Here is a 57,671-nt window from a genome sequence, read left to right as displayed (position 1 = left end):
TATTCACCGAAGCGGGAGGACGTGAATCTGGTCCCATTGCAGCAGGTTATACCACCTACTGGAACGTCAGAGCACAAGGTCGAGTTAACCTACCTATTACAGTGCGGGCTCCTGGGATCCGTTTGATTGGTTTGGATTTTCCAAAGCCGCTGGAAACTAAATCACCGTTTATCGGCTATGCCGAAGGGTTGAATCAAAAAGCCATTGAGCCCGCGTCGCTGTACCGATATCAATTAAATAAGCGCTTAGCGAACTGACCATCAATACCAAAGGATAAGCAGGGAAGATGTTTTGAAATTACTTTTAGTGACCTCTAATTATCCGCGTTGGACGGGTGATTCGACAACACCATTTGTTCATAGCCTTGCGAAAGACTTAGTCGCCAAAGGGCATCAGGTGACTGTGTTGGCACCACACTTTGAAGGGGCCGCGCTGAAAGAAGACTTCGATGGTGTGCAAGTCCGTCGCTTTCGTTATTTTTGGCCTGTTAAGGCGCAGACTGTCTGCTATCAAGGCGGTGCTCTGGTTAACTTGCGCAAAAAACCAATCGAAAAACTGAAGCTGCCGATGTTGGTGTTGGCGGAGTGTTTTGCAGTGTTTCGCTTATTGCTAACTCAACGATACGACGTGATCAATGCGCACTGGATCATACCTCAAGGATTTGCTGCTTTAGTGTCATCTTGGCTGTTTCGAGTCCCTGTTGTAACGACTGTTCATGGTGGTGATATTTTCTCGTTAAAAGGCAAGCTGATGTTGAAGTTTAAGCGCTGGGTACTTAGGCGTTCAGCTGCAATCAGTGTTAATTCGTCGTTTACCGAGGCGGCTGTTAATGAGCTACAAATGAGCTCTAGCGGCACTTCTGTTCATAGAATTCCAATGGGCGTGACTGTTTCCGAACTGCCTGATCCTGAGGAAGTGTCGCAATTGCGCTCATCGCTACAAGATCATCCTGAGCAAAAACTGTTGGTGTTCGTTGGCCGGGTTATTGAAGAAAAAGGAGTGTTTGAGGCGCTGGAAGCGACACGCTTGTTATTGGCAAAAGGCCACCAAGTGAAGCTGGTGGTCATTGGCGAAGGGCAGGATAAGGCCGAGCTGGAACAGCGGATTGCACGAGCCAATTTAGAAGCCGCAGCACAAACCCTTGGTTGGGTCGATCATAGTCAGGTACAACACTATATGGCAGCTGCTGATGCTTTTCTGGGGCCGTCAAAACAGTCCGCCAGTGGTTGGGTTGAAGCTCAGGGCCTGACATTTCTTGAAGCCATGGCTGCAGGCGCCGTTGTCGTTGGTTCACGCTCGGGCGGCATTGTCGATTCGATTGAGCATGGACATTCTGGTTATCTGTGCGAACCAGCTAGCGCAACCAGCTTAGCGGATACTTTAGAGCAAGCATTGGCGTTAGATGATGATGGCCGTCAGCAGTTGGTGGCTAACGCCAGAAGCCGAGTTGAAGCGATGTTCTCCAGAGAGATATCAGCGGCAAGATTTGAGCATCTATTTCGCCAGGTCAGCGGAGTAACCAACGATGAGTAGTCAGCACACAGATCAGCCGCTGGTCAGCGTCTATATTCCAACAAAGAACCGCCCTCAAATGCTCAAGCGAGCGATCGATTCGGTATTGGCTCAGACTTATCCTGCCGTTGAAATTGTCATTAGCGATGATGGCTCTACGGATGATACTCCCGACTTTGTTCGGAGCTTGCAAGAGAAGCATGGCAACATCGTTTATTTGCGAGAAGAACAGTCTAAAGGGGCCTGTCACGCCAGAAACAAAGCGATTCGAGCAGCCAATGGCAAATTTATTACTGGGCTTGATGATGACGATCGTTTCACTCCTGAGCGCATTGCTGAGTTTGTCGCGGCCTGGCATCCCAATGATTCATTTTTGTGCGCCCAAAGCTTTAATTACACCGGTAAAAAAATGATTCCCAGCCGTTACTATGGTCGCCAAATCTCGTTGGCAGAGATTGGCTGTCGCAATGTTGTAGGGAATCAGATTTTCGCTGATCGGCAAAGGCTGCTGGAACACGGCTTGCTATTTGATGAATCATTCCCAGCTTGGCAAGACTATGAATTTTTCACTCATATTATTGCCAAGCTAGGCCCTGCTCGACGCATTATGAAGCGAACCTATATTCAGCATACTGACCACGAGCTGGGGCGAATCACCCATCCAAGCCGGATTCGGGCTGGCTATCGATTGTTCCGAGCTAAGCATGGTCATCTGTTGAGCAAATCTCAACGCTTATCTCTGTTGGTCAATATGACGTTGCTTTGTGGCCGAGGAGCATCCAAACGTATTCGGCAGTTGTGCTGGCGTAATGGCAACTTTTACGACCTTTTCCGAATCTATAAATCGCGCATCTAAGCAGGGACGCCAATGAAAGTTTGTTTTAAGCTCATCGAAGCTGGCTCTGGTAGTGACGTGTGGACCTACAATATGGCCAAGTCGCTGCAGGCATTTGGCGTCGACACACAAGTCGATTTACTGCCTCATCATTATCAATATTACCCTGACCTAATTGGCTCAGCGATGGCGAAAACTGATGCTGATATTGTTCATACCAATAGTTGGAATGGCTTTCGTTTTGCTCAATCTGGCGTCAAATTAGTGACCACTGAACATCTGGTTGTCCATGATCCACTGATACGTCCATACAAAAGTTTTGCGCAAGCGCGTTATCACAATTTGGTGCGTTGGTATGAGCAGCGTGCGTTTGCTGCTGCTGATGCCATCACCGCAGTGAGTCAGTATACCGCTGGCCAGGTAAAGCATTGCTTTGGCGTCCAAGCGCAAGCGATTCAGAATGGCATCGATGTTGAGCAATTTTATCCGCAGACTGTGTCTGATGAGTTGGTGCCACAGGCTCGCGACAAGATTAAGTTGCTGTTTGTTGGTAATTTTACTCGACGGAAGGGGGCCGATTTGCTCCCTCACATCATGGAACAATTAGGCGACAGATTTGTTCTATTAACCACCTCGGGTTTGCAAGATAAACGAGTTGCTGAATCGAAACAAATTATCTCTATTGGCAGACTCAATGCCGAACAGTTGCGACAGTTTTACAACTATGCCGATATCTTCCTGTTTCCAACGCGGTTAGAAGGGCTGAGTTTAACGACGATTGAAGCAATGGCATGTGGCATGCCGGTAGTAACGACAGACTGCTTCTCAATGCCTGAACTCATCGTAGATCGACAGGGTGGTTTTCTTTGTCAGCAAGACAGTGTCGATCACTTTGTGCAATCGATTCAAACGCTTGCTGAATCATCAGCGCTTCGGCGTCAATATGGTGAATTCAATCGAAGTCATGTTGAGAGTCGTTTTTCTTTGACCGGCATGGTGCAGCAGTACGTTGACTTGTATCAGGGGCTGCTGGCATGACAGTCGAATCGGTATTCAATCATAGCGCTTCTAAAGCCATCTCTATCATCGTCCCTGTATTTAATGATTATCAGCGCTTATCTTTGTGCGTGAATGCGTTACTGCCACAACTTGACGCCGCAGATGCAGAGTTAATTGTGGTCGACAATGGTTCACCTGATGTCGATCAGACAGTGGTCGGCGTTTTGAATTCTCATCAGAGAACAAAATATCTCATTGAGCTGGAACCGGGCTCCTACTCGGCACGCAATGCCGGATTGAAAGTGGCTGAGGGCCGCATCATTGCTTTCACTGACAGTGATTGTATTCCTGAGCCAGATTGGCTTGAACAAGGTTTGGCGATTCTAAATCACACACATAATGATTTGATCGCCGGAAATATCACTGTGTTTTGTGCTTCTAACGGTCCCCGCACTTTGTTGGAGTCATTTGAGCGAGTGTTGGCTTTTCCGCAGCGGGAAAATGCCACTTTGGGCAGAAGTGTCACGGCCAACTTTTGGATCCGGCGCGCTATTGTCGAGCGGATTGGCCGTTTCGATTGCCAAGCTTTTTCAGGTGCCGACTATGAGTTTTCTAGTCGAGCGGTAAAGCATGGCGCTGTGATGACATTTGGTGAGCAATGCATCGTAGCTCACCCTGCTAGGCGTGAGTTAAGCGACATGAGGCAGAAGCTTCGGCGCGTTGTGGGTGGTTTCTATCGGTTGCAAAACAAAGATCCCGCGATGGCAGCTCAATTGAGTTGGCAGGCATTACTTAGTGACGCCGCACCGCCTATTCAAGCACTAAAGAGTTGCATTCGCCAAAAGCAGACGTTGCAGCTATCAAACTATGAAATTGCCAGAGTCTTGTTTGTTGCTTTGCACAACAAATGGTACCGCTTGTGGCTTAAATTAAGAGTGAAAGCTGGCTTAGTTGGCTTTGTTGAGCGCTGATTAATTTCGCTCGACGGATTGCACTAAACCAAAGCGACATTTCAGACGCTCCTTCACCGAATATAAATTCACGGCGTAGAAGCAAATAATAGCTTTTAGCCGTGTTGATATCTTGGCTTGGGGAAATCGGGTTAAGAAATCGTAGCCTTTTCTTACCGGCGGCATGATACCCGTCACGATGCCGTGTACACCAGTGTACTTCTTCATGAGCGGGTCCGAGTCTCTTCTGGCCCAAGCTCCATGGGCAATGCGCCGTTGTTTGGTGAGATACTGTTGGAAAGTATCTCGTGCAGGGTGCCTAATCTTTACTCGTTGATCATAAATCAGCACGCCTCCTTGTTGATGTAGTCGCAAACACCATTCTTTGTCACCGCCAGATTTTAAATTGTCATTGAATAAGCCAACTTCATCAAAGCACTTGGCTTTGACAATTAGATTCGCAGTGGGCGAATAGTGTTGTTGGTGAATTGTTTTTTGCTGTGGAAACCCCTTCAGTAAATCGATGAGCTCAATAGCCTTGGGGTTGTTGTCGTCATGACAAAATAATTCGATTGGGCCGCTAACTGCATCACAGCTTGATTGTGAAAGCACTTCGTAAGCGGCCTGCAGCCAGTCTGGGTCAGGTTTACAATCTGAATCTGTGAAGGCATAGAATTCTGCTTTGCTGCCGTTTAGTGCTTTGTTGCGCGCAGCGTAAGAACCGGGTTTGGACTCGAACCAGAGATTCACATTAATGGCTAACCCCGCTGGCAATTCAGGCGGTTGGCTGGAACCGTTGTCCACCACGATGACTTTAAATAGAGATTTATCCAGCGTTTGTTGGTCAATCGCTTTGAGGCACTGAACGAGGCGAGCATTGTCATTGTAGGTTGGGATGATAACGATGATTTTCGCTTCAACTTGGCTGGTTAATACGGTCATTGCTAGGCCTGATTCCGGTTGATTTAGCTTTTCGTTTGCATTAGCGTAAACGTGAGCTGGTGCTGAATTTTTAGCCTACCACAAGGCTTACTGTCATTTGAGCACTGAAGGGCTACAAATTACAAGTTTGCTACAAACCTAGAAGCTCCTAAACCAAGGAAAGGTTATGCTGTTTAACTCGCTAGAATTTATATATTTTTTCTTACCTACAGTTCTAGCTCTATTTTTCTTACTAGGCCGATTTAACAGCAGAATAGCAATAACCCTCTTAGTTTTATCTTCGTTGTTTTTCTATGGCTGGTGGAAAGCTGACTATTTGATCCTGATTATTGGTTCTATGGTTGGTAACTACATAGTCGGTTCATTAATTAATTCCGCCCACCAGACCAATGCCAAGCTAGCAAAGTTAATTCTTACCGTCGGCGTCACTCTGAATTTGGGGTTACTCGGCTACTACAAGTACTTCAACTTCTTTCTAGACCAAGTGAGTTGGCTCACTGGTGAAGATTGGCAAGTTGCGCGTATAGCGCTGCCGCTGGCGATTTCATTTTTCACATTCCAACAAATCGCATACTTGGTTGATACATACAGAAAAGAGATTGAAGAGCATAGCTTTTTACAATACTCACTGTTTGTAACCTTCTTCCCGCAGTTGATTGCAGGACCTATTGTTCATCACAAAGAAATGTTGCCTCAGTTCGCGCAAGCATCAACATTTCGGTTCAATAGCTACCACATGTCGGTTGGCATCGTGTTATTCAGCATTGGCTTATTCAAGAAAGTTGTGTTGGCTGACAACGTTGCAGTGTATGCCACGCCTATTTTTCAAGCCGCAGATCAAGGCATAGCGTTAACAGCTTATGAAGCATGGATTGGCACGCTGGCTTACACCATGCAACTGTATTTTGATTTCTCAGGCTACTCCGATATGGCTCTTGGCTTAGCTCGAATGTTTGGTATTCGATTACCTGAGAACTTTAACTCACCCTACAAAGCCACCAGTATTGTTGATTTCTGGCGTCGATGGCACATGACTTTGAGTCGCTTTCTCAGAGATTACCTTTACATAGCATTGGGCGGTAATCGCAAAGGGCCGGGACGCCGCTATGTGAACTTATTGCTCACCATGTTGCTTGGTGGTTTGTGGCACGGTGCCGGTTGGAACTTTGTTATTTGGGGCGCGTTGCATGGCTCTTATTTGTGTATCAACCATGCTTGGGGTCATTTCCGCAGTTCCATTTCTTCGGCGCCGGTGCTAATGGCCGAGCGAGTTTTCTATTGGGCATTGACGTTTGCAGCGGTTTGTTTTGGTTGGATTTTCTTCCGAGCCGAAACCTTGGATGGTGCGCTATTAATTTTGGTGAGCATGGCCAATCTGAGTACTTTAACTCAAGGGTCTCCAGAGCTTATTTTAGCCTTTGATGCATTGCTATGGTGCATCGCGCTGCTCGCTATCGCTGTTTTAATGCCCAATTCACTGCAACTATATAAATCGGTTGAGAATATTCTGAGTGGCGAACAACAGATTAAGGTGCCGCGCTGGCAAGTTCCGGCGGCTGCCGTCGCTTCGGCATTTGCAGGCCTATATGCGCTGAGCAGCATTGGTCAGCTCTCTGAATTTTTGTACTTTAATTTCTAATGCGGAGTAATTTGTAATGGCAGGACAAGCTACTTGGCGTTTCTTAAAGTACTGGCTAGCAACATTTGTGTTGTTGTTAGCTGGCTTGATGCTGACCAACCTTTGGTTAGATCCACTGTACTTGTACCACTACGAAAACGTTCCTCGCAGCGCTTCGGGATTTGAACGTGAATTCAAACCATGGCATTACAAGCAGTTGAAAGATCCTGAATACGTCATCATCGGAAACTCCCGAACAGACTATGGCCTTGACTTAGGTCACCTAGGCGAGGTCAAAGGATATAACTTTTCTGTTCCTGGGGCCGGTATGACCGAGCTGAGGCGAATGTTTGAGCACGTGGTGGATAACAGCCAACCCTCAACTGTCTTTTTGGTCGTCGAGAATTTTTGCGACGGAGGCGTTGCTAGAAAGCCGGTGCATTTATCTGGCCATATATTACAAGACCTTAGAAGCTGGTTTTATCGCATTAATTACTTAATTTCGTCACAAACATTGCGCGACGGATTAGGTGCTTTGGGGAAAAAGCAGTCGGCTTATTATGACAGGTATGGCCGTCGACTCGCCTTTATGTACATTAATGATACCGTATCTGAGAGAATGGAACGCCGAGAAGCAGCGAGAGTCAAGATCAACGAACGAGCTGCCGAATCTAGACGCCCCTCGACGGCCTTATGTCGCACAAGTTCTCTTCAACAAATTATCAACACTTCCTATGACCAAGGCATTGATCTCAAATTAATTATCAATCCCATGCATTTGAGATATTTGGAAATTGATCATCAGTTTATGCTGGCTGAGAGAAAGCTGACGGAATTGAAAGTTCATTTGGTAAAAGCGGTCGCTGATGTGGCAGACCGTCGTAGCCTTGAACCCGTTCCTATTTTCGATTTTCAGTTAGTCAATAGTTACACCACAGAGTATTTCGATTACGAAACAGTGGAGGATTTGAGGTATTGGTCGGAATCCTCCCATTATACGAAAGCCATGGGGGATTTAATGCTCGACTGGATTTACGCGTCTGAGCCCCAACGTGACGCTGCTTTCGCTGCTTTGCTGACACCTGACACGGTTGAATTACACGTAGAGAAGCAATGGCAGTTATTTCTCGACTGGAGAACTACGAATCCGAGGGTCGTCGAAGAAATTGCCGAAAAATATCAAACGCCATACATGTCCCGTCTGGCTCTTGCGCCTTCTGGCGCCAAATAAGTTTGTGAGCAATCGTGGATTATATTGGACGCAGTGACATATGGAAGGAACAGTATTTTGAGTGAGCCGATAGTCTCTATCATCATCCCTGTTTATAACGATCTGAATGCCATTCAACAAACACTAGCGAAGCTGGAACAGCAGAGCTGTGATCAAGCTTTGTTTGAAATATTGGTCGTTGACAATGGCTCAACGGATGGCTCGATAGAATGGTTGGAGCAACGCTCTGATGTTTGTTTAATCAAAGAACATCAACGACTAGCAAGTCCTTATTCGTGTCGCAACAGAGGTATTGAGGCTGCATCTGGCCGTTATATTGCCCTACTCGATTCAACCTGTATTCCCGCAAAGGACTGGGTGTCTTCCGCTATCAAGTATTTGGACGAACATCCTTCGTGCGACCTTTTTGGTGGCCAAGTCATGTTTAATTTTGAGGATCGAGTCACTGCCGGCAAGGTTTATGACTCAGTTACCAATGTTCAAATGGAATATGCCATCAAGCAGCGCAAGGCCGCTAAAACCGCCAACCTTTGGGTTCGGCGGAACGTTTTTTCTAACATTGGCATGTTTGAGGAAGGCGTGCGGTCGGGAGAAGACATGCGTTGGACTGGTTATTGTTCAGAGCAAGGTTTGTTGCTTGAATATTGCGATAGTTGCACGGTTTTTAAATATGCACGATCCACTTCAGAGTTGTTGAAGAAGCAAATCCGAGTGGGTAAGGGGCAGGTGCGGCTATGGCAGGAGCAAGGCGTGTTTAAAGCAAAATTCAAGCAAGCATTAAAAAAGGTGTTCCCAGCTCGTCGCAAAACGGTAAGAGAGTTAGCGGCAAAAAGCAAACAGGTGGACTGCCGTGGTAGCCTGTACCTCCGGTTTTATCTGGTTGCATATTTTAGTGGTTTGGCGACGTTGGCCGGCAATATTATTGGTTGTGTTAGTAAACAAAGGGATTAATTGTGTTGGACTCAATTGTAGTTGCTCTGGCTGATGTTGCTTTGCAACAACTGACCTCTCAGGGCTTTATCAGTGGCGGCCACAATGGGCCATATTTTGATCCTGAAACTCCAGTAAGAAACACTGCTCATTGGGCGACAACATTAGCGGTGTTGTATCAGCGCGACGGGGATGACAAGTATCGTCAAGGTGTACAAATTTGTGTCGATTACCTGAAGTCAAACCAAGCTCGGCCCATGAAAGCCGCTTTCCATTGTCGCACCAGCGTCAGAAAAGACTTCTCAAATGGCACGATTGGCCAAGCTTGGGCAATTGAAGGTCTGGTTGCTGGCTATATCGCCTTGGCCGACGAATCATGTCTTGATTTAGCCGAGCAGACTTTTTTGCTGCATATCTTTGATGACAAGTTCGGGATGTGGAACGTTCGTAATGTCGACGGCAGTATGCGAGGGTTCGACATGACGTTCAATCATCAACTTTGGTTAGCTGCTGCAGGTTATGTTTTGCTTTCCGTTCGAGACAACGCAGAGATTAGACGACAATGCGATGCCTTTATGGCTGGTTTGTCAAAGCGGCTTCGAGTATATGGCAATGGTTTAATCAAACACCCTATTGTGAATACGCCGACCCTATTCAAAAAGGTAAAGTTCACCATTGAATCATTGCTAGAAAGTATTCGTCTGAAAAAAGCAGGCAAAACTAAGCTGTACAAGGAAAACGGCTATCACCTATTCAATGTTTATGCTTTTGCGCTTATCAAAAAGCACGGTGGCAATACGTCATTCATGCAATTAGAGGCGTTTCAAAAAGCTTTGGCATATTGTGGCTCAGATGAGCTGTTCAAATGGCAAGATGAGTCGAGTCGAGCTATTGATTGTCACACCATGAAAGGCGTTAAGCACGACGCGATGAATATTTACGGTTATGGCTACAATGCCCCAGGATTTGAACTGCCTTATATCGCCAAAGTGTTCGCTGATAGCCAACCTGACCTTGCGTCGAAAGTGGGTGGCGTGATCGCCAAGCAAATTGATTCTACTTACGACTCAGAGCGCGAATCCTTTTGTGTCAATACTGAAGACTCACTCACGTTAAATGCTCGTATTTATGAATATGTTCGCTGCTGGCAATAGTTGCAGTTAGCATACGCAAGGACAGCTGTATTAATGTCGTTAAAAAGAAAATCTGCTGCTGCAGTATTGTGGAATGTTTTGACTAGTGGGTTTGGTCAATTTTTTTCATTTGTAGTTTTTATACTGCTCGCTCGATTAATGTCAGTAGAAGAATTTGGCTTAGTCGGCTTTGCCTTTCTAATCGTAGAGTTTGTTTCCATCTTTTTATCTATTGGCGTTAGTCAAAACTTGATTAGAAGAGACGAATGGACTGATGAGTTCGCATCGACTTACCATTCGATCATTTTGCTCGTTGCGGCAGGAATCGCCTTACTTCTAGCGGCAGCTGTTGCACCAATAGTTTATTTTAGCTATTCAGAGAAACTAGCATACATACTGGCGGCGCTAGCCTTCATTCCAATTCTGGATTCGTTGCGCACCACACATTTCGCCAAGATGCAGCGAGAATTCCACAATAAGCGCCTAGCATACATAAGATTAACATCAACGACGTTTGGGGGATGTGTGTCCATTGCGCTGGCTTTCTTCGAGTTCGGAGCATGGTCTTTAGTGATTGGGCGCTTTTCTCAAAGCATCTTTGCGACGTTTGCTACCAACTTTGTTTCCGATTTCAAAGCAAAATTTCATATCGAAAAAACTCACATCAAAGAAATTGTAGAGTTTGGCAAGCCTTTGCTTTATATGGCGTTGCTTGGATTCTTATCCGGTAAAACTGTAAACATGCTTGTTGGTGTCTTCTTTGGAGCGAGTGCATTTGCGTTGTTATCAATGGCTCGGCGGGCACCTCAAATACTCATAGAGCTGATCATCAACCCACTTAATAAGTCTTTAGTAGCGACGCTTTCTCGACTGGAGGGGGAGCAAAGAGTAAGCGCATTGTATCGAGTTTTGAGGATCGCTTGTTTCGTTATACTGCCGGCCTATTTGGGGCTAGGGGCGGTATCCGAGCCTTTCATTTTGTTGTTTGTTGGAGAAAACTGGATAGACAGTGCCTTTTTGATGAGCATCGCATCAGTCTCAGCGCCAGGCTTGATAGTTGGTTATTTTTTACCAATGCTGATGGTTAGTTCGGGAATGCCCAGAACAGCGCTACACATAAAAATCACAACATTAGTTGCTAGTATCAGTGCTCCTGTTATTGCAATTCCGTTGGGCATTGAAGGGATGGTTGCTGCCATGGTTTTCGTAACCTACCTGACCTTGCCCATTCGCTTTCATATTGCTTCGAGAAAAGTTGATATTTCGCTTGGTGGGGCGCTCAAAAGCGTTTATCCATTTATTATCTCCTCATTATTAATGTTTGCATCGGTGAAGTATTTATATAGTTTAGATATTAATATGATGGATTCTCATTTGATTGAGTTGACCGCTGGGGTTTTGTTGGGTGCAGTGGTATACCTTACTATATTAAGTATCTTTTTTAATCGGCACCTATTTACCGTCGTCAATGAGATCAAGAATCTCAGAAAATAGAGCAATGGCGATTCAATGCTAATATCAATTAGGTTCTCACATGAAATGCATCATTGTTAGTCCAGTTGCAAGCATTCCTACACATTCCGGTAACTCTGCCCGCGTTCGACATATTCATGAGATGCTAAGCGGGCTGGGCATTTCCGTGACATTTGTTCTTTGTCCAATCAAAGGCATTGCGGTAAGGAGTGATGGCTACAGTATGGCTGCAACTTATGGCCATCAATTCATTCAAATGAACGATGGAAAACCATATAAGCCAGCACTCATCCAACGGTTGTTGACTCGTTTTAAAAAAACTTGTCGCCAGAAAAATATAGCTTTACCAGCCCGATTTGAAGATTTTATTTTCAAAGACTCATTCATTTCTAGCCAAGCAATCGATGATTTTAAATGTATAGTGAATAAAATTAAGCCAGATTTTATTGTTATAAACTATGCGTTTTTAGCGAAGTTAATCAAAGCTATTGATGATTCAGTGGTAACTATTATTGATACCCACGATAAGTTCACTGATAGAAATCAGCAAATTCGCGAATCAGGCGGTGATGGTTTTTGGTTGTCTTTGACCAAGAAGCAAGAGAAAGGACTTTTGTCGCGAGCTGATATTGTGTTGGCCATACAACATCATGAAGGAAACTACTTTCGCGGTTTACTGCGAGGAGAACAGACGCAAGTTGAAACTCTAAGTATCGTACAGCCGCCGGCAAGGAAGTCGTACGTGGGAGACCCCAGTAAATTTACTGTGGGCTTTTTGGGATCCAACAACAAACACAATCGCGATGGAATTTTGTTCTTTGTAGAAAACCATTGGGACGGCATCAAAAAGCAAATACCCGAGGCTACTCTCGTTATTGCTGGCGCAAAGTATGACGAATTCGTGAATCAAGAAGATTCTGCAATCTACTGTGTTGGGCGAGTCGAGGATTTAGGAGATTTCTACGACGGGTGTAATCTAATTGTTAATCCGTGTTTAAGTGGCAGTGGACTGAAAATCAAAAGTGTTGAGGCCATGACGCATGGCAAACCTTTAGTTACTACCGCCTGTGGCGCACATGGCTTAGAAGATGGCTGTGAGTTTGGTTTGGTTATATCTGATTTGGAATCTGATTTGTTTGCAACGGAATGTGTTCGTATCTTGAGTGATTCAAGTGAACAACAAAGGTTAGGAGATCTCAACCTGCTTTACATTGAAAAGCAACGCGATCTCTCAATAAGAAAACTGCAAGCACTGCTCAAAATACCGCAGCCGTAGGGCTCTATTTTGAGTATTAAGGGAGGGTTATTCATAGATGCGAATTGCTGACTTTTTTATTATTGGAGCTGCTAAATGCGGGACCACATCGCTGCAGAGCTATTTGGGGCAGCATCCAGATATAGCTTTCTCTCGTTATAAAGAACCAAATTTCTATGCGCTCGAAGGGGCCTCATTACCCGAGCCTGGACCAGTCAGTTCAGAGCGCATGTTTGCGCAAATATACGATCACTGCATTACGTCATTTGACGACTATCAGCAACAATTTGTTCATTGTCAGAATGATAAGGTAATTGGCGATGCGTCGGTCAGGCATTTGTACTATCCAGAAGCTGCAAAACGCATAGCGAAGCGCGTACCAAATGCAAAGTTAGTTGCTGTACTCCGTGAACCAGTCAGTCGACTGTATTCCCATTACTGCATGAATAAACAGTACGACTTAGAACCGCTTTCGCTAGAGGAAGCTCTTGCCGCAGAACCAGAAAGGATGGCTAAGGGCTGGGGATGGGATTGGCATTACGCTAATGTCGGAATGTACGGAGCGCAGTTATCTACTTATCTGCAGCATTTTGAGCGCGAGCAGATGATGTTTGTTCTATACGATGACTATCTAGCTGACCAGCATAAAATAATTTCAGATATATGCCGATTTTTGGATGTTGATGATCGCTTTGAAGCCAATACTAGTTCACGCGGTAAAGTACCTTATTGGCCACGGCATCATTCATTTGATCGTTGGCTCCATGGCAAAACTCCGTTCAGAAAGGCCCTCAAACGGCGTCCGGTGGGTTGGTTGGTAGAGCCGGGGCTGAATGCCCTTGATCGAATGAATAGACAAGCGGTACCTAAACTGGCTGAGAGTGTTGCGGCCAATATTAGCCACCACTTCAAGGAAGACGTTATGTTGCTCGAAGAGATATTGGGTCGCAAAGTACCGTGGAAACACTATTGAGACTTCAGTGATGAATATATTTGGAAAACTTAAGTGGACAGAACGAATGAAGAATAGTTCTGCCCAGCAACTGCGTCAGCGACTCGCCAGTCAAGGCATTTCAAAGCATGACATTGAGCATTCTCACCTGACACAATTTTACGGCAGCTTAAAGCCTTTTAAAGATAAGCCGGACATGGCTTTGGTCGATTCGATGGGATTGGAACGTATTATCGTTAACGAGCACGAATCACAACCCTTGGTGGGTCTGATAGTTGAAACGCGTTGCTTAGAATCATTGGTATTCGTAGTTGGCCAAGTGATCGATAAATTGAGGATTCCGGTGCAGTTATTTCACGGCTCCGAAAATGCTGAATTTGTTCATTCTCGATTCGCCGATGCTATATCGAGCGGCCAGTTGGTCGTTTGCCAATTGAATGCTGCAGCTCTATTTGCGCCAGCTTACAACGCATTATTCTTGTCTAGCGCCTTTTGGGACAAGGTGATAGGAGAGGATAAGGTTCTGGTATTTCAAACGGATGCGTTGCTCTGTAGTAACTCCGACTACTCAATCGATCATTTCACTCACTTCGATTATATCGGTTCTAAATGGAAGCGGAGCAGACCAATTGGCATGATTGCTGACGGTGGGAATGGTGGGCTCAGTTTGCGTAGTAAAGCGAAAACAATGGATTGCCTCCAGCGATTTCCACCACAGCAATGGCCAGGCGGAGAAGATGGCTATTTTGCTTTCCATATTGATTTAATTGGCGGAAATGTGGCTTCCATGGCCGAAGCAGAAAAGTTTTCGACTCAAATACACTTTGCTAAGAAAAGCTTTGGTGGTCATAAAGTGAGTGATTTATCTACTCAAGAGCTAAAGCAATTTATGGCATATTGCCCTGAACTACATAACATCCTAAGCGACTAGTAAGTGTGATGCTCATAATTTGATGATATTTCTATTGTAGAACGGTTTGAAGATGAATAAAGCACCATCAGGTTATGTATATTTTTTGAGTGCTAGCGACCGGTTAAATTATGGAGACCTGCTGTTTCCAATGATATTTAAAGAAGTCCTTGTGAAAGCTAATTCGAAATTGAAATTTGTAAACTGTGGACTAGTCGAAAGCGACCTATCTAACTTCGGCGCCCTGCCAACTATAAGTTATAGAAGTTTAGAGAAAAATATTGTAAAAACAGGTGGTTGTGTGGTTGTTGGCGGTGGGGAAGTCTTATTTCCCACTTGGGGGCTCCTTTATAGTTACATTAACCCTGTTTTTAGCTACTTGTTTTATAAGTATAAATTCGTAAAAAAATTCGATGAAAGAATAGGTTTTAGTAAACGTATAATTTCCCGCACGAGACAAGTATCTGCTTTTTGTGTTGATTTACCTAACTCTAAGACATTCTACAACTCCGTTGGTGGTATAGGACTCAAGAGAATTTCCAAGAATGAGTCAGAATACGCCTCTGTAAAAAACAACCTTCAAAAAGCCGAATGGGTATCCTTGCGAGATTACGCGACTGCAGAAAGCTTATGTGAAATTAGGCCTGATGTTCAAACTGTGCCTGATTCGGCGTTAATCATGTCTGATGTCTATCCATTAAGTGAGCTAGAGGATCTGATTTCAGAGGATTTTAAAAATCTACCCGATAAATATGTGGTTCTTCAATTAGGCGCTAAGTTTGAACCGCAAAATTTAAATCAATTTGTTGGCGAGGTGCGCTCAATTGCCGAGCGGCAGAATAGCAAAGTTGTATGTTGCCCCATAGGTTTGGCGCTCGGTCATGATGATCACAAGGTGTTAAAAAAGATATGTGAACTCGCTGGCGACTTTCTTTACGCCGCTCCTCAAAATCTATTTGACATCATGTATACCATCGCATGTTCTGAAGTTTATTTGGGTACAAGCCTTCATGGATTTATTACAGCCCAAAGTTTTGGTTGCAAGTTCATTCCATTGAATAAAAGAGTTCACAAAATGGCAAGGTATGCCAAGACGTGGACTGAGCCCCTAGGCGTTACTGACTGCCACGATTATGATAACGATTGGTTGGCTATTCATAAAATCAATGATAATTGGGATGCCGAAGTCGCGAATAGGTTGCTACAAGATCAGAAAACTAAGGTCTATGACAATATAAATACAATGATTGATGCAATGGGAAGCGAATCGTAGATTCATCTTATGGATGATAAAATTTATCTATTGTTAGTCATTAAAATTTGAAAAACCTGTTTTTATAGCGTTTTAATTTTATTGAGAGCGAGCTGAAACTTGTTTTTTTATCAACTTTTTCTCGATTTGACTGAAAAAATTTTGCCAGTTCATCAAAGCAGGACTCAGGGTCTGATGTTTTTATTTTTTGATCAGAAAAATTAGAGCCTAATTTAGATTTGAAAAATTCGTTTTCAATGGATAGCTCTTGCTGTATTGACTCAAGCTCTTGCTCTGTTAGAAGGAACTTATTATGGAAATATCTTTCACCTTTTAAATAGACCTTATCCCATTTTTCATTGAGAGCCCCATCTATAAATCTAGGCACTTTTTTGTTGAATCCATTCTGAATTCTCACTCCGGTGTTTGATATTCCTTCATTGCTACTTCTTATTCTTATTTTATTAATATTTATTCCCATTGATTCTAGTAATTCACCTACGGGACCATGTTCATGTTTGCAAATTCCTTTGAAGGAAAACATTTTTGTCTCCGGGAATACTTCTAATATTTTGTTTATCTTTTCTTGCTGACTAATAAATTTAGTGATAGATAAATGATGCCCTGTTTTTATTTTTTGTTGGATTATTGAACAGTGGTACTCATAAGGACTTCTAATCACCACTAAAGGAATTATCTTGAAGTTATGGAATTCGATATCACCCTTCAACTTGATTAAGCTCGACTTGCTTAGAATGGATATATCTTCACCAGATAATATTATGTTTTTGCTAGTTTGAAGTGATTTATTAAATTGATCTCTGTAATCTTTATTGAGCTTTTCTATATTTCTCGACTTATATATTAAGTTGGTGTCATAGAGTTGAGGCGATTTACAATATATGGAGTATATTGGAATTGAGTGGTTACATATTTCATCTAATTCAATGTAATTGCTCTTAAATATAGGGAACTCATACCCCTGCTCACTCAGTTGCTCAAGGCTTTTTCTGCAAGTTTGCTGAAGAGAGCTCGTTGCTGTTTTATGGAATCCCATATGTAAATACAATTTTTTCATCGTCATTGAACCATCAATTAATCATAATTTAATTAGTTTGATATTCTCTGGTAGCTAGAAAACATGCCTTAATTTTTCGGCTATTACATGGTCTCCATAGCTTTCTTGGAGACTTTGAAAAAAGTAGCTACCATTCGCTTTCTGGCTGTCTCCGATCAATGTTTCTAGCTCTTCAACACTATCAAATAAATACACAGGCAACCTTTTAGATAATAGTTCTTTCGAGTAGTGACTGCTTCTCGCAATTAATGAACAACCTGCTGAAAGTGCATGTATCATAACACCGGAAGCAATCATACTAGATTGCTCGTTGCCACAAACCACACATTGAGACTTTGAAAGCAGCGCGTTCAATTCATTTTGCTCTATGAACTTATCAACGATCTCTATTTTTAAGGATCGTTTAGAGGCGATCTGTTGTACTTTATTCAACAATTCTTCGTCTTCAAATTTTCCAACGATCATTATTGGTGTACTCGTGGGCCAATAAGATAGGATTTCGTCAACTTTTTTATACCTCAATATTTTACCAAAAATAATAAACGGTATCGTTTTTTCAGAGGTTGTCTGTTCAATATCGTAAAGAGGGTGAGGAATATAAGTAAAACCATGTTGTTTTGCATAATTTTCTGAGTGGCAAACGATACGATGAGACATGCTTTGCAGTAATAATTTTATAACCTTGTGATAAAGCCTTTGTATTGCATTTGCAGTTTTTAGTCGATGAGGAACAATATTGTGTTTTATCCACACCAACTGACTTTTGGTGAGATAAATGCGAAGAAAAACTGATAATAAATATATGAAGTGGCGAGTAGATTTATAAGTCGTTTTCTTTATTACTTCATCTTCTTGCCATGAAAATAAAAATTTGCTTTTTTTAGGTATGTTGCTCGACGTAAACGAGAACTTTGGAATGTCACTTGGTGTAAATCCTATCTCTGAAATCAATGACAATAATTTGCTGTAGTATAAGTTCGACTTGATCGATTTTGGTAGAATATAAATTTTATTTGTCATTGCTACTCTCACATTGTCATCAATTAAATAGTTCGCTTAACAGCGACTATTGCCCCTTAATCGCACTCAATTTACTCGTGACTTGAGTTAGGGTTTTCTTGACTAAGTACTCTAGGTGATGCGCTTCTTTATCTGAATGAAATGACACCCTAAAGGCGATATAGATGCCCACCAGATACAGGGCAGCAAATACAAAACCAACAACAAAGAACGACAAGTAAAGGTTGCTGATATGGCTGTTAACAAGTTGCGCAGCGCTAATTGTTACCGCTAGTACGAGCGCTAGGTTAATGACTACCTTCAGTAACTGTTTGACGTTGATTTTGAGCATGCTCGATGACAATGTGAAAAACGCAATGACAATGCCTAGCTCTAACAAAGCCCGAGTGTAAGCAAATTGAATAACGGATTGAGTTGCCAAGAAATACAAGCACAGGAACATAGCCGCTGAGCTAATGATCTCGTAGTAAAACACATATTTCACTTTCGCCAGCGCATACAGAATGGTGTTACTCATGGTCATGAATAAATGTGAGACGATGATTAACGATAGCGCGCCAAACACATCGGCATATTCCAGCCACTGTTGGCCAAGCAAAACGAACACACATAATTCGCTGAAGAAATACAGAAATGCGGTAATGGGCAGGCCAATGCACATCAACACCATAAAGCTAATATTGAACTGGTAATGCAGCTTGTCTTTATCGTGTTTCGAATTGGAGAACTCTGCTAACAGCGGCTCACATGCCGGTGTAATCAATTGTGATGCCGGCATGAACGAAATGTATTTCATGACGTGGTAAGAGCCCAGTTGTGCCTTGCCGAAGAACGAGCTGACCAGCAGGGTATCCATTTGTGCCCGCAGGTAACTAAAGATTTCCTTGGGAATGACCCAGCCGGTGTATTTGAGCTGTTCGCGAACTTTGGAAAAATCGATCGATACTGACATCGGTTTGATGATGTAAGAGCCAACGCACTTAATAAACGATGAGGTAACTTGGCCAATAATCAATGCCCAATATGACTGCAGCAAGTAAGCAGAAGTTAGCGTCACCGACACCGCGATTACCTTCTCAGCGATCTCGAGTTTCAGAATTGGACCGTAGTTTTGCTCTTTCATCAGTAGCGTCACAGCTGGGCATTGAATCGCTGTAAACACCATATAGAGCGAGCAGACTCGCAGCACATCGACCAATCTTGGATCGTCATAGAAATCGGCAACCCAAGGAGCGCTGATGATGATTCCTATGGCAAATAGGTTGCGAACCAACATATTCATGGTCCAGACGCCACTAATTACGCTCTTGTCTAGATTACTATGCTGGATTAGGTAGGGGCGGCCACCTGTCTCTGCCATCACTTGGCAGAAGTTCAGCACAATTGTGGCAATAGCAACGATACCAAAATCTTCTGGTACCAAAATTCGAGCTAGAACGAGCGTGCTAATTAGACCAATTGAGCGCTTGAAGAAAGCGACCAATATAAGTGCGAACGAGCCTTTTAATACGGTGTTTGCTCTGGACAAAAATTAGCTCCCTTAAGTAATCATCCTAGTTCTTGGTGCTCAATACGACTGCTAATTGAATCAGAAAAGCCGTGAGTCAATTTGATTACGAAATAATTTCGGATTTGCTTTCGGCTGCGCTTCGGGCTCTTTTGAGGTGGTCAAATTCAGATTGTTGACCATGTGATTCTTAAACACGATTAACAACAACACGAAGAAAAATGGTTCGTAAATGATCAAATCAAGGAACGTACCACAGACGCAATAAGCCACCAGCGAGCAAGTACAGGCTTTATTCAGATAATCCAACAAGGGATCTGCTGCGACATTGTTGTTGTTGCATTGGAAGTAACTCTTGAACGATGTCCAGAGAATGAAAAGAAACAAGCCTCCAACAAAAACTCCGGTGTTGGCGGTGAAGTTCAACAAGGTGTTGTGAGCAACGTGTGGAGTGCCCAAATTTAAGTCTCTAGCAGCCCATTGGAAGCGCTGCGGGCCAGCGCCCAAAGCAGGATATTCCGCAATAATACCCAACGCAGCCTGCCACGACACTAAGCGCGGATTCAGCGGCTCATCGCGCTCCTCTTGCTGGGCAGCAGAAACCGTTGTCGCTGAGCGATTCAGCATAGCGCCGCCCTGATCAATCACGGCGACCGCTAGACCAAAAATGAGTATGAACTTGAACATTCGTATTTGCCATGGCTTTATCTTTGGTAAAGATTTCATGCTGCCTTGCAGCATGAATACCGCAACAATTGTTGATACGCCCAACCCTAAAAAGGCACCGCGCGAGCCAAATAAGAACAACGCGTGCCACAGCAAGGGGACTGCAGCTAATATGCCGTACTTAAAGATTTTGTTGTCAACATAAAAGTAGGCAAACAGCATGAATGGCATCGCCATCACCAGCAACGTAGAAGCGCTATTGGCATCATCGTAAGGGCCCTGATAAGGCCCCATCAAACGGCCTTGGAAAAACTGTGCCCAGTTATAAGATAGGTATTGATCGTTCGCCCAATAAACGTAGTAGAGGGCTAAAAATATGTAGACCCCAGCCATAACTTTCGCGGCATTACGATACTGGTCTTTGTCGCTCAAGATGCCAATCTGAACGATAAACATAATGACGATTGTGTTGAGCGTACCCAAGACAATATGGGAACTGGTTCCTGCAGAGTAGTTTTGGTAAGGGCTGAGAGTGTCAGATAAATGCATCAATCCCCAAATCAATACCAATGCGATAACTTGCTTGCTCTTATAAACATTTAAATCCATTCGCTTTTGGGCGAACGCTATGCCCCAAGCAAGAATGGAGCAAATAGCCAACAGTTTTGAGATCGGCAGATCTGGCCACTCAAAGCGCCAAATGTACTTGGGTTGCATGACTGCATTGAGTGAGTAAGCTGCGGCAGGAAACCAACTGTAGCGAAAAATAGAAACGGCTGAGCCGATTAGTATGGAGTAAATGGCGAGTAACTTTAACATGCGCGGCCGTTATCTTTGTTTAGCGTAAGATACAACTGGTTATATTGCTGGATCATGCTGCTTGCTTGGTAACGAGAAGTAAACCTTGTTTTTGACGCTTGTTGAAATTGTTGTAAGGTCGACTCATCTGCGAGTAACTTGGTGATCGCCGCGGCAAATTCATCGCCGTCATCATTGCTGGTCACAAAGCCGTTGACTTGATCGGCAATGATCTCTGGGTTACCGCCAGCATTAGTCACCACACAAGGCTTGCCGAGCGACATAGCCTCGAGCAAAGTCATCGATGTGCCTTCGCTCAAAGATGAAAGTAGAAATATGTCCATTAAAGCCATATAGCGACTAGGGTCTGATTGATAACCTGGCAAGATCACCCGATCTTGTAACTCCAGTTGCTCGACCCACCGTTCGATATTCTCCCGCTCATCACCATCACCGACCAACAGCAGCACAGAGTTTGGATGTTTGGCGACTACTTGAGCCACTGCTTCGAGCATCATTTTGTGATTCTTAATTGGATCCATGCGGGCGACTGTGCCGAGAACTTTGGTGTTATCGGCAAGCCCCAATTGCTGGCGCAATGAATCGACTTCAGCGGCTTCTACGTTTAGCCCTGAGATGCCATTGTAAATAGTAGAGATTCTCTGCTCAGGCAAAAACTCATATTCGCCTAATGCGCCCTTGGTGGCGTTAGATATCGCGGTAATGGCATCGGTAATTGAGTTCAGTAGCGGATTAATAATGCGCCGCTTCCAACTACTTGAGTCAGGGTAAAAGCGGCCATGTTCAGTAAATATTACTTTGGTTTTTAAACCTAACGCGGCGAGTACGCCATAAACCCAAGGGGTGTATTGATGGCAATGGATGATGTCAATTTGCTCGGCACGAAGGTGCTGCCGAATTTTCCGAATCAGAGCAACGTCAAAACCGGGCTGGCGAGCAATGCTGGTTAACGCAATGCCGTTCGCTTGCAATGCTTTTCCCCAAGGGCCGATTGGCTCCTCGATGCAGAATATGGACATCTCAAACTGGTCAGGATCTGTGCCTTCAATAATGCTTTTGATGACCATTTCGGTGCCACCAATACGCATGTCATAAGTTAAGTGCACAACTCGCGTCGCCATTTACACCGATACCCTTTTTTGAGAAAAGCTAAAGTTGGACCGCATATTTATAAACGGGATCTCGACCCAACGATAAAGAAACTCTGAAATCACGAGGGTGACCGCCAGAGCGATGCCGTAGTACAGCAAAAAAGGTAACTCATCGCCAAATCTGCGAAGTAATGCCAATGCTTCTGGGTGGAGCAAATACATCGAATAGGAGCGAGTGGAAATGAGCATAACAACGCTATAGCCCATGGGTTTGTGCTGCACCTTGGTGGTGACGGCAAAGAACACCATGCCAGCAAAGATGACACCGAGTAATAAAAAGCTCGGATCACGGTAACCTTCAAACGGCGGGAACCAACGAAAAACAAAGCAGCTGAGATAAGCCGCAGCAGAAATAAACAAAAGCGGCGTTGCGTAACCTTTTGCTTTTTGCCAGAACGCTGGGTACTGGAAATAACACTGTGCTAATAGCACGCCGATTAGACAGCAATCCCATCGCACATGGGTTTGCTCATAGTGGCTGTACCAGCCCATTGCGCGGAACAAAGAAGGTAGCAACAGCAAAATGACTAGGATGGCCGTTTGATAATGACGGTGCAGTCGGCCCAAATAGAGCAACAGCGGCGCGATCACTAAGTAGAACTGCTCTTCAACGCACAACGACCAGCTGACGGTAAAGTAGTTGAGGTGATTGTAATTCTGCAGAAAAACAAAGAATGGCAGGGGATTGGGGACGCTCTCTTTGGTGCTGTATAACTGTACCAAGGTAAACGACAGCACGAAGAAATAGGCGGGTAGCGTCCGCATCCAGCGTCGAGCCCAGAAGCGTTTGACATCGATGTTGCCGAATTTCTTTTGTTCGGCGAATAACTGCGAGCCGATGAGCCAGCCCGACAACATAAAGAATAGGTCGACTCCAGAACCACCGAACCCCAAAGGCACTAAGTCAGGTGCCTTGCCAAAGCTACTGACGGTATGTGCGGTAAAGACCAGCATAATCGCTAGTGCTCGCAACACATCGAGATAGTAGATACGACCTAACATCTAGAGCTAGGCCTCAGCGGACTCTGGCTGGGCGTACTTGTGCCACCACATCTGAAACATCAACATACTCCAAAGCAGGGCGCCGTGGTCATAGCGTTCAGATTGGTGCTGAAACCAGATCTTGCGCACTTCATCCATATCAAAGTAGGTCGCTAGACCCTGCTCTGAACGCAGAATGTAATGCTCTGCGAGTTCCTTGATTTCTCCTCTAAACCAACTGGCCAGAGGCACGGAAAAGCCCATTTTTTTGCGGTAAAGAATGTCATCGGGCAAGAACCGCTTAAATGCATTTTTGAGGATGTGTTTCTTGTCACCCTCATGAAACTTCAGATCGCTTGGTAACTTGGCTGCAAACTCGATGGTTTCTTTGTCTAGAATTGGCGCTCGGACTTCTAACGAATTGGCCATGCTCATGCGATCCACTTTCACCAAAATGCCACCGGTGAGATAGGTCTTCATGTCGGTGTACAGGATTTTCGCAAGGTGATCCGGACCGTCCGCTTGTTGATAGGCGTCGGTGGTTATTGTCGACGGATGGTAATTGGCCAGTGTGGCTTGGTGTTCGGGCTTTAGCAGCGCATTCCACTGACGGTCTTCAATTTGCGCATTGGACATGTAAAAGCCCATGTCAGGCTCTGCGCTAAGACTCGTCAGCAGCGATTTGCCGCGGCGACAGACATTCCAGCTACTGTGTGACAGTAAACTTGCTAAAGGCGGGAACAGGTTCTTGCGAATGAATCGTGGTACCGCGTTGCGGAGCTTGTTTTCGACCGCATCGACCGAGTATTTCTCGTAGCCTGCAAATACCTCATCGCCACCATCACCGGCAATGGCGACGGTCACTTGTTGCCTTGCCAGCTCGGAGACGAAGTAAGTTGGTACTAACGACGGATCAGCGAACGGCTCATCAAAGTAACTGACAATGTGCTCTAAGTTGTCTTTAACGTTTTGGTGAACGGTAAATTCGTGGTGCTCGGTTTGATATTGTTTTGCCACAATTTGGGCAAATTCAGTTTCGTTGAATTTCTTTTCATCAAAACCGATGGAGCAGGTTTTAACTGGGCTGTCGCTGTTGTTTGCCATCAGCGCAACAACGCCGCTGGAGTCGACGCCACCGCTCAGAAACGCCCCGAGTGGCACATCTGAAATCATCCGCCGTTTGGTGCAGTCGGTAAGAATGTCGACTAACTCATCGGTCAGCGCTGTTGCCGATGCTTGCGAGGTTGTTGCCATCGACAAATCCCAGTACTTGCGAATATCAATGCCGGCGGCAGATACCGTCATGTAGTGTGCTGGCGGAAGCTTGTGAATGTGCTGGAAAATGCTCTTGGGATCGGGAATGTACTGATAGGCAAAAAAGTCGTACACCGCATCCAAGCGAATATCGCGGGGAATATCATCGAGCTCGAGAAGGGCTTTGATCTCAGAGCCAAAGGCAAAGCGACCATTTTGCTCATAATAGTAAAGCGGCTTTTTACCTAAACGATCGCGGGCGATAAACAGCTGTTGCTTGGTTTTATCCCAAAGGGCAAACGCAAACATACCGTTGAGGTGTTGTAAGCAATCGACACCATCGCGCTGATAGAGGGCCAGAATGACTTCGGTATCGCTGTGAGATTTGAATTGGTAACCATCTTTTTCGAGCGCTTCGCGATGCTCTAAAAAGTTGTAGATTTCACCGTTGAAAACAATGACAAGCTGCTCATCGGCGGAAAACATGGGCTGGTTGCCCGCTTCGGTCAAATCAAGGATGGCCAGACGGCGATGGGCGAGACCAACGTGCTGGTCGAGGTATTCGCCGCCGGCATCGGGCCCTCGGTGCTTAATGGCAAGCCCCATTTGCTTGAGTGTATCGATGTCCCCTTCGACATGATTAAATTGGCTAAATCCTGCTATTCCACACATGCCTGCGTCCCTACAGATCGATATACTTTCTCAGCTTTGGCCCGAGAGACCCTGTCAACTGCAGTGGTAACCGTTGCCAGCCACCAACTACCCAAGATTTAACCATACCACTAAGTTTGGAATCGGCACCAGCCTTGTTTATCACTGGTAAGTCCGCGGCCAATTGGCCCTTGTGGTAGTCGTCCCATACCAACAGGTGAGGTTTCGCACCCCATTGGGTTTTGAATTTGAAGGTGCCTTCGCCAAAGGTCGAGCGGCCAAAATCAAACCGTTCAATACCATGGTCCGCGCAATGGGCCAGCAGTGACCAATAGAGCAACATATTGGGAGCGAGGCGGTTGAATTCAGCTTTCGTTGAAGCCCATGGAATAGCGGCGCTGGTGCCATTTTTCAAAATCAAGCCACCGCCAACAGCAATATCATCTTTATAAACTACTGATAGTAAGCACTGACTTTGGTAGTGATTGATGATTGCCTGAAACCATTGGTAGCTGTGAATTGGCGAGCCCAAAGCGCGCATATTGACCAGCATGACTTCATAGAAATCCTGCAACAATTTTTCTGAGACGCCAGTTTCAGCATGCAAACCATTCTTCTCTGCTTTGCGGATTTGGCTTCTCAATTTTGACTTGAAACTTGCCAGCAGCGCATCGGAAGTCTCGGGAAGCGCCATTTGCATACTGACTTTATGACCTTGCCATTGTTGTTCTGGCTCCGATTCATCGTGTGATGCTAACCGCCTCAGCTGCATTGTTGCCAGCTTGTTTTGAGCGGCATATTGGTTGGCCGACATAATAAGTTCATTCGCGATTTTATCGTCGGTCGCTAATGGTCCCGCCACATCGCAGTAGGGCAGTGAGCAGAGTTTGTTTTTGAGTAGCGGCTTGGCCATGGCAATGGTTGGCAGTATGCCCACAATTTGCTGGTCCTGTTTGGCGACAAAATATCGGGGCGTAAAGCCATAGGCTGACGATACAGCTTGCCCCCAAGCGAAACGGTGATAGGGCGATGCACTAGCCTGAGTGCTGACAAAATCATCCCATTGTTGCTGATCGCTGCTGGCTGCTAATGCGATGGATAGTGTCATCGTAGCAATGCTCCTTGGCCATTTCGGGTTCTTAAGATGCTGGCGGCTTCTGAGACGGTGCAAAAGTTCACATTTGCCTTTTTATTCAAGTGATCGAGCACTTGTTTGATTCGCTCACAAATGGTTTTAAAACCCAAGTCGGCCTCCATCAAGCCTGTTTGCCCCTTAATCAAGCTGGAGCTGTGCAAATACATATGCAGCACGGGTTGATCTTTGCTGAGTAGCGAGTCGCAAAGGTTCACCATCTCGGCGCCGTTGCATAGCTCTGGCGTCAGGTAAAGTTTGCGCAGCAGTTTCAGGTGCCAAAGAAAGCCGATAAATCGGAGTTTGCCGAAGGCCGAGTTAGACAAGCGGTGATGGATGCGCTCACATAGCTCATAGTTACTGCGGTTGAAGCCCACCGATACCGGCAACTCCATGATGTCGCGTTGACTGCCGGGCTGCAATGGATTGGCTACATTCGGCCAATAGGCATCGGTCGGGCTCGGAAAGCAAGAGAAATAGCTGTTGCGATAAAAGGGGTAGACGCTGGAATCGACTTCGATACCGCGCTCTATCAGCAGTTCTAGTACTTTGCCATCAATGCCCCAGCGGCCGGTGCGAAAAGACTTGGGGGAACTGCCAAATTCAGTGAGCAACTTGGCCATCAGCTCATCGAGCTTATCAGCAACCAACTGCCGTGGCAGATTCACCACATGAGATTCAAATTCACCGGTCTCGCCGGTATAGGGAGGGTTGCACCACGGATGTAAATGGGCGCCGAGCTCGCTGTCGCCAATGTCCAACACGGACTTCAAGGTCTTGGCGGCCTCGGGCATTGAGGCAACGGCATAATCGACGAAGTAAGTCGGCCGTACACCACAATCGCTAAGAAATCGGTGGAACTTCGGGACGTTTTGAATGTTGCTGACCGAGCAGTTTTGCTCTGGAAAGGGGCCTTCCCAGTCCCATTCTTCTTCGGTGTCGATTGACACTACAAACAACACATCCTTGCGCGCCGAAGTAGCCATATTAAGAATCCCCGAGCAGTTGACGGAATAGCTCATCATATTCGCGAGCCATCCGTTTGGCTGAAAAGTGCTCTTCAACAAACAACCGAGCATTAACGCCAAGTTGTTTCGCCTCGGCTGGGTTGTCTAATAGCTGTTGCCAGCATTGTTGTAATGCTGCCTTGTCACCGAGCGGCGCCAACAGCCCCGTTTGTTGATGTTCAATGAGCTGATCGATGCCAGGGATGTCGTAAGCGGCGATTGGCGTTTCCATGGCGCACGCTTCCATCAGGCAACGTGGGATCCCCTCTAGCGTGGAGGACATGACGAACAGATCGAAGCTTTTCAACAGCTCCAAGCGGTCATCGCGAAAGCCGAGAAACTTGATGCGTTGATGATGCGGTAACTGCTGACTGTATTGTTCGAGCGCTTGGCGCTCATCGCCGTCGCCGAGCAATACCAGCTCCAGATTTGGATCGTCGCCAGCCATGGTGTTAAAAATATCGAGGATATCGCGGATATTCTTACGAGATATCATTTGGCCAATAAAGCCAATGCGTTTGCTGGCTGGCGCTTTGGCGGCGACTCGATCCGATTGGCGAATCGCTTCAATTTCACTCAAATCAACGCCGTTTTGAATGTAGTGCAAACGTTGCTCTTTAACGCCAACCCGCCGCGAGTCTTCACATAACGCTTGCGAAAGTGGCGCCACCGCTTCGGCGTAAGTCATGGCTTTGCAGCCCAGCCAAATAAACAAGCGTAGTTTCAGATCGCGAGCATTTTCAAAACCGTGCGGAGTGACTACGCAAGGAATGCCGGCTTTGCGTGCGGCCAGCACACCAATGATGTCGGACTTGTAGCCGTGGGTGTGGATGATGTCGATTTGGCGCTCGCGGATCAGCTCAACCAATTGCGTCACCACAGACAAATCAAAGCGATTTTTCATTGGCAGCTCAAAGGCTTCGCCGCAACAGGCTTTGAATTGCTTGACCAGCTCTAAATCTTTCGAGTCGGTTTCTAAGGTCACTGCCAAATCGCTGCGAATATGATGCTCTGGAAGGTGTTTGGCCAAAGCCAAGATCCAGCGCTCTGCGCCGTAGAAGCCGGTTGGGCAAATAAACTGTAAAACGTTGCGTTGAGTGCTCATAAATCCCTTGCTAGCCGTGGCTTGTGGTTTTGACTTCTTTTAATGCCCCGCTGAGGGTGCCAATTGCCCGCGCAGGAAAAAACATACTATAAAATTGCAGGACTTTGGAGAGTGGCACTGAGGCGCCGACCAATCGCTTGAGACGCCAACTGTAAGCGGCGACCGGCATGAAAAACAACAGCAAGCCGAGCGCTGATAATGACCAAGCGCCCAATGCCGCACTAATGACAGTGAGTAGCAGCAATGCCAGCAGCGCCGGCGGCACAATAAAACTGGGCCATTCTCGCAGAGGGATGGTGCGGCCCTTGATTGATGCAAGGTTGCTTTGTCCTCGCCAGATCTCTTTATGGAACATGTCTTGATAGACCTTGTCTTCGCCAAGGTGGACATAACTGGCCGCCGAGGTATAGAACAATTCGCCGAGCTGACTGGCGCGCTCGGTAAAATAGTAATCTTCGCAAGTGACCAAATGCTCAGGAAAGCCGCCGAGTTTGGTGAAGGTATCGCGCTTCAAGAACAGGTTTCGGCCCGGTAAGAAAGTCACTGCGCAGTCCAATTCGGCATTGCTCAATGCGGTGCGAATTTTTTCCAGTGGCGGGGCGTTGTCGCCTTCGACTTGATGGGCACTGACTAACACTGTGTTGGGCCGTTGCGCCATGGTCGCGAGCATGACCTGCAGCCAGTTTGCCGATAACGCCACATCAGCATCTAGAAATGCCAGGTATTGGCCGAGCGCGTGCGTTACCCCAACATTACGCATTTCCGAAATGGTTTTACCTTGGTGACGAATGATGCGAATTGGCTGGTTAGTCGACAGTTGCTCAAGCTCGTCTGAGTTGCTGACATTCTGGCTGACGATAATGATCTCCAGCTGCAATTCATCGGTCTCAAGGGCCAAAATCGAGTGCAATGTTGCCAGCAGCATCTCTTCGCGCCCTTTATGAGGAATGATAAAGCTGACGTCCATTTAGCGCCTCCAGCGTTGGGCAAGTTGAGGAAACCGGCGATTAATTTGGTCCAGTTCTCGCTGCGGCGAGAATCGTGTTAATGCCTTGAATACTTGTTTGCTCACCGTCACGACTTGACGAATACGGTTATTAGCTGGTGGCTGACCATGCTCACCGCGAGGTGGAAAGGCGACCTGCGGGGCCTGCTGAACCCATTCGCGAACGCCGTTGTTTTGCATCAAGATTGCCAGCACGCGGGTATGGGTCCGCGTGTCGTCCTGCTCCAGCCCCGCGCATATTTGCTGATACCAATGCTCTGCTTTGGCCACGTATTGTGGTTGCGTTTCGCCAGCAAAAAACGATGCCAAATAAAGCAAATCGACCTTGCGAAGATCTTGCGCAGTCCAAGTTAGTGTTGGAAATTCCAGTCGCTCAGGGTGGACCAACGATAAATCTTCGTGCGAGACCATCCAATCTGCGTAGTGCAACAGGGCATCGCGGGCATAGAGAAAATCTTGGTCGAACGCTTGTTGCTCGGTTTTAAGCCATAAGAAACGTGCCACGGCTTGAAAGAATACGGTGTAAAACCAAGTTTCTTCTACATCATCGAAATTACGAGCAGCGATCTCATCGTTGGGGTGAACCGTGTTGCGAATAATGTTGGCCACCCGAGATAAGTAGGCTTGTTGTTCAGTCAGGCTGTAGCAGTCGAGCAGCGCAATAATATAATTGCCAGTGCCTCGATCGAGCGGATACTGGCCGCTCAGGAGGTTTTTTAAATCCGCACGGTAGCGGTTTTTCCATGCCAGTAAGAGTTCGATTAAGGTGCCTTGGCCTTCGTAGACATTGCTAATCCAATCGCCAAGCTTTAATACCGCCTGTTTGGCATCCTCACAGCCGGTGGTGAAGTAGTGGATTGTTAAGCCGGTGGTATAGCAATGTTGGCCACCTGGGCCGCCGCCGCCGACATGATCGGCGTAGACATCGTTGCGGTGCAGCTTCGAGTAAGTTCGGTGGGTACAGGTTTTGGCTTGTTGATAGTGATCGGTATGCCAAAACAGGCCATGGTTGTATTCGTCTTTATCCAGCTCGGTGTGATAAATGTCGATATCCAACACGTGGCGCGCCAATTCATCGGCTTGTTGCCGTAATTCGTTGCTCTGCAGAACAATCGCTTGGTTCAGCAAGCCAAGGACGGGGTCGTATTGATTGTTGTAGTGAGACACGAACAGGGTGTCGCCCTCATACCCTTGCGCTTCATGATCGGCGTAGAGTTCACCAAAGTTACGCCAACCATACTGATCGGCCAATTCGCGTTTTTCCAGCAGCGAATGGGGGCCGAACAAACCTTGTTCGATAACGGCTTGCAACGGTTGTGACTTGGCCTGCTCAGTCAGCCATGGCATGGCATGACAAGCGCATACCCACGCAGAGTCTAGCGCTACTGTTGGCAGCTTGATGGTTTGTCGCTGTTGCTGATCTGAGTCCGGTGACAGACACATTGACCAGCGCTGGGTCTTTTTCTCGCCCGCCTGCAGTTCATATAGGTCGGGAAACTCAGAGGGAAATAAGGCCAGCTCAAGCGCGGAGTTGCTAATGGCAATTGCCGAGGGAAATTGCTGCCAGAATTCATCGATGCCAGCGTGTACGGTTATTTTCGGCGCTTGATTGAAGGTTGCTTGCACTAACGGCTGGATGCGTTTGCCGGTGCTGATGTGTTGGTCCGATGTTAGCTGAAAGCCAGGCAATTGCATGGGTACTTGTTGCTCGGCATTGACATGCACTGGACTGTTCCACGCTTCACCACCACTGGATTCTTGATAAACCCGCAGATCCTGTTGTGCTGAATATTGCTGCTGTGGATTTTGTTCATCAGCACAGCTCAACTGGCTAAAGCCGTCGCTCGCCCAGATTAAGCTCAACCCTTTGAACTGCATTGAATTGGCATCGCCAAGATCCCAAGTGCCATCAATATGTTGAGCGGCTTGCGGATTGTGCAATTGCAGGCTGCCATCAATCCGGTTGCTGGCGTAATGGAACTTCAATTGTAGGGTGAAGTTTAACGGCGCCGACTCATCTGCCGCCAGAAACGCCCCAGCCACTCGGACAGCGCAGCAAAGTGGCTCAGTAAGGGCGTAATCACTTTGATACGACGTTTCATTGATTTGCGCTCGGAGCTTAGTACCGCCGGGTAATTCAAGCTCAATGGCTTGTGCCTGACAAAGCTGTTGGCCGTCTGAGCGATACACTGCAAAGGTCGCTAGCTCACTGGTGCTCAAACGATAGTTGAAGTCCTTACTTCGGATACGAAGTTCCGAGGATGTTTGCGTTATGAACGGCGTTCTCTGAGCGACTTCGTTTACCACTCGTTTCGTAGGAAAGAGCTTAATGGCATCTGTGGCCGGCTGCGTCTGCAGAATGACTTTGCACCATCGTAATGATTTGTCCGGCCAGAAGCTCATGGGCTCATATTGAGCTTTAACTGGGTTGCCTTGTTCATCCGCCAGAGCCAAGTGGTTTTGCTGATATTTGCCAGCAGGCAATGGCAGACCGAACTCAACGACATCGCCGCTGATGCTGTCTGGGGTGATCACTACACAGTGTGTATTTTCTGCTGGTAACTGAGCCATCAATTGCTATCCATGATCGCTGACTTATTGATGCCAGATGGCAGGTAAGGCGAGCAATGTTTGCCGGACTTGCTGCAGTTCGCTGAGCGAGTGTTCGTTACGAGGCGCGGCAAGCACGATAGCGGCGCCGGTATTGGGGCGAGCCAGCAGGGTATCGAATGCCTGTTGCAATTTGATTCGGCTTTGGCTGGCAGAGCTAACTGAGCTGAGTTGATACCAGAACAGCACATCCATTTTTTGGCTGTCGGCGCGAGTAATACGAACGACTCGATAAGAGCCAAACTGGTCATGAATGATTTTGGAACCTTCGGGTGTCCAGATTTCATCGTCAAACAATTTGTGATTGAAGTTCACTAATTCTTTGTCTTGCCGACTTGAGTTATAAAGCGCCAGATAGATTTCAGCCTGATTGGCTGCAACACCTTGATAATAAGCGTCGGCATTGGCAAAACGTGGCTGCCAACTAGAAAGTTCGCCGGGTTCGAACGATTGACCCAACGAGTTGCTATTCACCTGATAGCTTGGCACCGTCATATTCTTGATGTAGCTCAGATAGATAGCTGGTAGCAGTAAGCTCAATGCAGCAATTGTTAGAATCCCGTATTGCTTGCCATTGAGTGCGTAATGGCCAGTTTTTCGGGCTTTGGCTGGTGGATCGGCTTGGGCCTGACGCCAGAAGCTGCCGATCCAGAATAGGATAAACATGACGATGCCGAAGAAGAACCAGCCATAGATAATGTGATCAACGCCAGTGGCCAACTGCATATCACTCATGTAAGCCAGTAAGACAATCAAATAAGCGCGGATACCATTGGCGACAATCGGCACCAACACGGACAGAATGACAAAGCCGAGCTGGCGCAGTGGAGAGACAAACTGCAAATGAGCAAACAGGGTGCCCAGCGCGATTGAGGAAATCAGATAGCGAATGCCGGAGCATGCCACGGCAACTTCAAACAGGCCGCCGGGCACCGAAATGTAAAGGCCTTCGCGAAACACCGGGATCTGAGTTAGGCCCAGCAGATACACGGTAATATCGGCGGTGATCAATTGCAGTTGGGGAATCAACTCTTCACCGAGCGGCACGGCGAATAGCAAATAACAGCAAGGAAACCAGCAGATCCGAGCGAAGTTATGACCAAGCACCATCCACAAGGTTAGTGGTAGCCAAACCACAGCGGCTAATTGAGCGGCAACCTGCACACTAGCTACATCTGCAGCCAGCCAAAACAGGGAGCAACCGAATAGCGGAATTGCCATGATCGGCGCCGCTTGGTAATTCGCCTCTTGCAGCAAAAAGCGTCGTCGCCAAATCAACCAAATGGCAATCGGATAGATAATATAGCCGTGAGCAAAGGTTTCTGAGCGCTGCCAAACGGCAGCCATGGACAGTAGATCTTGATGGAATGCCAGCAACCAAATGGTGACAATCGTGAAGGCAATGTAGATTGCTGTACGGTTGCTCGATGCGTTCATCATGGACTCTTCAATAGGTCTTTCAAGTGATGTAACTGTTCTTCCCAGCGATAGTTCTTGATCACCCACTGGCGATTCTCTGGTGCTGTTTTGCGTTGTTTTAGGCGCGCAACCACGGCATTCGCAAAGAGTTGTTCGTTGTCTTCGATTGTCAGATTGCAACCTTGCGTGGTGGTCAGCCCCTCCATTGCCAAACTGGTCGCGACAACAGGAACTTCCATGGCCATGGCTTCGAGTACTTTGTTTTGGATGCCACGGGCGATGCGCATCGGCGCAATGGAAACCCAGCCGGTTTGAATGTAGCTGCGAATGTCGTCAACGCGGCCTGTTACTTCAATGTTGGCAAAGGCATCCAGTTCGCGGATTTTATCGCTTGGGTTTGAACCGACGATAAGTAACTTGGCTTGCTTGACTTGTTTGGTGACATAAGGCCAAACGTGTTTGACGAACCAGCGAACGGCATCGACATTTGCCCAGTAATCCATTGCTCCGGTAAATACCACGGTTGGGGTGTTTTCAGAGCTGCTCATTGGGGCGACTTTGGCAGGATCGAAGTAGTCCAGATCAACACCATTGGATATGGCGTGCACGCGGCTGTGGCTGCTGATGCCGCTTAATTCACAAAACAGCTCGACTTCATTGGAGGAAATAAACACGCTGGCATCAAACTGCTCGGTCAATTGCTGCTCGTAAGCGAGCAAGGTGCGAAATTCGCGGTTATAAACCCAGCTCATCGGGAAGTTTTTGTTTTTCGAGTATTGGCGCCACTTGTCGGAGTCCAAATCGACAAAGTCGATGACTCGGTTGAGCTTTTGATATTGCGGGCTATCGACGTACTGGGCCATTGATGAGCAATACACCAGCACGTCTCGGATGGCGAAATTGGCGATGGTGTTGTTAACCCATTGCGCCATTTTGGGATCAAAATAATAAGGCAGCGTAATTGGTTGCTTGCGGCCCATTTTAAGGACGCCGCGGAAGGTCGCGTGACGCTTATTCAGCGGCAATACATACATGCCTTTGACGTACTGGGACAGCTTTTTGGTGTATGCCATGTCGCTTGGCTCATCGACAAAGCAGCCAAGATAAACGTCAAATTCTTTCGATAAATACGCTAGCTGATTAAATGAACGTATCTTATCGCCTTTGTTGGGCGGATATGGAATGCGATGACATAAATAGAGTAACGGTTGCTTCATCCTGCTGCGCCTACTTCCTTGACTACTGTTGAGATTCCAGCTGATAAGCACGCTGCATGGTTGACCAATTAAAATCAGTTAGTAAGCGCTCCAGTCGAGATTCCATTTTGCCGAGGTTTAGATAATGACGAAACTTCGACTTGAGTGGTGCATCGTTCATCCGCGGCTGGTCTGGATCTAGCTCCCATGGATGAAAATAAAAACTATAGGGTTGTTGCTCTTGGCGCAAAAAACGTTGGATCAACTGTTTGCTAAGGGCATAGGGGTACAAACGGAAGTATCCACCACCACCGATAGGAATGGAGCGCCCAGAGATGTACGTTGTAGGAATCGGGATTTCAGTGATGCCTTCGGGCCGTAAGTGTTTGAAACGAGGCCAGTCCGGCACGCCATATAAGTCATGTTTTACTGGGTAGGTGCTTGAGCTATATGAAAAGCCTAGCTCTTTGATGACGTCAAAGGCCCATTCATTGCGCTCATCAAAAGAGAATGACGGCGCGCGATAACCGACCACTGGATGGCCAGTTAGATCTTCCAAAAAGTGCTTACAGCGAGCAACGTCCTTGGTAAAGGTGTCGCGGTCTTGCTCAGTTGCACGCTGATGAGCGTAGCCATGACAGGCCACTTCGTGACCTTGTTCGGCAATCGCTTTGATCAGTGAGGGACATTGTTCGGCTACCCAACCAAGAATAAAAAACGTTGCTTTCACTTGGTGTTTATCGAACAGCTCGAGGGTTTTATGAGTGCTTGCTTCCACCCGTAATGGAAACCGTTTGCCCCAGTCCTCAAGTGCTACTTGGCGACTAAACGCAGAGACATGGAAGTAGTCTTCCACGTCTACTGTCATTGCATTCACAATAGAGGTCGACTGCGTCATGACAATTCTCGGTTAAATGCCTTTGCCGAAAATGACAATTTCCAGCGTTCGCAGCAATATCAGCAAGTCCAACAGGAAACTGCGGTGCTTGATGTAATACAAGTCAAACTTCAGTTTCTCCAGTGAATCTTCCTCGGTGCTACCGTACGGATATTTCAATTGTGCCCAACCGGTGAGGCCAGGTTTTACGTTGTGTCGCTGGTTGTAGTAAGGAATGCTCAATACTAATTCGCGGACAAAGTAAGGTCGCTCAGGGCGCGGGCCAACAAAGCCCATTTCGCCACGAAACACATTGTATAGCTGCGGCAGTTCATCAATTCGGTATTTGCGGATAATTGCACCAACACGAGTAACGCGAGCATCGCCTTTTACCGCCATTTGTGCGCCGTGCTTCTCAGCATCGGTAGTCATGCTGCGGAACTTGATAATATTAAAAGGCTTACCATTCAGGCCAATGCGTTCTTGCTTGTACAAAATCGGTGACCGAAAGCCATCTTCGAGTTTGATGCAAAGCGCAGTTAACAACATGAACGGCCAGGTCAATGCCAATACGATCAACGCTAACGTGGTATTGAAGGTCCAATCGAATGCATTACGCAGGTAGTTCGTTGATTGGAAACCATTGCTGTAGATGACCCAAGACGGGTAAATCAGGTTGACCGCGATCTGGCCGGTTTCGCGCTCAATAAAGTCCAAAATATCGGTCACTTCAACGCCATGCAGCTTGCAGTGGAAGAGACTGTCGACAGGCAAATTTGAACGGCGCTCGTCAGCCGCAACAACAATTTCGTCAACCTTATGTTCGAACACATAGGCTTCGAGCGAAGTGTTTAATTCAATAATCGGATCGGATTCGATGCCCTTGTTGGAGTCGCCGCGCATTTTGACAAAACCGACTAAGTCGAAACTGACCCGGTCAGAGCGACGGCGCATGCGACGCTCAATAATGCTGGCTCGTTCACCGGCCCCTAAAATCAAAACGCGCTGTCGGCCGAGGTGCTGATAACGAAGGCTTTGGGCGAAATAGCGTAATGAAACAAGCGCAATGAATGCCGCTAGGCAAGACCATTCTCGGACGTTGCCCGGCAAAACTTCAGCAGGAGTGATGCCGTAAATTGCAGTGGAAATGAAGTAACCGAGAGCGACACTGACGAACATCCGGCGAATGATGCCGCGAAACGTCTCGCGCATTTTGCGGTTATATAAGCCAAGCGATAACACGCTGATTTGGATGGGCAGCACAAACAAGGCGAAATGCAAAAGCAGCTGGCCTTCCCAATACTTTGGAATCGCATCTGGGTAGTAAGAACGATCTGCCTCTAAACCGATGACATAAATCGCGGTGAGGATGATTAATTCAGCGACAATAAGCAGTTGTGTGCCTGCATGGATGTCGTGAAATCGAGTGCGTGCCATGTCTTCCCTGTACGTAATTATTCCGGCTGAAGCCAGTATAAAGATATTTGCGCAATGTTAAAGCTTTGTTCAAGCGCTCAGGTTCTCGCCAACTTACCAAAAATTAACTTTTGTCGGGCAAGCGATTTACATTTCAACAGTTGCCGCATTATTATGCAACACAGGAAGTGCTAGAGGCCCTCGGGCCATAACTATAATCGCGTGACGGAATTCGCTATGAAAAACAAGTTCCTCCTCAAAGCTGTAGGTCTGATGGCTGCGTTGTTTGCTGTATCCACCATCGGTGGATGTGCAACGAGTGACAAAGGACAATTACCTCCCGCTACAACACACCCTTCTCTAACAACTAACATTGATGATTACTTCTACCTGATCGGTCCGGGCGACTCGCTGAATGTATTCGTTTGGCGGAACCCTGAAGTTACAGGAACCTTTACGGTCCGTCCTGACGGGATGTTTACAACTCGCCTAGTCGAGGATATTCCTGCAACTGGTCGTACTCCAACGCAGCTTGCGCGCGAGCTAGAAAAGATTTTGGGTGCCTACATTCGCGATCCGATCGTCACTGTCACGGTGGGCGGTTTTGTCGGTCCTTATAGTGAACAGGTTCGAGTAATCGGTGAAGCGCTAAATCCTCAGGCGATCAATTACAAAGAGAACATGACTCTCCTTGACCTTATGATCGCCGTTGGTGGTTTAACTGATTATGCCAATGGTGACGATACCACTCTCATCCGCATCGAAAACGGTGTTCAGAGGGAGTATACACTCAAGCTCGATACGCTTATTCGTGATGGAGACATTGGCGCAAACGTTGACATCTTGCCTGGTGATATCCTGATTATTCCGGAAGCTTGGTTCTAGTCTCTCAACAGAGTTGTAGTTTTTCATGCAGGATTTATTAGACGAGTTACTTCAGTATCTTCGTGGAGTATGGCTCAAGCGACGGTACATACTGATCGCCACTTGGATTATTTGTCCAATTGGTTTCATGTATGTATCGACCTTGCCTAATACGTATTCTTCTTCTGCTCGTGTTTTTGCTGATACGCGCTCAATGTTGAAGCCCTTGCTTCGAGGCTTGGCGATTCAGTCCGACTCGCGCCAAGAGCTGGGCTTAATAGTCCGCACCATCAAAACCAAAGAGAATATTGAGAAGATTGCTCGCGCATCAGATGCTGATTTGCTGACCACCAATGATGCTGAATATCGGCAGCTGCTGAACAAAATTCGTTCAGGTGTTCGCATCAGCGGCGGCGGTAGTCAAAACATGTATAACATCTCTTTTCGGGGGGATGATCCCAAATTAGCGCAAAAAATCGTTCAAGGTACGGTCGATGTTTTCATCGAGAATACTTTGGGTGAAAAGCGTCTTGGAACCGACCAAGCTCAACGATTCCTTGACGAGCAAATTGCTGAATATGAACAGCGATTAATTGCCGATGAGAGAAGGCTTGCCGACTTCAGGCGTGATAACGCTCAATATATGGTAAACAATCAAGGCAGCTACTTCCGAGCGTTAGAGAATGCCAAAAGTCGTTTGGAGCAAGCTGAACTTGAGTTGAAGGAAACAGAAACGGAATTAGAAACTGCCAAGAAACAGCTCAATGGTGAGGTTGATTTCGCGATGCAAGATTTGTCTGCGGTTAAAACTCAATACGATGGCCGCATAGAAAGTCTTCGCATCCGCTTGGATCAACTGCTTGTTCGTTTCACTGAGAAGCACCCTGAGGTGCAAGAAACGCAGAAACGTCTCGATTCGCTGCTAGAGCAAAAACGGACTTTCCTCTCAGGTCGATCGAACAGTGCGGGTATGGATGGCAATCCAATTTTGCAGGACCTCAAGGCCACAGTGAACCGTTTGACGGCAGCAGTTGCCTCTAGGAAAGTGCGCCGAGACCAGTATTTGGAGCAAGTTTCTGAGCTCCAAGACAAGCTTGATTTCGTTCCTGAAATCGAAGCTCAGATGACTGGTTTGAACCGGACGTACAGCATCACGAAAGATAAGTATTACCAGCTTTTGGGTAGAAAAGAATCTGCCGTGATGTCTGAAAAAGTGGAGCAATCTACAGAAGGGATTACCTTTCGAGTGTTGAAAGCTCCAAGTCTGCAACGGACTCCTTCTGGGCCTCCAAGGCTGTCCATGCTTATTGGCGTCTTGGTTGCCAGTGTCGGTGTCGGGATTGCTCTCTCGGTGGTGTTTAGCTTGTTATCACCAATCATTACTAGCCCCAAAGCGCTCACTAAAGCAACAGGCTTACCTATTTATGGTGTCGTCTCTGCAACTGAAAATTCAGGCATGCAGCGGTGGGAAAAGAAGAAAACTCGAATCTTTATTGCTGCGAACGTGGCTTTGGCATTGTTGTTCGCTGCATTTGCGGTCGTGAATTCAAAGCCGCAATTACATGATTTGATTTTTATCCAAGGGCTGGGTGCTTTATGAGTACGATCGAGAAAGCATTGAACGCGATGAAGGCGGCGAACAAGGCGAAGCAAGAAAAGAGCTCTCCAGAGTCACCAGAACAACCTGAGAAAGCGGTGACGGAAACAACTCCGAACCAGCTAATTATCGATCAAGACCTGCTTTCAGAGAAAGGTATGGTCACCGAAAATCGAAAGTCTCGACTCATTCGCGAAGAGTATCGCAATATCAAGCTGAAGCTTCTATCTAACGCATTTGGACCGGCAAAAGACTCTCATCCAAATGGCAATTTGATCATGGTCAGTAGTGCGAATCCGAGCGAAGGAAAAACCTTTACGGCCATTAATTTAGCTTTGAGCATTGCTCTGGAACAAGACAAAACTGTTTTGTTAGTTGATGCCGACGTCCTCAAACCAAGTGTGATGAAAGAGCTTGAACTCGATAGGAAACCTGGCCTCATTGAGTTTTTGCTGGGTGAAAAAGAGACTGTAGGCGAAGTCATCTATCCTACGAATATCGACAAGCTGCGAATTATGCCTGCTGGTATGCCACATGATTTGAGTAATGAACTACTAACCAGTGAAAAAATGGCAGCTCTTGCCAGTGAGCTAGCTAAGCGCTATAGCGATCGTGTGGTTGTGTTTGATTGTCCTCCATTACTGGGTGTTAACGAAACTAAAGTGATGTCGCGATTGGTGGGGCAAGCACTTATTGTTGTTGAGCAAGATAAAACGAAACTTGCGCAGGCTTCTGCCGCGATTGAAGAGCTTAATCGCGATCTGGCATTGGGCTTTGTCATAAACAAAGCGGTAAGAGGCGCATTCAGTCAATATGGTTATGGCTACGGTTATGGCTATGGCTACGGTTACGGAGACAGGGACGATGATGGTAAAGCGGGCCGGCAATAAGCTGTTTAAAGCGTTACCTATTGCTGCCGCCGTGTTTTCGGCATGCGCAAGTGGGGCTAAGGTTGATGTATACCCAAGTGTAGGATTCCGAGCCACTCACACGGATAATGTTGAATTAGCAAATTCATCTAAAGAAAGCGCCACCATAGGCAGCTTGTATGCGGCCCTACGCGCAACCGTTGATGGTAATGAAGGGGCTTTAAGTCTCAACTATCGTGGTACGCGAGCCATGTACAGCCACGATTCTGACCGTAACTCTTATTACAATTCGCTTCAATTTTCAGCCAACAAGCGCTTTGGCCAAAGTGGTTTCGCGATGAACGCAGAAGCCAAAGTGGATAATGTTGCCCGATCTCGCCGCAGAGATGCGAACGACGACATTTTAACTGGCGACACAGTTACTAACCGTAACGCTAGTACGAACCTGTCATATAGCAACGGTGGCAGAGGATACCTGTCGTTTGGGGCCAACGCAGGTGCCAGTATTCGAGACGCTTCAGATGACCAAGGTAACAGTTATGGCTACCGAGCTGGCGTCTCTTTAGGACAAGGTTCTCGGGTAACTAATTACATTTGGTCCACCAACTATAACTTCCAAAAGGACGACGCTCGGGGTGGTTCTCGCAACAATCAGTCTCATCGAGTGAATGGTAATTTAGCTATTGCGCAAATGTATGGTTTTGCACCGACAGTTAATTACAATTGGGAAAAATACGAAGAAAAAGGTTTTGACGATGGCGAAGATCGCGATCGTACCTTTGGCCGAGTTGGTCCTGGGTTGCGCTATTACATAGACCGTAAATCTTTCGTTGAGCTTAATTATAATTTCGTTGTGGAAGGCGAGGGGAATGACAGCTGGGGTGGTAAAGTAGACTTAAACCCTTCTCGGAACACTAAAATCAAAGGTAGCTATTCGAAGCGCGTATTTGGCAACTCTTATGATGTTTTAATACAGCACAAAAGCAAACGGATGACCAACACTGTGAGATACAGTGAAGAGCTGACCAGTTTTGAACGAGACTTTTTCGTTGAAGATGAAATTATTGAAGATTATTCGCTTCGTAAAGTGCTTGATTGGACTTCTTCGCTGAAAATGAAGCGCAGTTCAGTGTCGCTCTCGCTTACATCTACTCGCAGAGAACGTAACGATTCCGATGGCCAAACGCTGAATGACGATACCTATGGTGCCACGCTGTCTTATACGCGGAGTTTGACGAGGACAACCCAGTTCTCAAGTTCTTTCCGTTATAACAAATATCAATTTGATGATAGCGATCAGCAAAAGCAAAACGACTACTATCGACGTTTTGAGTTATCTCTAAGTCACTCTTTCCTCCAGTCCTTGTCTTTGAGGTATGGTTACCAATTCTCCGACAGAAGCTCAAATGAAGATGATTTTGGCTATGAGGAAAATCGAGCCTATATCAATCTAAATAAGAGTTTTTAAGCTCATGTATGAAGATCATTTTGGTCTGACTGATAAGCCTTTTAAACTCAGTCCGGACCCTAAGTTTTTCTTTTCAAGTGCGCATCACGATCGGGCGGTCGCTTACCTCCATTATGGTTTATCACAAGGTGAAGGCTTCATTGTTGTCACTGGGCCCATTGGTACAGGTAAAACGACCATCGCGCGTAGTTTGTTGGCCTCATTAGATGACAGCATTGTTCCCGCCCAAATATCGACGACTAAACTCAACCCAGAAGAACTTGTTCAGTTAGTTGCAGCAGAGTTCAACATCGAAGTTGAGGGCCTCGGAAAGGCCGAGATCTTACGCAAGCTCGAGCAGTATTTGCATCAACTCAATCGGCAGGGAAAGCGCGCTTTGCTGGTCGTTGACGAGGCGCAAAATTTACCCGCAGAGACCGTCGAAGAACTGCGCATGTTGTCTAACTTTCAGTTGGATGACCGGCCGCTGATCCAAAGTTTTCTATTGGGGCAAGAAGAGCTCAAACCAATTATCGAACTACCTGAGATGGAGCAGTTTAGGCAGCGAATTATTGCCTCATGTCACTTGCGGCCATTTAATGCTGAGGAAGTAAAGGGGTATATCGAGCATCGCTTGACTCAAGCTGGCTGGCAAGGAAACCCTGCACTACAAGAAGATATTTTCGAGAAAATCACCGAATACGCTGCCGGCGTGCCAAGGAAAATCAATATCTTTGCCGATCGCTTGTTTCTTTATGCGTTCTTGGAGGATCTCTCCACAATATCGATAAAGGATGTTCAATCCGTTATCAATGAAATGGGGGAGGAGCTATCGGGTTCTTTGCAGTCAGGTAGAACGACTGCAGCGTCATTAATCTCCGGCTCCCAGCATCAACAAGAAAGTAACGAATCGAGTGAAAATACACTTAACTTATCCGCTACCGAGATCCAGCAAATTCTGATCGATGTTGGTCATGTGCTCGATCAGGTGATTCAGCGTAAGATTAAAATTATTCGTTATTTAGACAAATTAATAGCGACCAAGAAAAAGGACGCAGAATGACGGTTGAGGAGGCTACTGCTTGTTAGGGTCTAAACCCAGTAGTAGCTTAGTTAAGTGTTGATAGAGCTTGTGAGCAGAATGGTAGGCGAGCACGTGAACAGGCATTTTTCGAGAGTGTCCAAGCAAAAATGCCGTCAAATTTGCCATACCTTGAAAATCGCATTCAACTAGCGGGTGATTTGGCAATAGCGCTCTGCTGTATGTGAAGTCTAATAATCGCAACCTCCAACTGTTTTTTAACTGAAGCTTTTGGACTACTTCTATTGGAAGGGGGGTCGCAAATATTCTGGTGAGATAACGCAACGCCAATTTTACCTCGAATAAAAAACCAGCTTGCTGTGCTAGCTCCAGCAGTCGTTGCCAGAATTCATCGTCGCCCTTTTCTCTAATAATCAAATCCATATCTATCAAGTCGCGAAAAGCATTGTCATAGTCTTCGTTAAAGAATAGGTGAGCAATACTGTGGAGCAGTAACGCAGGCGGAGACAAGTAGTCGTGACCTTCATCTGTGGTCTGCACATCTTTAGTAAACACCGAGATGTCGGGAGAGCGACCAGAAACAATGGGAACTAAATTATGATGAATATCTAGGTTTGTTCCTCGAGAAGAGTGATAAAGCGGCGGAATTTCATGCATCCAGTTGTCGTAGTATTTTTGATCGTACGGGCTGATGTCTTTACCCATCCAACCAGAAACGAACAGTTTTTGGGTCATTGAAGCAATATTATGCTTATCTACCAGTATGTCGATGTCGCTGTAGATGCGCCCGTTGCCAGCTGTTAGCTTAGACAAAGTGTAGGCTGCGCCTTTAAGGTAAACCACGGGGATGTCATCGAGCAGAATGGAATTTTTTAGCTTGCTGGCTTCATAGAAAATTTGTTGGCGTTGCTTTTCTGCAAGCTTCATCGAATTGCTCAAATGATGCTGGACATAATCTGGCAATAGTTGAAGGATCTGACATTGCTCAAAAACGATCCTAAACCGTGCAAGCAGCGAGTGATGACGTAAAACTAGGATAACTGACTGCCATTGGCTTGATGTCAGTGACAACGCAGACTGCGGATCGGTGTACAACGCTATCAGCAATTGTGGCGATATTTTTTCCATCAGGCCATTAGCTCTTCAGTCAGAAATGCTTCGACTTCTTTGAGGCTATTGTAGTGAACCTCAAAACAAGCCGATTTTTCAACAAGCTGTGTAATGGTGTCGAAACCGACACTACCAACCACGCCATAGTTAAACGCGTTTTCCGCTAGTTGCATAAAGCTCTGCTGTTTATCCAGTGCATAGATATCCAGAGCGATATCAGGTCGATACTGCGGAAACACGATGGCCGCTATTTGAGCTGGTTGGTGTCGAGCGTCCCACGAAGCTTGAGGGGGTGATAGATGGATGACATCCCCTTTGTGGGTCGCCGGAGCAATTGATGAGAATGCACCATCATTAAACCAATTCTTCGCCAAACTGATGGATTGGTTTTTTAGGCATATTGGTCGAACATAAGGTACAACCGTATTTGAATTGGGCACGACAAGAGCCATCTCGTCGGACAACAGACGCCAACCATTGTTCGCTAGGTAGCAAGTCAATGTACTTTTGCCCGAGCCTGGGGGGGCAGGGAAGAGCACTGCCTTGTCTTCTTTTGCTAGCACGGCTGAATGGACGATAACATGCTGCATCTCATTGGCAGCGATGGTGTAGTTCATGCCCCACTCGAGGAGCGCATAACCCTGCTCACTTGATAGTGGCGAAAAAGGCTCATATTGATCAGTAAAAAAGTGAGCTTGCCGACGAAATACACGCCTCAGGCCTTTGCCTGCGTTGAGTTGCACGTAGTAGTCGCTCTGCTGGCCGTCATAGGGAGTGAGCAGTGAACTATAAATAGTTTGCAAGTTGTGCTCGACTAACGATGAGTTGGTCGAAATGCAAAAAGCAAAGGGGCTGGTATCCAAAAAGAATTTTTTAGACATTCGGCTGAGGAGTGAGCACTTCAAGCTCGATAAGTTGTTTAAGTAAGCTTTGTTCGCTAGGTGACTCCGAACAATTCCCAAGTTCGCACATCGCAAAAAATTGCTCTTGCGTCATGGAGATAGAGGTTGTTTCACCTGTAATCAAATTATAAAAAGCTATGCCGCTCCCGTCAGAAAACGAATATAGCTTTACGTCGGTTGATATACCGAAACTTTGCACGTCTTAGCTACAGGTACTCGGAGCGTGATTGTTGTCGATCAACTCGCTCAAGGCTTTGCCGAATTTAGTGTTGGGTTGGCCTTCGATATCGAGTGAGTTTAGCAACAGCCATGATGCCAGCGCAGCTAGGCTCTCGAAAGGTTTTCCTGGGCCATAAACTGGAAATTCAATGTCTAGCTCTGGCGCTTCAACGTGATACTTTGCATTTAAGTAAATAGCGCAGATTTGCACGAACACATTTACGATTAAGCTTTCAGCCCCCATTACCTCGGTTAATGTGGCGTTTCTTAATTGGTCCACATATTGTTCTGGGTTGTGGCCTTTAGCCTTTTCGTAAACAAACTTGTCATCCAAGCCTATGGTGTCGCCATCTTTGGTTACCACAAAGCCCGATGGGAAAGCATCGCCAAAAAGGACTGCATCAGAATAACTGCTGTAGTGATTTTTCCAACCACCATGAGAATACAGAGCAATACCACATGGGCTCCAGCCTGAGCCTGCGGAAGCTTGAATTGAACCAATTAAGTTGCCATTGCCAGAAGCCCAAATGGATTTCGCAGGAATAGTGCTCAAAGCAACCCCGATAGAGGTCTTCTTTAAAAACTTGCGACGCCCAAACGCATTGGATGACGATTTGGTTGATGTGTTGTCCATTTCTGAATTTCCAATATCCGTCGACTGTTGAGTTTTGTTGTCTATGCCCATCGTTGACCCCTTACCGCCGGGCTCAAGTTTGAAAACTGTGGCTCGCGACTGTCTAGCAAAACAAAATTTGAAAAACTGAACTAGCAATAATGCAAAAAATAGGCCGAAAAAACTATTTTTCTGCATTAGGCTGTTTTTTAAAGGCTTTATTAATTTAAGAGTTTTGTCTTAGCTGATTCGCGATCCTGCGGTGAGAGCCAATGTAAAAAACTCTGACAGCCCACTTTTTCTACGGTTTTTCCATACCGTATTTGTCCATCAAAGCATACAATGTCGGGCGTGTCACGCCTAATAATTCAGCAGCTTTGGACATATTTCCTTCTGAGCGAGTAATCGCACGTGAAATGGCTTGACTTTCAGCGGCTTCTCGAACTTGCCTTAAATTGAGCGGTTGTTGTTCAGTTTGTTGCGAACTCGGCATCAAGGCCAAATCGATGTCGGTGACCTGCTTACCATCGGCCATGATCACGGCGGACTTAATTTTATTTTGTAGCTCACGGATATTGCCAGGCCAGCGATGAGCCATCAGCGCGCTATTGGCTTCTTCGGAAAATCCGCTGATTTTACGGCCAAATTGTTGGCTAAAAGTTTGTAAAAATGCTCTCGACAACAACAAGATATCTTCACCTCGTTCGCGCAGCGGTGGGATATTGATGGTCACTTCACTGATACGGTAGAACAAATCTTCACGAAAGCTCTTCTCGGCTACCATACCTTGCAAATCTTGGTGGGTGGCGCAGATCACTTTGACGTCGACAGCGATCTCTTGGCGTCCGCCCAATCGCTCGATAACCTTCTCTTGCAAAAAGCGCAGAATCTTGGCTTGCAACGGGTAGGGCATGTCACCTATTTCATCTAAGAACAAGGTGCCGCCATTGGCACATTCGATTTTGCCTTTGGTTTGTTTATGAGCGCCAGTAAACGCGCCGCGCTCGAAGCCGAATAATTCGCTTTCTAACAAAGTTTCAGGAATGGACGCACAGTTGATGGCAATGAATGGTTTGTCAGCCCTAGGTCCGCGTTCATGAATAGCGCGAGCGAGTACTTCCTTACCTGTGCCACTTTCTCCCAACAGCAAGGTGGTGATTTCTGTCGGGGCAATTCGGTCAACCATGCGACTGACTTGTTGAACCTGAGGGCTGTTGCCGATAAAGCCATTGTCATCCAGCGAAGAGCTTCGTAAACGCTCATTTTCTTGCTCGACTCCGGCGACGAAAAACGCTCGCGAGACAATAACATTGAGGGTGTCGGCATCGATCGGCTTTTGATAAAAGTCCAATGCGCCCATTGCAATGGCTTTGAGCGCGTTATCTTTGTCGTCATTGCCGGTGATCACAATGACTTTGGTTTTAGGGGCAAGCTCGAGGATCTCTTGGAGTGTCGCTAGACCTTCGCTGGCATTGGCTTCATCGGGGGGTAATCCCAAATCCAAAGTAACGACTTTAGGCTCGTGGCGGCGCAGTGCGGCAATGGCAGATTCGCGATCGCCGGCAACAATGACTTCATTGTCGGTGAAAGTCCATTTGAGCTGCTTTTGGATACCTGGATCGTCTTCGACAACAAGCAACGGTTCCATTGACATCGTCCATTTCCTTATCAATTTGTGAGCATTATGCTTGGATCTAATTGGCCTGTATAGGGATGGTCATGACAAATTCAGTGCCTACTCCCGGTTCGCTGGTGACCGTTAGATGGCCTTGTAATTGCTCCACGAACTTCTTCGCGTCATATGCACCAATTCCCATGCCGGCATTACCTTTTGTTGTATCAAAGGGTTTAAACAAGCGAGTGCTGATGAACTCTTGTGTCATGCCTAAACCTGTATCTTTAACTGAAATATGCAGCTCGGTAGAGCTCGTCGTCAGTGATAATTCGATTGTTCCGTTGCTAGGAGTGGCATCTTGGGCGTTTTGCACCAAGTGACTCAGAACATTTTCGAATCGTTCTTGGTTGGCCGTTAGCACAACTGACTTGACTGTCGTTGAAAATAAAGGACTTGGCATTCTAGCCTGACAGCTTGCGACAACGGCTTGAATGCTGGTTACCGCGTCAAAAGAACGTTGATTCTCGCCCTCAATTCGTTTTTGACGAAGTTGCTCGAGCATCCGGTTTAATCGGTTTGACGCATCTTCGACTGTGGCAAAGGCATCATCGACAAATTCTGGATTATGCTTATGCCTCTCAGCATTTCGGGTTAATAATTGCAGCTGTGCTAAGACATTCTTTAAGTCATGGACAAGAAAAGCGGACATTCGATTGAAGGTGTCGAACTGTTGGCTTTCAGCCAGCGCCATGTTGGCTTGCTGGAGCTTTAGATGAACGGTGAGCTGGCGTGCGATGACTTTCATCAGGTCGCGGTCTTCCCAGTCGATGTTCTCACTGCTTTGTGGTTGCGAGAGCATACAAACTGCGTCGACACCGGCGCCTTTATCAAGAGGCACGATTAAGCGATACGGCTCAAGTGCAGCGGTTGTGTTGCTATCAAGCTCAAATGGCAGGTGTTCATCGGGTGACTTCAATTCTTCGACGTCGAGGATCCAATCATGTTGAATGACCAGCGGAGCAACTTGATTGATTGTCGCATGCAGCGCTTGTTGGTTGGCTTGTTGGTTCGAGCCAATTTGCGCAAGGACCTCAAACTCTTTACCTGTTTTGACTGCCAATATTGCTTGTTCACTGGCAAATGGCTGCGCCATCGCTTGTATCGCAACCTGCGGTAGTGAATTGACGTCATGACTGAAAACATCGGCAAATTTCATCCATTCATCGCGATATTCGTATTTATTGGCAAAAAAGTGCTTGGTAATGAATACCTTGACTCGCCTCCTTAGTCGGTCTGATAGGAATAGGCTGGCGAGCACTAGTCCGCCCAAAGCGAAGAAGGCTATCTGAGCGATGCCACCCCAACTGCCTCCCATATAACGAATGTAATAGCCTGCTAGCGCCATGAGCACTAAATAGCCGCCTGCTGCCATGAGCAGTGTGCTATGAAAAATAATCTCGCGAGATACGAAAACCCGAGTTGACCAATGTTGTGAACGGCGGGCAGTTAACAGTATCAAGGGTGTTGCCGCGGTATGTAGCCAACCGCGTACGCTCCAGAATTCCACTGGTAGTGATTGGGCCAACGCGGCGTTGGAAAATAAAACGAAATCGAAAACAAACACCATGCCTAAGCCAAGGCAAAGAGGTTTGATCGCCCATTTTTGCTCAGGCAGTGTTTGTCGATATAAATGCTCAATTAACCACAATGCTAATACCGGTTGCACGAGGTGCAGGGTTAAAAAAGTACTGGCCGACATCCAGTCAACTTGGTGTTGAAACAGCTCCGCGATGGCGGTAAACACAAGAACGAAAGCAACAATTGTTCGCGGCAATGGCGTGAACAAATCCCGCCATCGTTGCGATTCCGATAATGCAGAAGTGAGCAGTAGCAGCCAAACACCGTTTTTGAGTGTGTCTAATGCAAGGACTAGGTGCAGTGACATGCCATTGTATAGCTGGAGTGCAGCAATGGCAGACCATATTGCCGTCAAACCACATGCCAGCAGCAAACAGCTTTTTGGCAACGAGCGTTGCCGAGTGGTCAGCACCAACAAGAATAAGAACAGAAAACTCAGCGCGGCTAATCCGTAGCCCCACATACCAACGAGTTGGCTCATGTCTGATTTCTTCTCCGAACAACTAGATACGACAGTACCGGAACCACTAACAAACTGGACAGCGTTGACACCGCCAAACCACCAATAATCACCCAGCCCAACGGCGCCCAAAGTTTACCACCGAGCAAGGTCAGTGGCAGTAGCCCAACTATGGTGGTTAATGTGGTTAAGATAATTGGTGTGAGACGAGTTGCACTTGCAGCCACTACCGCATTCATTGCCGAGTGGCCCGCTCGCATATTGTAGTTGACCGTATCAAGCAAAATAATGGCATTGTTGACAACAATACCAAATAAGCTGATCAGGCCGACAAATGCCATGATCGAAAAGCTAAAGCCAGTGAGGTACAAGCAAGCCACGGCACCTGCAACTGCAAATGGAATGGAGGCGAAGATCACCACCGGCTGAACAATACTCTGAAACTGGAAGACGAGTAATGCAAAAATCCCTAAGCCGGCAATGAGCATGACATGGCTTAGCCCAGAGAAATTCTCGTTGCGAGACTCTTCCTCTCCTCCAACTTCAAACCGGACGCCAGCGGGCATCGGGTAGGCATGGAGAAAATCTACTGCTTGCTTAGTTAGCTGTGCAACGCTAAAGCCCGCAGCAGCGTCGGCAGAGACTTTACTGCTGCGAACTTTCTGGAAGTGGAAGAACTTAGGGTGTCCCTCTTGCAAGTTTGCACTAACGAATTGATTGAGCGGTATTAGCTGGCCTTCTCTTGTTGTTACATCGACTTGTGCAAGCTCGTCAAAGCTAGGCGATAACCCTTTCACTTTAACGGGATAAGTGTCTCCTAGTTGATCTTTGAGAACACCCACTTGGCTACCCGTCAAAATAGTTTTCAAGGTCTGATCAAACTCGGCGACATCAACATTGGTTAGGGCTAAAACGTCGAACTGAATATTCAAGTCCAGCTCGATTTGCGCTTCACCTATGTCATTGCGAATGTTGACCACTCCCTCTGTGCTGCGCAAAAAGGCCTCTAAATCACTAGCGACAAGCCGGACTTTGGCCACATCGTCACCAATCAAACGGAGTGTAATTGGCGGATCAGTAACGGGGCCCTGCTGAAATTCTTTAACGGTGACATTTGCTAACGGAAAACCGGCAAACATGTCCCGCCAGTTGCCAATCAGTTGGTTGACCTTGCTGTCATCATATTCAGTTAGCGTGACTAATAGTTGGGCGTAATTGCTGTGGCCCCGGCGGGGGATTTCATTGTAATAAATCCGAGGGTTGGCATTACCAACGTTTATCGCGAGAGCTTCAACTCCCTCAGAATTGCGCAACATCTCAGCTACTTCATGAGCAATGTCGTCCGTTTCATGCAACGCCGTGTTCGGAGGCGCTTGAATATCGACAAGCAGCATCGGCTTCTCTGCTTTGGGAAACAAAGCGACGCCGATTTTGGGAAACAAACTGAAGCCAGCAATTAGCACCACAAGAGAGGCAGCTAAGGTCAGCCAGCGGTGGTTGAGTATTGGTACCAGTAAGCGGTTGTATTGACGGAAGGCAAAATGATCGACCAGGTTTTGTAGCGACCATTTCGGAGCCGCAGCGACCATCAGTTTGCTTGCCATTAATGGCGTCAGGGTGAGCGAGAGTAGCAATGAAACGATTAATACCAAACTAACAGTCACTGGCATGGAACGCATGAAATCGCCGCTGGAGCTTTGCAACAGCAACATCGGCAGAAACGCAAAGACCGTTGTTAACGTGCCAATGGTACTCGCAGCGCCCACTCGGCTTGCGCCGTGCTGAGCGGCTTCAATGGCCGAACGATTGGAACCAATGGAGCGGTGAACACTTTCTGTCACTACGATTGCATCATCAACAAGCAAACCAAGTGCAATAATCAACCCGACAATCGACATTTGCTCAAGGCCAAAGCCAGTCATGTCCAATAGGCCGATAGCAATAGCAAACGACAATGGCACGGTAATTGTGATTAACAATGACGCGCGTGGCCCGAGAAACGAAAAGGATAAAATGGCGACCAGAATCAACCCTTGAGCAAGATTCTCAAAGAAGCCGTTTACGCGAGTTTCAACGCTATCTGATTGCCGGAAAACGCGTTCAACTATGAGCTCTTCACCGGCGACAAGCTGGAAGTCTTTGATTTCCTGTTCCAATAGTTCAGTTAAGTCGAATATGTTGCCGCCCTCGGCTTGTTGCACCGTTAAGTACACTACAGGTTTGCCGTTGTAATAAGCCAAATAGGTCGGTTCATCCGATGCGTAAGCAACATGAGCAACATCGGATACAGTGATCGGCGAGTGATCACCGCGAAGCACCACCGTGCGCCGCACTTCATCTAAGTTTTTGTAATTGCCACTAGCATTGACATTAAAGCGTCGCTGACTGGCGTCAACGAATCCAGGGGTGATGTTGTCTGCCCGTGAAGTCAGTGCTTGTGATACCTGATTGATGCTCAAGCCATATTGCTTGAGTCGTTCTGGCAATACCGAGACTTCAACGATTTGCTCGGGCAGCCCCCAACGTTCTGCTTTTCGAACTTCAGGGTGTTGCTCTAAACGTTTTTGCAGTTGTTCAGAGGCAACTGATACTGCTTTGTAGTCCATCGGCTGGGTCGACAACGCGTACTGCAAAATGCTAACGCTGGTTGGCGATGCTTTTTCAACAAACAGCTGAGTTTCTGGTGGTAAGCGATCGCGCACATTGGCAATGGCGAGTTGAATATCGTCAAAGCCTTCATCGGGATCGGTGCCGTATATAAACGTCACCTCCATGCGTGTGCCGCCGTTGTGAATCGAGGTATCAATTTTTTTGATGTCTTCTAATTCAGCTACCGCTTGTTCTATTGGGTCAACGACAAGGGTCTCGACATCAAGGGGGGAAGCGCCGGGGTAGACTGCTTCGATTAATGTAATGGGCAAATCGAATTGCGGATCTTCCGAGCGCGGCATGCTGAAATAGGACATGACCCCGAGTGCAACCGCTAACAAAACAATGATACAAGTGAATTGCGGCTTCCTTAATGCCGCATTAGGTAACCACATGGCTATTGCTCCAACTGATTGAGCAGGCGATCCCAGCCTCTGGTTACGACACGTATTTGATTGTCAGTCGCAGGGATGTAGATAGATTGTTGGTCCATATGAATGATGGGGAACTGGCGCAGCTCATAGCCATTACCCGAATCGATGACGAAACTTGCTTCTCCGTTTGTCACTGCGGCCAGTGCAACGATTGGAATACGGTAGCTGGGTTGTTGTCGGGTCACGCCAATCGACGCTTGCACCCACTGCCCAGGTAATGCTCGCCGTTGGTCAAAATCAACGGCAATTTCGACTTCATACAGTCCTGTGCTGGCATCAGCAATAGCGCTGATAGCAATAATTTTTCCGTTGAATGTCTGTTGCTCGGGAGTGCTAATTACCACAGGCATTTGCAACTCGACCTGAGAAATTTCGTTTTGTGTCAGATTGAGTCGAACGACTAAGTTCTTGGGATCGGTTGATGCGACAGAAAAAACCGGAGAGCCTGACGATACTTGTTCTCCCGGTTGCACTAAGCGCGATACCACGACCGCATCAAACGGCACAACGATGGTCGCTTTCCTGATATCGTAATCAATCTGCTCCATTTCACTTTGCGCTTGCACTGCATCTGTTTCTGCTTGTTCGAGAAAGTCTTTTGATACCGTTTTGTCTCGGTAGAGCTGACGAGCCCGTTGTAAGTCTTGATGAGACTTTTGATGACGAGCCGTAATGCTGGCTTTGGTCGCCATTAGATCGGTCAATTCAATGGTAGCAATCGTGTCGCCGGCATAGATTCGTTGGCCCGAATCGGCGTAAAGGATGTCGACAAATCCCGGAGTTTTGAAAGACAGGTTGGTGATATAGCGAAAATCGATGCGCCCAGTGCGATTGATTTCGATATGAAATGGCTCCGAGTGAATCACTTGACTCTGACTTGGCATATTATCTGGGCCAGCGAACACTGGCGCGATTAAACAAGCCCCTGCCAGTAGAGCTGCTCGAAACACGACTGTTAATGTGGAAGTCAGGGAAGGCAACACGGTCCTGTCCTTGGTGATTTAATCTCCACTGAGTCTACACCAAGATAAGCCAGAGAGAAGGGCAATCTGTGATAACAGCATGAAAGCTAGAGGACTTTTTAGCTGAAGCGAGAACAAAAGCCGTTATAATGGCGGAATTGTTTATCGAGAGTATGTTCACCTTGTCTCAGCCCGCAACGATAGATTTGCAGCCTTATCACAGCTTTGGCTTGCCGCAGAGCGCCAGCAAGTTCCATCAGGTTAACGATGTCGCTCAATTAGCTGAGTTGCGAGCCAGTATGACACAAAAGCCCTATTGGCTTGGGGAAGGCGCCAATACCATTTTTGTCGAGCCGATCGAGCGGCCGATCGTTAAATTTGTTGGTCAGCAGGTAACGCTGGAACATGCCACTGATGCTGTACTTTGTCATGTTCTGGCGGGCAAAGACTGGCATCAATTGGTGACCGAGCTGGTTGCTCAGGAGATTGGAGGGCTTGAGAATCTCGCTCTGATCCCCGGTTCAGTTGGGGCCGCCCCGGTGCAAAACATTGGAGCCTATGGTGTTGAGCTTGCCGATTTTTGTCGCTATGTCGATATCTTTGACTGGGCAACGGGCGAGCACCGCCGGCTCACCGCCGAAGATTGCCTATTTGGCTACCGACACTCCGTTTTCAAAACCCCAGATGCATCTGAGTGGTTAATCACTGCAGTTGGTTTAGTGCTACCTCAACAGTGGCAGCCGAAACTTAGCTATAGCGGCCTGGAGTCATTGTCCCAGCAGCAAGGGCTGACGCCAGCGCAAGTGATGGCGCAAGTTGTTGCCATTCGCGAGGCGAAATTGCCCGATCCGAAGTTGCTCGGCAACGCCGGCAGTTTTTTTAAAAACCCGACAGTGACGAACCAGCATGCTGCTCAATTGGCTCGGCAATATGACAATATGCCGAGCTTTCAAGTGGCTGGTGGAGTCAAGGTCCCTGCTGCTTGGCTGATTGATCAGTTGGGCTGGAAAGGCAAGGGGGTTGGTGGCGCAGCTGTTCACCAACATCAGGCGCTCGTTATCGTCAACCGCGGTAATGCCCAGGTGAAGGATGTGGTGTCATTGGCTTGGCAGATTAAACAGCAGGTGGCTCAGGTTTATGACATTGAACTGATACCGGAAGTGCGTTTTTTGGGAGCCCACAGCGAGCTGACATTGGAGCAGGCTTATGCGCAAACCTGCCTTTGAAAGTAAACGGACCATACTCGAGCAGCTGAGCGCTGAGCGATTTATCTCTGGGACCGAGCTAGCCGAGCATCTAGCGATCAGCCGATCAGCCATTGCTCGGCATATCTCAGAGTTACAACAACTGGGTGTTGATATTTATGTGGTCAAAGGGAAAGGCTACAAACTAGCAACATCATTAGATTTAATCGACGTTACAAAGCTGGCGGCGCTCACCGAGTGCTACCGACCCGACGGCGCAGAGCTGCATGTTTTTCCGTTAATCGATTCCACCAACCAGTTTTGGCTCAACCGCCAACCTCAAACACCAGCGAGCGCCAGCGTTTGTTTTGCTGAATGCCAGAGTGCAGGGCGCGGGCGCCGAGGTCGAGCATGGCAATCTCCTTTTGGTGGGGCCCTTTACTGTTCGGTTTGGTGGCGATCCGAGCATAATCTGTCAGAGCTAATGGGGCTGAGTGTGGCGATTGGCTTAGCTCTGACGCGCTGGTTGGTCACACTTGGAGCTCCGGCACAGGTCAAATGGCCCAATGACATCTATATAAAGCAGCAAAAAGTCGCGGGCATCTTGGTCGAATTGGAGTCAGGCAAAGATGGTAAGGGAGCCGCTGTGATTGGCGTTGGTCTCAATATTAAGTTACCCAGCTCGACCACCGCGGCGATCGACCAACCATGGACGGAATTAAGTCAGTGGTTGACACCGTTACCCTCTCGCACTGAGATTGCGGCAGGCCTTTATCGCACATTGATTGAATGCTTAAACGAATTTGAGTCCGGCGGTTTGCAACAATGTTTGGCAGATTGGTCGAGGCATGATGTGTTTGCTGACCAAGCGATTCGCCTGCTGATGGGCGATCATCAAGTGGCGGGTATTTGTCGCGGCGTCGATGGTCAAGGCGCACTGGTAATCGAAAACGAGCAAGGACGGCGTAGCTATTTTGGCGGCGAAATTAGTGTGAGGCCAGTTGATGCTGTTGATTGATTTGGGCAACACCCGCGGCAAGTTAGTGATGGTTGCAAAAGGTCAATTACTGCAGCCGGTGTATTGGGATTATGACCATGACATTGCTGCACTCTTCGCTAAGTTAAATCCTTCTACTATATGTATGGCGTCTGTTGCGCCGCTACCAATTGAACGACGACTGATGGATGCGGCTGTTGCTGCCGGTATTCCGCTCAAGCGGGTGGCTACTGAGCCAGCAAATTTTGGTGTGGTGAATGGTTATGCTGACTACCACCAGATGGGCATCGATCGCTGGCTGGCACTAGTTGCAGCTCGCCAAGTCACTGAACAAGCGTGTGTGGTCGTTGATGCGGGCACGGCGGTCACCATTGATGCAATGAATGAAGCGGGCAGCCATGTTGGCGGCTGGATCGTACCGGGGCTGACACTGATGCGAGCATCATTGATGCAGCGCTCTGAGAAGTTGAATGTTGCGGCTAGTCAATTCAAGGTAGGGTTTGGTGTTACCACTAGTGATGCAATGAGCCGCGGCGCACTACATGCTGTCAGCGGCGCTGTTGCGCAAGCCTGTTCGCTATTGGCTAAGGTATCGCGGGTGAATCCAACGGTATTATTGACCGGTGGTGATGCCGAAGCGTTGGCGCCAGCGTTAACCGGAAACGTACAGATTATCCCTGATTTGGTGTTCAAAGGCCTGCATTGTTACGCCGAAGCGATCTGAATGTCGTCAAAAATTGTGGTTTTGTACGAACTATGCACAGTAATTCAGAAAATGTCGGAAATATTGAAAAAGGTGTTGCACTGCCAAAATCCCTTATATAGAATGCGCTCCGCACTGAACGACAGGTGCTTGTTACAAGTAGTGGCTTGAAGCCGCACAAGCAGTAACAACGAGCTTAGGCTTGATACTTGTCGACGCGTGGAGGGGTTCCCGAGTGGCCAAAGGGATCAGACTGTAAATCTGACGGCTCCGCCTTCGAAGGTTCGAATCCTTCCCCCTCCACCATTTATTTTGCGGTTTGAGGTAGCCTCTAAGGCACTTGCGGGTATCGTATAATGGCTATTACCTCAGCCTTCCAAGCTGATGATGTGGGTTCGATTCCCACTACCCGCTCCAGCGAGAATTCAGTGCTGATATAGCTCAGTTGGTAGAGCGCACCCTTGGTAAGGGTGAGGTCGGCAGTTCAAATCTGCCTATCAGCACCACTCTTTCTCTTGTTACGCTCCCTCAAGCTGATGAAGAACAATTGCCGGTGATGACGCCGGTTATTGCTGTTGAGGCTTTATTTGCCCACTCAACTTTTCTAAAACGGAGTCCATTCTAATGGCTAAAGAAAAATTTGAACGTAGTAAACCGCACGTAAACGTGGGCACCATCGGTCACGTTGACCACGGTAAAACCACTTTGACAGCGGCTATCACTAACGTACTTGCAAAAGTATATGGTGGTGAAGCAAAAGATTTCGCACAAATCGATAACGCTCCAGAAGAGCGTGAGCGTGGTATTACCATCGCAACTTCTCACGTAGAGTACGACACTCCGTCTCGTCACTACGCGCACGTTGACTGCCCAGGTCACGCTGACTACGTGAAAAACATGATTACCGGTGCTGCTCAAATGGACGGCGCGATTTTGGTAGTTGCTTCAACTGATGGCCCAATGCCACAGACTCGTGAGCACATCCTGTTGTCTCGTCAGGTTGGTGTACCTTTCATCATCGTATTCATGAACAAGTGTGACATGGTAGATGACGAAGAGTTGCTTGAGCTGGTAGAAATGGAAGTTCGTGAACTTCTGTCTGAGTACGACTTCCCAGGTGATGACTTGCCAGTGATTCAAGGTTCAGCTCTGAAAGCGCTTGAAGGCGAGAAAGAGTGGGAAGACAAGATTGTTGAGTTGGCCGAAGCGTTGGATTCATACATCCCAGAGCCAGAGCGTGACATTGACAAGCCATTCTTGCTGCCAATTGAAGACGTATTCTCAATCTCAGGCCGTGGTACTGTAGTAACCGGTCGTGTAGAGCGCGGTATCATTAACGTTGGTGACGAAGTAGAAATCGTAGGTGTTAAAGAGACTGCTACGACTACTTGTACTGGTGTTGAAATGTTCCGTAAGCTTCTTGACGAAGGCCGTGCGGGTGAGAACGTAGGTGTTCTTCTGCGTGGTACTAAGCGTGAC

47 protein-coding genes and 3 tRNA genes (1 of these 50 running past the window's edge) are annotated in these 57,671 nt (G+C 46.9%); 26 read left to right on the top strand and 24 right to left on the bottom strand.

The features are described 5' to 3' along the window. The 5 genes in view from IC617_RS14085 to IC617_RS14065 are tightly spaced (at most 34 nt apart) and all read left to right on the top strand, a layout consistent with a single transcriptional unit that may run on beyond the window. Positions 1–257, top strand: the end of a protein-coding gene (locus IC617_RS14085) for a hypothetical protein (protein WP_191145630.1). Its footprint begins 1,618 nt before the window's first position; only the last 257 of its 1,875 coding nucleotides appear in the window; its start codon lies off the left edge, out of view; its stop codon occupies positions 255–257. Positions 258–291: 34 nt separating this feature from the next. After that, positions 292–1,533 (top strand): glycosyltransferase family 4 protein, encoded by a 1,242-nt coding sequence (locus tag IC617_RS14080; protein WP_224746020.1) that lies wholly within the window; start codon positions 292–294, stop codon positions 1,531–1,533. Then, the gene (locus tag IC617_RS14075; protein ID WP_191145629.1) at positions 1,526–2,368 is read left to right on the top strand and encodes a glycosyltransferase; all 843 of its coding nucleotides are present in this window, start codon (positions 1,526–1,528) and stop codon (positions 2,366–2,368) included. Before IC617_RS14080 ends, IC617_RS14075 begins: the two co-directional genes overlap by 8 nt. Before the next feature lie 12 nt (positions 2,369–2,380). Further along, the gene (locus IC617_RS14070) at positions 2,381–3,385 is read left to right on the top strand and encodes a glycosyltransferase family 4 protein (RefSeq protein ID WP_191145628.1); all 1,005 of its coding nucleotides are present in this window, start codon (positions 2,381–2,383) and stop codon (positions 3,383–3,385) included. Further along, positions 3,382–4,317: a glycosyltransferase family 2 protein gene (locus IC617_RS14065; protein ID WP_191145627.1), complete on the top strand. Its 936-nt coding sequence runs from the start codon at positions 3,382–3,384 to the stop codon at positions 4,315–4,317. The genes IC617_RS14070 and IC617_RS14065 overlap by 4 nt, the downstream gene beginning before the upstream one ends. On the opposite strand, the gene IC617_RS14060 is transcribed toward IC617_RS14065, so the two are convergent. Next, positions 4,318–5,238, bottom strand: a complete 921-nt coding sequence (locus IC617_RS14060; protein WP_191145626.1) for a glycosyltransferase family 2 protein — start codon at positions 5,236–5,238, stop codon at positions 4,318–4,320. It abuts the gene before it with no gap. 316 nt (positions 5,239–5,554) lie between these two features. Between IC617_RS14060 and IC617_RS14055 the strand changes: the two genes are divergently transcribed. Genes IC617_RS14055 through IC617_RS14015 form a run of 9 tightly spaced genes read left to right on the top strand, consistent with a single transcriptional unit; the run spans position 5,555 to position 16,013 of the window. After that, complete coding sequence (locus IC617_RS14055; RefSeq protein WP_224746019.1) at positions 5,555–6,877, top strand: MBOAT family O-acyltransferase; 1,323 nt, start codon at positions 5,555–5,557, stop codon at positions 6,875–6,877. A gap of 16 nt (positions 6,878–6,893) precedes the next feature. Beyond that, a complete protein-coding gene (locus tag IC617_RS14050) occupies positions 6,894–8,087 on the top strand; it encodes a hypothetical protein (RefSeq protein WP_191145624.1) in 1,194 nt (397 codons plus the stop codon). 57 nt (positions 8,088–8,144) lie between these two features. Continuing rightward, entirely contained in the window at positions 8,145–9,038 is an 894-nt protein-coding gene (locus tag IC617_RS14045) for a glycosyltransferase family 2 protein (RefSeq protein ID WP_191145623.1), read from the top strand. Positions 9,039–9,040: 2 nt separating this feature from the next. Beyond that, complete coding sequence (locus IC617_RS14040; protein ID WP_191145622.1) at positions 9,041–10,171, top strand: AGE family epimerase/isomerase; 1,131 nt, start codon at positions 9,041–9,043, stop codon at positions 10,169–10,171. A 33-nt stretch (positions 10,172–10,204) separates the two neighbouring features. Continuing rightward, entirely contained in the window at positions 10,205–11,644 is a 1,440-nt protein-coding gene (locus tag IC617_RS14035) for an oligosaccharide flippase family protein (protein ID WP_191145621.1), read from the top strand. Positions 11,645–11,684: 40 nt separating this feature from the next. After that, the gene (locus IC617_RS14030; RefSeq protein WP_191145620.1) at positions 11,685–12,899 is read left to right on the top strand and encodes a glycosyltransferase family 4 protein; all 1,215 of its coding nucleotides are present in this window, start codon (positions 11,685–11,687) and stop codon (positions 12,897–12,899) included. A 37-nt stretch (positions 12,900–12,936) separates the two neighbouring features. Next, entirely contained in the window at positions 12,937–13,851 is a 915-nt protein-coding gene (locus IC617_RS14025) for a sulfotransferase family protein (protein ID WP_191145619.1), read from the top strand. Positions 13,852–13,897: 46 nt separating this feature from the next. Beyond that, positions 13,898–14,761: a DUF5672 family protein gene (locus IC617_RS14020; protein ID WP_191145618.1), complete on the top strand. Its 864-nt coding sequence runs from the start codon at positions 13,898–13,900 to the stop codon at positions 14,759–14,761. A 52-nt stretch (positions 14,762–14,813) separates the two neighbouring features. Next, positions 14,814–16,013, top strand: a complete 1,200-nt coding sequence (locus IC617_RS14015) for a polysaccharide pyruvyl transferase family protein (protein ID WP_191145617.1) — start codon at positions 14,814–14,816, stop codon at positions 16,011–16,013. Positions 16,014–16,053: 40 nt separating this feature from the next. Here the strand turns inward: IC617_RS14015 and IC617_RS14010 are convergent, their stop codons facing one another. From IC617_RS14010 to IC617_RS13935, 16 genes are read right to left on the bottom strand one after another with little or no spacing between them, the layout of a single operon-like run. Then, positions 16,054–17,070, bottom strand: a complete 1,017-nt coding sequence (locus IC617_RS14010; protein ID WP_191145616.1) for a hypothetical protein — start codon at positions 17,068–17,070, stop codon at positions 16,054–16,056. 54 nt (positions 17,071–17,124) lie between these two features. Beyond that, entirely contained in the window at positions 17,125–18,090 is a 966-nt protein-coding gene (locus IC617_RS14005) for a hypothetical protein (protein ID WP_191145615.1), read from the bottom strand. Positions 18,091–18,136: 46 nt separating this feature from the next. Then, a complete protein-coding gene (locus IC617_RS14000) occupies positions 18,137–19,618 on the bottom strand; it encodes an oligosaccharide flippase family protein (RefSeq protein WP_191145614.1) in 1,482 nt (493 codons plus the stop codon). A gap of 60 nt (positions 19,619–19,678) precedes the next feature. Then, the gene (locus IC617_RS13995; RefSeq protein WP_191145613.1) at positions 19,679–21,082 is read right to left on the bottom strand and encodes an O-antigen ligase family protein; all 1,404 of its coding nucleotides are present in this window, start codon (positions 21,080–21,082) and stop codon (positions 19,679–19,681) included. Next, entirely contained in the window at positions 21,076–22,203 is a 1,128-nt protein-coding gene (locus IC617_RS13990) for a glycosyltransferase (RefSeq protein ID WP_191145612.1), read from the bottom strand. Before IC617_RS13990 ends, IC617_RS13995 begins: the two co-directional genes overlap by 7 nt. Beyond that, positions 22,204–23,235 (bottom strand): acyltransferase family protein, encoded by a 1,032-nt coding sequence (locus tag IC617_RS13985; RefSeq protein WP_191145611.1) that lies wholly within the window; start codon positions 23,233–23,235, stop codon positions 22,204–22,206. Between the two features lie 6 nt (positions 23,236–23,241). Further along, positions 23,242–25,140 carry an asparagine synthase (glutamine-hydrolyzing) gene (gene asnB / locus IC617_RS13980; protein ID WP_191145610.1) on the bottom strand — a complete coding sequence of 633 codons (1,899 nt, stop codon included), beginning with the start codon at positions 25,138–25,140 and terminating at the stop codon, positions 23,242–23,244. A 10-nt stretch (positions 25,141–25,150) separates the two neighbouring features. Next, positions 25,151–26,227, bottom strand: coding sequence for a GNAT family N-acetyltransferase (locus IC617_RS13975; RefSeq protein ID WP_191145609.1), 1,077 nt, complete (start codon positions 26,225–26,227; stop codon positions 25,151–25,153). After that, the gene (locus tag IC617_RS13970) at positions 26,224–27,237 is read right to left on the bottom strand and encodes a polysaccharide deacetylase family protein (RefSeq protein WP_191145608.1); all 1,014 of its coding nucleotides are present in this window, start codon (positions 27,235–27,237) and stop codon (positions 26,224–26,226) included. Before IC617_RS13970 ends, IC617_RS13975 begins: the two co-directional genes overlap by 4 nt. 1 nt (position 27,238) lies before the next feature. Beyond that, a complete protein-coding gene (locus IC617_RS13965) occupies positions 27,239–28,363 on the bottom strand; it encodes a glycosyltransferase family 4 protein (RefSeq protein ID WP_191145607.1) in 1,125 nt (374 codons plus the stop codon). Positions 28,364–28,373: 10 nt separating this feature from the next. Continuing rightward, positions 28,374–29,330 (bottom strand): glycosyltransferase family 2 protein, encoded by a 957-nt coding sequence (locus tag IC617_RS13960; RefSeq protein WP_191145606.1) that lies wholly within the window; start codon positions 29,328–29,330, stop codon positions 28,374–28,376. Further along, positions 29,331–31,940 carry an RIFT barrel domain-containing protein gene (locus tag IC617_RS13955; protein ID WP_191145605.1) on the bottom strand — a complete coding sequence of 870 codons (2,610 nt, stop codon included), beginning with the start codon at positions 31,938–31,940 and terminating at the stop codon, positions 29,331–29,333. It abuts the gene before it with no gap. Between the two features lie 24 nt (positions 31,941–31,964). Continuing rightward, positions 31,965–33,419 (bottom strand): exosortase A, encoded by a 1,455-nt coding sequence (gene xrtA, locus IC617_RS13950; protein ID WP_191145604.1) that lies wholly within the window; start codon positions 33,417–33,419, stop codon positions 31,965–31,967. After that, a complete protein-coding gene (locus IC617_RS13945) occupies positions 33,416–34,615 on the bottom strand; it encodes a TIGR03087 family PEP-CTERM/XrtA system glycosyltransferase (RefSeq protein WP_191145603.1) in 1,200 nt (399 codons plus the stop codon). The genes xrtA and IC617_RS13945 overlap by 4 nt, the downstream gene beginning before the upstream one ends. Positions 34,616–34,637: 22 nt before the next feature. Then, complete coding sequence (locus IC617_RS13940; protein ID WP_255522923.1) at positions 34,638–35,462, bottom strand: XrtA system polysaccharide deacetylase; 825 nt, start codon at positions 35,460–35,462, stop codon at positions 34,638–34,640. 42 nt (positions 35,463–35,504) lie between these two features. Continuing rightward, on the bottom strand, positions 35,505–36,908 hold the full coding sequence (locus tag IC617_RS13935; RefSeq protein ID WP_191145601.1) for a TIGR03013 family XrtA/PEP-CTERM system glycosyltransferase: 1,404 nt from the start codon (positions 36,906–36,908) through the stop codon (positions 35,505–35,507). A 216-nt stretch (positions 36,909–37,124) separates the two neighbouring features. Between IC617_RS13935 and IC617_RS13930 the strand changes: the two genes are divergently transcribed. From IC617_RS13930 to IC617_RS13910, 5 genes are read left to right on the top strand one after another with little or no spacing between them, the layout of a single operon-like run. Beyond that, on the top strand, positions 37,125–37,772 hold the full coding sequence (locus tag IC617_RS13930; RefSeq protein ID WP_191145600.1) for an XrtA/PEP-CTERM system exopolysaccharide export protein: 648 nt from the start codon (positions 37,125–37,127) through the stop codon (positions 37,770–37,772). A gap of 25 nt (positions 37,773–37,797) precedes the next feature. Beyond that, positions 37,798–39,351 carry an XrtA system polysaccharide chain length determinant gene (locus tag IC617_RS13925; RefSeq protein ID WP_191145599.1) on the top strand — a complete coding sequence of 518 codons (1,554 nt, stop codon included), beginning with the start codon at positions 37,798–37,800 and terminating at the stop codon, positions 39,349–39,351. After that, on the top strand, positions 39,348–40,238 hold the full coding sequence (locus IC617_RS13920; protein WP_191145598.1) for an XrtA-associated tyrosine autokinase: 891 nt from the start codon (positions 39,348–39,350) through the stop codon (positions 40,236–40,238). Before IC617_RS13925 ends, IC617_RS13920 begins: the two co-directional genes overlap by 4 nt. Further along, complete coding sequence (locus IC617_RS13915; RefSeq protein WP_191145597.1) at positions 40,213–41,685, top strand: TIGR03016 family PEP-CTERM system-associated outer membrane protein; 1,473 nt, start codon at positions 40,213–40,215, stop codon at positions 41,683–41,685. Before IC617_RS13920 ends, IC617_RS13915 begins: the two co-directional genes overlap by 26 nt. A 4-nt stretch (positions 41,686–41,689) precedes the next feature. Further along, positions 41,690–42,727: an XrtA/PEP-CTERM system-associated ATPase gene (locus tag IC617_RS13910; protein WP_191145596.1), complete on the top strand. Its 1,038-nt coding sequence runs from the start codon at positions 41,690–41,692 to the stop codon at positions 42,725–42,727. 12 nt (positions 42,728–42,739) lie between these two features. On the opposite strand, the gene IC617_RS13905 is transcribed toward IC617_RS13910, so the two are convergent. The 7 genes from IC617_RS13905 to IC617_RS13875 all read right to left on the bottom strand — a co-directional run bounded on the left by IC617_RS13905 (position 42,740) and on the right by IC617_RS13875 (position 53,329). Further along, entirely contained in the window at positions 42,740–43,834 is a 1,095-nt protein-coding gene (locus tag IC617_RS13905; RefSeq protein WP_191145595.1) for a nucleotidyltransferase family protein, read from the bottom strand. Continuing rightward, on the bottom strand, positions 43,834–44,697 hold the full coding sequence (locus IC617_RS13900; protein WP_191145594.1) for an HprK-related kinase A: 864 nt from the start codon (positions 44,695–44,697) through the stop codon (positions 43,834–43,836). The genes IC617_RS13905 and IC617_RS13900 overlap by 1 nt, the downstream gene beginning before the upstream one ends. Positions 44,698–44,920: 223 nt before the next feature. Further along, positions 44,921–45,571 carry a hypothetical protein gene (locus IC617_RS13895; RefSeq protein WP_191145593.1) on the bottom strand — a complete coding sequence of 217 codons (651 nt, stop codon included), beginning with the start codon at positions 45,569–45,571 and terminating at the stop codon, positions 44,921–44,923. A gap of 280 nt (positions 45,572–45,851) precedes the next feature. Beyond that, positions 45,852–47,198, bottom strand: coding sequence for a PEP-CTERM-box response regulator transcription factor (prsR, locus tag IC617_RS13890; RefSeq protein WP_191145657.1), 1,347 nt, complete (start codon positions 47,196–47,198; stop codon positions 45,852–45,854). Between the two features lie 46 nt (positions 47,199–47,244). Next, entirely contained in the window at positions 47,245–49,284 is a 2,040-nt protein-coding gene (gene prsK, locus IC617_RS13885) for an XrtA/PEP-CTERM system histidine kinase PrsK (RefSeq protein WP_191145592.1), read from the bottom strand. Further along, the gene (locus IC617_RS13880) at positions 49,281–52,307 is read right to left on the bottom strand and encodes an efflux RND transporter permease subunit (protein WP_191145591.1); all 3,027 of its coding nucleotides are present in this window, start codon (positions 52,305–52,307) and stop codon (positions 49,281–49,283) included. Before IC617_RS13880 ends, prsK begins: the two co-directional genes overlap by 4 nt. A gap of 2 nt (positions 52,308–52,309) precedes the next feature. After that, positions 52,310–53,329 (bottom strand): efflux RND transporter periplasmic adaptor subunit, encoded by a 1,020-nt coding sequence (locus tag IC617_RS13875; RefSeq protein ID WP_191145590.1) that lies wholly within the window; start codon positions 53,327–53,329, stop codon positions 52,310–52,312. 128 nt (positions 53,330–53,457) lie between these two features. On the opposite strand from IC617_RS13875, the gene murB reads away from it, so the two are divergent. From murB to tuf, 7 genes are all read left to right on the top strand, one after another. Further along, positions 53,458–54,534: a UDP-N-acetylmuramate dehydrogenase gene (gene murB / locus IC617_RS13870; protein ID WP_191145589.1), complete on the top strand. Its 1,077-nt coding sequence runs from the start codon at positions 53,458–53,460 to the stop codon at positions 54,532–54,534. Beyond that, positions 54,515–55,510, top strand: coding sequence for a bifunctional biotin--[acetyl-CoA-carboxylase] ligase/biotin operon repressor BirA (gene birA / locus IC617_RS13865; protein WP_191145588.1), 996 nt, complete (start codon positions 54,515–54,517; stop codon positions 55,508–55,510). The genes murB and birA overlap by 20 nt, the downstream gene beginning before the upstream one ends. Further along, positions 55,497–56,213 (top strand): type III pantothenate kinase, encoded by a 717-nt coding sequence (locus IC617_RS13860; protein ID WP_191145587.1) that lies wholly within the window; start codon positions 55,497–55,499, stop codon positions 56,211–56,213. Before birA ends, IC617_RS13860 begins: the two co-directional genes overlap by 14 nt. A 200-nt stretch (positions 56,214–56,413) precedes the next feature. Beyond that, positions 56,414–56,498: transfer RNA gene (locus IC617_RS13855), tRNA-Tyr, on the top strand. Positions 56,499–56,534: 36 nt separating this feature from the next. Next, positions 56,535–56,609: transfer RNA gene (locus IC617_RS13850), tRNA-Gly, on the top strand. Positions 56,610–56,622: 13 nt separating this feature from the next. Next, positions 56,623–56,698 (top strand) — tRNA-Thr (locus IC617_RS13845). Between the two features lie 118 nt (positions 56,699–56,816). Further along, positions 56,817–57,671: elongation factor Tu (gene tuf, locus IC617_RS13840; protein WP_191145586.1), on the top strand; the 855-nt coding region annotated here is incomplete at its 3' end.

It is taken from the genome of Neiella litorisoli, from assembly GCF_014773395.1.
In the GTDB taxonomy this organism is placed as follows: domain Bacteria; phylum Pseudomonadota; class Gammaproteobacteria; order Enterobacterales; family Neiellaceae; genus Neiella; species Neiella litorisoli.
Note: the sequence above shows the minus strand (reverse complement) of the source record. Positions and strands in the feature narration are given on the sequence as shown.

What these genes read in the sequence shown, in the direction of transcription:
- IC617_RS14075 (WP_191145629.1), top strand. Translation starts at nt 1,526, where the DNA reads ATGAGTAGTCAGCACACAGATCAGCCGCTGGTCAGCGTCTATATTCCA.
- IC617_RS14070 (WP_191145628.1), top strand. Translation starts at nt 2,381, where the DNA reads ATGAAAGTTTGTTTTAAGCTCATCGAAGCTGGCTCTGGTAGTGACGTG.
- IC617_RS14065 (WP_191145627.1), top strand. Translation starts at nt 3,382, where the DNA reads ATGACAGTCGAATCGGTATTCAATCATAGCGCTTCTAAAGCCATCTCT.
- IC617_RS14060 (WP_191145626.1), bottom strand. Translation starts at nt 5,238, where the DNA reads ATGACCGTATTAACCAGCCAAGTTGAAGCGAAAATCATCGTTATCATC.
- IC617_RS14050 (WP_191145624.1), top strand. Translation starts at nt 6,894, where the DNA reads ATGGCAGGACAAGCTACTTGGCGTTTCTTAAAGTACTGGCTAGCAACA.
- IC617_RS14035 (WP_191145621.1), top strand. Translation starts at nt 10,205, where the DNA reads ATGTCGTTAAAAAGAAAATCTGCTGCTGCAGTATTGTGGAATGTTTTG.
- IC617_RS14030 (WP_191145620.1), top strand. Translation starts at nt 11,685, where the DNA reads ATGAAATGCATCATTGTTAGTCCAGTTGCAAGCATTCCTACACATTCC.
- IC617_RS14025 (WP_191145619.1), top strand. Translation starts at nt 12,937, where the DNA reads ATGCGAATTGCTGACTTTTTTATTATTGGAGCTGCTAAATGCGGGACC.
- IC617_RS14020 (WP_191145618.1), top strand. Translation starts at nt 13,898, where the DNA reads ATGAAGAATAGTTCTGCCCAGCAACTGCGTCAGCGACTCGCCAGTCAA.
- IC617_RS14015 (WP_191145617.1), top strand. Translation starts at nt 14,814, where the DNA reads ATGAATAAAGCACCATCAGGTTATGTATATTTTTTGAGTGCTAGCGAC.
- IC617_RS14010 (WP_191145616.1), bottom strand. Translation starts at nt 17,070, where the DNA reads ATGAAAAAATTGTATTTACATATGGGATTCCATAAAACAGCAACGAGC.
- IC617_RS14005 (WP_191145615.1), bottom strand. Translation starts at nt 18,090, where the DNA reads ATGACAAATAAAATTTATATTCTACCAAAATCGATCAAGTCGAACTTA.
- IC617_RS13995 (WP_191145613.1), bottom strand. Translation starts at nt 21,082, where the DNA reads ATGTTAAAGTTACTCGCCATTTACTCCATACTAATCGGCTCAGCCGTT.
- IC617_RS13990 (WP_191145612.1), bottom strand. Translation starts at nt 22,203, where the DNA reads ATGGCGACGCGAGTTGTGCACTTAACTTATGACATGCGTATTGGTGGC.
- IC617_RS13985 (WP_191145611.1), bottom strand. Translation starts at nt 23,235, where the DNA reads ATGTTAGGTCGTATCTACTATCTCGATGTGTTGCGAGCACTAGCGATT.
- asnB (WP_191145610.1), bottom strand. Translation starts at nt 25,140, where the DNA reads ATGTGTGGAATAGCAGGATTTAGCCAATTTAATCATGTCGAAGGGGAC.
- IC617_RS13975 (WP_191145609.1), bottom strand. Translation starts at nt 26,227, where the DNA reads ATGACACTATCCATCGCATTAGCAGCCAGCAGCGATCAGCAACAATGG.
- IC617_RS13970 (WP_191145608.1), bottom strand. Translation starts at nt 27,237, where the DNA reads ATGGCTACTTCGGCGCGCAAGGATGTGTTGTTTGTAGTGTCAATCGAC.
- IC617_RS13965 (WP_191145607.1), bottom strand. Translation starts at nt 28,363, where the DNA reads ATGAGCACTCAACGCAACGTTTTACAGTTTATTTGCCCAACCGGCTTC.
- IC617_RS13960 (WP_191145606.1), bottom strand. Translation starts at nt 29,330, where the DNA reads ATGGACGTCAGCTTTATCATTCCTCATAAAGGGCGCGAAGAGATGCTG.
- IC617_RS13955 (WP_191145605.1), bottom strand. Translation starts at nt 31,940, where the DNA reads ATGGCTCAGTTACCAGCAGAAAATACACACTGTGTAGTGATCACCCCA.
- xrtA (WP_191145604.1), bottom strand. Translation starts at nt 33,419, where the DNA reads ATGATGAACGCATCGAGCAACCGTACAGCAATCTACATTGCCTTCACG.
- IC617_RS13945 (WP_191145603.1), bottom strand. Translation starts at nt 34,615, where the DNA reads ATGAAGCAACCGTTACTCTATTTATGTCATCGCATTCCATATCCGCCC.
- IC617_RS13940 (WP_255522923.1), bottom strand. Translation starts at nt 35,462, where the DNA reads ATGACAGTAGACGTGGAAGACTACTTCCATGTCTCTGCGTTTAGTCGC.
- IC617_RS13935 (WP_191145601.1), bottom strand. Translation starts at nt 36,908, where the DNA reads ATGGCACGCACTCGATTTCACGACATCCATGCAGGCACACAACTGCTT.
- IC617_RS13930 (WP_191145600.1), top strand. Translation starts at nt 37,125, where the DNA reads ATGAAAAACAAGTTCCTCCTCAAAGCTGTAGGTCTGATGGCTGCGTTG.
- IC617_RS13925 (WP_191145599.1), top strand. Translation starts at nt 37,798, where the DNA reads ATGCAGGATTTATTAGACGAGTTACTTCAGTATCTTCGTGGAGTATGG.
- IC617_RS13920 (WP_191145598.1), top strand. Translation starts at nt 39,348, where the DNA reads ATGAGTACGATCGAGAAAGCATTGAACGCGATGAAGGCGGCGAACAAG.
- IC617_RS13915 (WP_191145597.1), top strand. Translation starts at nt 40,213, where the DNA reads ATGATGGTAAAGCGGGCCGGCAATAAGCTGTTTAAAGCGTTACCTATT.
- IC617_RS13910 (WP_191145596.1), top strand. Translation starts at nt 41,690, where the DNA reads ATGTATGAAGATCATTTTGGTCTGACTGATAAGCCTTTTAAACTCAGT.
- IC617_RS13905 (WP_191145595.1), bottom strand. Translation starts at nt 43,834, where the DNA reads ATGGAAAAAATATCGCCACAATTGCTGATAGCGTTGTACACCGATCCG.
- IC617_RS13900 (WP_191145594.1), bottom strand. Translation starts at nt 44,697, where the DNA reads ATGTCTAAAAAATTCTTTTTGGATACCAGCCCCTTTGCTTTTTGCATT.
- IC617_RS13895 (WP_191145593.1), bottom strand. Translation starts at nt 45,571, where the DNA reads ATGGACAACACATCAACCAAATCGTCATCCAATGCGTTTGGGCGTCGC.
- prsR (WP_191145657.1), bottom strand. Translation starts at nt 47,198, where the DNA reads ATGGAACCGTTGCTTGTTGTCGAAGACGATCCAGGTATCCAAAAGCAG.
- prsK (WP_191145592.1), bottom strand. Translation starts at nt 49,284, where the DNA reads ATGAGCCAACTCGTTGGTATGTGGGGCTACGGATTAGCCGCGCTGAGT.
- IC617_RS13880 (WP_191145591.1), bottom strand. Translation starts at nt 52,307, where the DNA reads ATGTGGTTACCTAATGCGGCATTAAGGAAGCCGCAATTCACTTGTATC.
- murB (WP_191145589.1), top strand. Translation starts at nt 53,458, where the DNA reads ATGGCGGAATTGTTTATCGAGAGTATGTTCACCTTGTCTCAGCCCGCA.
- birA (WP_191145588.1), top strand. Translation starts at nt 54,515, where the DNA reads ATGCGCAAACCTGCCTTTGAAAGTAAACGGACCATACTCGAGCAGCTG.
- IC617_RS13860 (WP_191145587.1), top strand. Translation starts at nt 55,497, where the DNA reads ATGCTGTTGATTGATTTGGGCAACACCCGCGGCAAGTTAGTGATGGTT.